Genomic DNA, 57,671 nt, shown 5'->3' on the forward strand with positions numbered 1-57,671 from the left:
ACGGTCGAGGCCGGCCCGCTCGAACCGCGCGGCTGGCGACTGCTGGTCACCGTCCGGCCGTCGGACGCCCACCCTGGAAGGACGACATGACGATCCGCCTGCTGCTCGCGGAGGACCAGGAACTGGTCCGCACCGCGCTCGGCGCCCTGCTCGACCTGGAGGAGGACTTCGAGGTGGTCGCCGCCGTCGGACGCGGCGACCAGGTGGTCGAGGCGGCCCGCGAGCACCGGCCGGACGTCGCCCTGCTGGACATCGAGATGCCCGGACTGGACGGCCTGGCGGCCGCGGCCGTGCTCGGCCAACAGGTGCCCGGCTGCCGGGTGGTGATCCTCACCACCTTCGGCCGGGCCGGCTACCTGCGCCGGGCGATGGAGGCGGGCGCGCTCGGCTTCGTGGTCAAGGACGCCCCGGCGGAGGTGCTGGCCGACGCCATCCGCCGGGTGGCGGCGGGGGAGCGGGTGGTCGACCCGGAGCTCGCCGCCGCCACCATCGCGGCGGGCGCCTCCCCGCTCACCGCCCGCGAACGCGACGTCCTCAACGCCTCCCGCTCCGGCGCCGGGGTCGCCGAGATCGCGGGGAAGCTCTACCTGTCCGAGGGCACCGTCCGCAACTACTTCTCCGCCGCCATCGCCAAGACCGGCACCCGCAACCGGACCGAGGCGCTGCGGACCGCCGACGAGCGCGGCTGGTTGTAGCGCCGCTCAGTTGTCGGGCGCCGCTCAGCCGTCCGGGGCCGGCGGCAGATCGGCGGGCCGCCGTCGCGGGGGGCTGTCGGTGGGGCGGGGTACGGTCGCGACATGGCTGCCCGAATCGATCTGACCCTCGACTGCGCCGACGCGCGACTGCTCGCCGAGTTCTGGAAGACGGCCCTCGGGTACGTGGACGAGCCGCCGCCGCCCCCGTTCCGGACGCGCGAGGAGTGGCTCGCGCAGTTCGACCTGCCCGAGGACGACTCCGCGGACGACGGCGCTTGGCTCTGCGACCCGGCGGGGGCCGGGCCGCGGCTGTCCATCCTCAGGGTGCCCGAGCCGAAGCGGGCGAAGAACCGGCTGCACATCGACATCCGGGTGCCGGGCCACGGCGGCCCGGCCGAGCGCTGGGCGCGGATCAGGGCGGAGGCGGCCCGGCTGGTGACGGCGGGCGGGCGGGTCCTGGCGGAGCACGACGGGCACCACGTGGTGATGGCCGATCCGGAGGGCAACGAGTTCTGCGTCGCGGCGGGTCCGGCGGTCGGCTAGGCCCTGTCCGGCCGATCTTGCCGGGCGCGCGACGCCGGGCATCCCGCCTGGACGCACGCCCGAATCGTCCAAGTACGTCCAGTACGAGGCCGACTCGGGCGCACGCCCAGCCGGGCGCGAAGTGGGGGTACCTCCCGGCCGAAGGCTGGGGGAGTCGCGCGCTGATCCGCCAAGATCGGCCGGACAGGACCTGGGCCCTGTCCGGTCGGTGGTCAGCCGGTGCGCAGGACCCGGAAGCGGTCGGGGGCGGACGGGTCCCGGTCGACGACCTGGACCGGCGGCCAGGCCCACTGCCAGACGGCGGAGCCGGGCGGTCGGGTGAAGCGGATCGGCCCGCGGGTGCCCTCGACGGAGAGCTGCGGCCAGGCCGCGGCGATGCGTTGGTGGTCGGTCCCGGCGGAACGCAGCGCCTCGGCCAGGACGGTGACGGTGTCGTGGCCCTCGAAGGCGACGAAGGACGGTTCCTCGCCCAGCCGCGCGCGCAGGGCCGCGGCGACCCGCTCGCCGCGGGGGCCGAGCTGCTCGGGCAGGTAGCGCAGGAAGGGGACGGCCGTGCCCTGGTCGCCCAGCAGCGCCCGCCATTCGGCGAACTCCGGCTGCCCCGCCGGGGCGCCGATCAGGACCTCGGCGAGGCGCCGGTCGGCGCGGACCGCCCGGACGATCGGCACGGCCGGCTCGGGGTGGCCGACCAGGAGGAGCAGGGCCGTCGCACCGTGCCCGAGGAGTTCCCCGCACAGCTCAGCGGGGGAGAGCGCGCCGGTGTCCAGCTCGACGATGGCGCCGCCGCGCGGGGCGAGGTGCTCGCGCAGGATGCGGGCCCCGGCGGCCCAGTAGACGCTCGGCTGGGTCGCCGCGACGATCCGGCGGTGGCCCGCGTCGAGGAGGAAGTCCGCGTAGACCCGCCAGCCGTGGGACTGCGCCGGACACAGCCGGGCGACCCGGTCCGTCGGACGGTCGGCGAGCGCGTCGAGGACGGCCGAGGAGCAGAGGTAGGGCAGCCCGAGGGCCTCCGTCCGGGCGGCCACGGCCCGGGCGACGACGCTGTGGTACTCCCCAACCACGGCGGCGACCCCCAGCCCGGCCAACTCGTCCACCGCGGCCGTGGCCCGCTGCGGATCGGCCGCGGTGTCCCGGACCAGCAGGTCGAGCGGCTGACCGGCGATCCCGCCGGCGTCGTTGACCTCCTGGACGGCCGTCTCCAGCCCGGCGAGCAGGTGCCGGCCCGCCTCCGCCCAGCCCGGTCGACTCAGCGGGACGAGGGCGCCGATCGGCACGGACGACGGTGGGGGTACCTGCGTGGTCACGCGGGACATTCAATCGACCGCTGCAGCGGACCGGCAAGCGAATATCCGACGAGGTCGGGCGGGGACGAAGCACGGCGGTTGTTTCCGGGTTGTTCCGGTACCCGGGGTGTCGGGGCTGTCGGCGGGCACCTGTATGTTGATCACTCGCCGACCCTGCCGCGCGCCCGTTCCGGGCTGCCGACGCGCGGGTCCGGCCCGGACCGCCCCTGTCCCGGCGGTCGGGCCGTCGGCGCGGGGGGACTTCGGAAGGACCTCGGCCCGGGGTGGATCAGCCGCTCATCGACTCATCGACTCATCGTCTCGACGTCTCCGAAGGATCTCGTATGACCGTTCCTGTCCCGCCCGACAGACCGCAGTCCGGGGAGGTGCCCGCCGGCGCCGACCCGGAGGCGCCGCTGACCCCGGGGCAGAGCGAGGCCCCGGGCGAGGGCGAGGCCACGACGCCCGCGCCCGCCGTGGCCGAGGCTCCTGCGTCTGCTGACGCGCCGGCAGCCGCCGATGCTGCCGCGTCTGCTGACGCTCCCGCGCCCGCCGTGGCGCCTGCGCCCACCGTCGCGCTCACCAAGGCCGACGCCCCGGCGTCTGCTGACGCTCCGGCAGCCGCCGATGCTGCCGCGCCCGCTGACGCCCCCGCGCCCGCTGACGCCCCCGCGCCCGCTGACGCCCCCGCGCCCGCCGAAGCGCCCGCGCCGGCTGACGCCTTCGCCGCCGTCGGGGCGCCCGCGCCGTTCGCGTCGCCGTACCCCGCGCCCGCTCCGGGTGCCGGCTACGGCCAGCAGCCGGGCTACCCGTACTGGCCGCAGTACCCGGTGGCCGCGCCGCAGCCCCGCAACGGGCTGGGCACCGCCGCCCTGGTGCTGGGCATCATCGGCGTCGTCCTCGGCCTGCTGATCGTCTTCTTCTGGGTGTCCTGGCTGCCCGCCCTGCTGGCCCTGATCTTCGGAATCGTCGGCCTGGGCAACGCCCGCAAGGGCGTGGCGAACAACCGGGGGGTCGCGCTCGCCGGGGTGATCCTGGGCATATCCGGGCTGGTCGTCTCGGTCGGTGCCGGGGTGTTCGTCGGCTACGGGGTGTACCGGGCGCACGAGCAGAGCAAGGCCGAGTCGGAGGCCGCGCGGGTCCGCGCCGACGAGGCGGACCGGGCCGCAGCCGAGCGGGTCGCCAAGGAGAAGGAGCGGCTCGACGCCGCGAAGAAGAAGATCGAGGAGGAGCAGCAGGCGAGGGCTGCCGACGAGAAGGCCCGTCATCTGGGGTTCGGTCAGTCGTACACCTTCGCGGACGGGTTGAAGGTCTCGATGGCCGCGCCGGAGCCGTACGTCCCGAACGAGACGGTGTTCGCGGCACCGAAGAACTCCAAGTTCATCCAGGTGACGATCACCATCGTCAACAACGGCTCCAAGGACGTCCCGCTCGACGCCTACGGACTGCCTTCCGTGAAGGACTCCAACGGGACCCTGGTCACCGCGCTGATCGACGGCAGCCGTCGGATGAAGATCCCCCGCGGCATGGTGGCGCCGGGCGAGCAGGCCACCAGCGTCTCCGCGTACGCTCTGCCGAACGCCTCGGCCGACCCGTTCACCGTCGCCTTCACCTACTTCGGTGTCGGCATGAAGACCGTGACGTGGTCCGGCTCCCCGAGCTGATCCCGCCGTCCGACGCGGGGACCCCCGGGCCGTCGGCCCGGGGGTCCCGTCATGTCGGCGGCTGTCAGCCGTGGGCGAGGCAGCGGGTGAGTTCGTCCAGCCGGTAGAAGGCGGAGCCGGCGGTGACCGGCGTGCAGGAGGGCTTGAAGGCGGTCTCCTTCTCGTTGTAGAGCATCCGGACCAGGTGCTCGGCGGGCCGGCCGTCGGAGGGGGAGTCCTCGTAGAGGTCCCACTGGATGTTCGCGCCCATCGGGGCGACGTCGGCGCCGCGCCACGGGTTGTTGGCGTAGGTGTACGGCTGCGCCGGGTCGGCGGCCTCGGTGCTGCCGGGCAGGCCGAGCAGGGCGGCGAGCGGGATGATCTCCTCGGCGTGGGTGAAGCGCAGCACCGCGCCGTCGCGGCTGGTGCCCGCGGCCTTGGCGCGGGCCTGGGCGAGCAGGTCGTCCAGCAGGACGCCGGCCATCTTGTAGGTGATGGTGCGTCCGCGGAAGGCGGGGCCCTTCTGGTAGAACTCCTCGGCGTCGTCGAGGTAGGCGAGCCACCGGGTGTCGTGGTCGGTGAGGTAGCGGGTGAGGTCGACCCCGGGGGCCTCCACGCTGAGGTCGGGAGCCGCGCTGTAGAGCTCGTAGAGCGAGCGGGCGAAGGAGACCTGGTCGTCGACGGACGTCGCCGCGAGGAAGTCGGCCCGGAACAGCCGCGCGAGGGCGTGCCGGGCGGCTTCGGCGGTGCGCGGATCGGCCTCGGTCCGGTCCAGGACGGCGGCGAGGTCCGGGTCGTCCGCCAGGTACGCCCGGTAGTCGGCGTTCTGCGGCTGCTTGTGGAAGTACAGCAGGTCCTTGTCGGTGACCGGGGGCTTGATCAGGTCGGCGAGCGCGGGGTCGCCGGCGGTCAGGCCCGCGGTGAAGGCGTCGGCGCTGGCCACCGCGCGCGGAACGCCCGAAGTCTCCACCACCACGGGCTCCTTGCCGGTGGTGATCTCCCGGAACAGGGACGGCAGTCGCTGCTCCAGGCGCAGCGCGGTCCGCCGGTGCTCCAGGGCGCCGCGGGCGGAGAGGTTGCCGTAGCCGAGGGTGGCGGCGGCGGAGCGGAGCGACCGCACCTGGGGGGCGAGTTCGGCGCCGAGGTCGGTGAGGGCGTGCTGCCGCCCGGCCTGGTCCAGGACGGCGAGCACGGTGTCGGCGTCGTCGCTGCCGGACATGGCGCTGGAGCCGTGGCGGGCGACGTTCTCGGTGAAGACCGGGCGGAAGCCGGCCGGGGGCTGCTGGTAGCGGTCCGGCCCGCCCTGCGGCTCGTAGGGGGTCTTCGTGCCGTACCGGCCGTGCTGGTGGGTGCGGTGGGCGGAGCCGGGGCGGTCGGCGGCGGACGAGCTGCCCGCGGTGGACAGCACGCCGACGGCCAGGGTGAGGGCCAGGGCGGCGGAGAGGGCGGCGGTGCGCTTCACGGCGGTCCTTTTCGTCGGGATGGGTCGGGGTGGGTCGGGGCCGGTCGGGGCCGGTCGGGGGGAGCTGATGACGGTTCGTCGGTCATGGTGTCATGGACATGTAGACGCGGGTCGACGCGACGTCGTGCTGCGGGTGACGAAAGGCCGACGGGGGCGGGGTCCGCGGATCGGACGTACCGGCACCAACTCGCCAGCCTGACCGGAAAGATGGTCCCGAGTCGGCCGAACTCACGATCTTTCGGACAGTGGACGATCAAACACTTGATCTACCCGTGGGTGGCTCCTAGATTGCCGTGCAATGTCACACTGAGACGACCGACGCGGCCTTCCTGGGGGACCGGTGCCGGACACCGCACAGCACGTACCGCCCCGGACCGTCGAGAAGCTGCCCCGGGTGTTCTACCGGCTGGCGCTGGGCGACGCCCTGTCCACCTACGGGAGCCAGCTCGACCTGGTGGCGCTCAGCCTGTTCGCCTACGAGGCGGCCGGGAACGCGCTCGGCACGGCCGGGTACCTGATCCTGCGGCTGACCGGCGGCTTGGTCGGCGGGCTGGTCTCCGGGCGGCTGGTGGCCCGGACCGACCGGCGACGGCTGATGACGGGCTGCGCGCTGGCCCAGGCGGTGGCCCTGATCGTGGTGGCCCTGGTCCCGGCGCCCGCCCGCATCCCGGTGCTCTACCTGCTCGCGCTGGTCTTCGGCGGGGCGGCGGCGGTGTGCGCCGTCGCGCTGCGCACCAGCATCCCGGAGATGGTCGGCTCCGAGCGCCGGGCCCGGGCCAACAGCCTGATGGCGAGCTGCCGTTCGGCCGCCATGGTGCTCGGCTTCGCCTCCGCCGGTGTGGTGGTCGCCTGGGCCGGGTTCCGGGCGGCGCTGCTGATCGACGCGTCCAGCTTCGTGGTGTTCGCCGCCGTGGTGCTCCGGCTGCCGCTGCGCACCCGGCCCGAAGCCGCGGGGGCCGACAGCGGTACCGATGGCAGCAGCGGCAGTGGCGCCGACGGCGGGAAGGGGAAACGATTCGGCAGCCGCTGGCAGGCCCTGATCGTCCTGCGGGCCGCCCCCGTGGTCGGCGCGATGGCCGGGATCCGCCTGCTGGACGCCTTCGGCTCGGCCGCCCACAACATCAGCCTGCCGGTCTTCGCCAACCAGCACGACCCCGGCAACCCGGCCGCGCTGCTGGGCACCTTCTGGGCCACCTGGGCGGTGGGCAACCTGGCCGCCCAACAACTGGTCTCCCGGCTCCTGCTGCGCCGGGGCATCGAGCCGGGCGAACGCGCCTTCGCCCTGGGTACCTGCCTGATGTCCGGCTGCTTCATCCTGGTCTTCACCGGGCTGCCGACCCCGCTGTTCCTGCTGGTGGCGATCGGCGCGGGGCTCGGCGACGGCTTCACCGAGATCTCGTACACCACCCGGATCCAGGCCCTCACCGACGAACGGCGCGGCCAGGCCTTCGGGTTGCTCGCCTCCGCCGAGAACGTCGGCATGGGCACCGGGATGCTGCTGAGCGGCTCGCTGCTGGCGCTGTTCAGCCCGCTGACCGTGGTCGGCGTCTCGCACGCCGTCCCGATAGTGCTGGCACTCGGCTTCCTGGTCCTGGTCGCCCGCTCGCGCACCCGCTGAACCCGAACCGCCGTACCGCCGCACTGCCGCTCCGCCGAACTGCCGTACCGCCGCGCCTCCGTACGCCCGCTCGACCGCTCCCACAGGTACCGCGCCACCGGATCCGCCGACGCCCACGAGGCCGCAGGCGACCCCGATCCGCCCACCCGACGCACCCCGGGGCAGCCCACCCGCGCATGCCCCGCACCGATCCGAAAGGCGCCGTAGCTGATGAGCCCCACCGGTCCCGACCGTGCCCGGCTGCGCGCGCTGGAGGCCCGGCTGCTGCTGCGTCCGGAGGTCGCCGACTGCGCGCTGCTGCCGGTCGAGCGCGCCGACCGCCGCCCCGGCCTGCTGGCCTACCTGGTGCCCGCCGTCGACACCGACCCCGCCGCGCTGCGCCGCCGGGCCACCGCCGCCCTGGTGGACGCCGACCCGGGCGCCGAGGTGCACCTGCTGGACGGCATCGTCCGCACCCCGGAGGGCGAGCCCGACGGTGCCGCCCTCGCCGCCGCCGTGACCCGGCCGCCCGCCGGGCCCGGACCGGCCCTCCGTCACCTGCGCGAACTCACCGTGCACTGGCGGCCGTTCGGCACCCCGGGGTCGGCCGTCCCCGAGCGCGCCGGAACCGAGGGGCACGGAACCGAGGAGTGCGGAACCCAGGAGCCCGGCATCGAGGAGACCGGCACCGAGGCGGTCGGCGCCCCGCTGCCCGCACCGGCGCCGGACGCGCCCCGGACGCTGCCCGAGGCGCTGCTGCGCGCCGCCGAACGGTACCCCGAGCACGGCCTGCACCTGGTCCGGGCGGACGGCCGGGCGACCAGGCTGACCTACCCCCGACTGCTGGAGCGGTCCCGGGAGACCCTCGCCCTGCTGACCGCCGCCGGACTGCGGCCCGGCGACCGGGTGATCCTCCAAGTCCCGGACCCGGAGCACTACTTCCCCGCGCTGTGGGGGTGCCTGCTGGGCGGGATCCAGCCGGTCACGGTGGCCCGACCGCCGGCGTACGACCAGCCCAACCCCGTCCTGGAGAAGCTCTGGCACGCCTGGCAGACCCTGGAGGAGCCGCCGGTGCTCGCCTCCGGTCCGGCGGTCGCGGGCCTGGCCCGGCTCGGCGAGCTCTACCCGGCGCCCGGGCTGCGGGTCGTCGCGGTCGACCGCCCCACCGCTGCCGGGGCCGACGAGGGCGCGCCGCCCGCCCGCCCCGGCGTCGAGTGCACCCCGGACCCGGGGGACGTGGCGATGCTCCAGCTCTCCTCCGGCAGCACCGGCCGCTCCAAGGCGGTGCAGATCACCCACCGCGGCATCCTGGAGTACGTGGCCGGCGCGGTGGCCCAGGGCAGCTCGCCCGAGGACGTCACCGTCAACTGGCTGCCGCTGGACCACGTCGCCGGGCTGCTGATGTTCCACCTGCGCGACGTGGCGCTGGCCGCCGACCAGGTGCAGGTGCCCACCGAGCTGGTGCTCGCCGACCCGCTGGTCTGGCTGGACACCCTGGAGCGCTACCGGGGTGCGCACTCCTGGTCGCCCAACTTCGGCTACCGGCTGGTCGCCGAGGCGGTGCGGGCGGCCGGTCCCGGCCGGCACTGGGACCTCTCCGCGGTCAAGTCCCTGATCAACGCGGGAGAGCAGTGCACCGAGGCGGTGCTGGACGAATTCCTGTCCGCCACCGGGCCATTCGGTGTCCGGGCGGAGCACCTGCTGCTCGGCTGGGGCATGGCCGAGACCTGTACCGCCATCGCCTACAAGCGCTACCACGAGGACGGCGCCCGCCGCCTGGTGCGCACCGACTCGCTGGGCGGCCGGCTGGAGCCCGTCGGCCCGGACTCCGCGGAGCGCGGCACCGCCTTCCTCAGCATGGGCCGCCCCGCCCCCGGCGCCCGGTTCCGGGTGGCCGGTGAGGACGGCCGGGCCCTGCCCGAGCACCGGGTCGGCCGGCTCCAGGTCAACTCCGGCCGGGTGACGCCCGGTTACCTGAACAACCCGGCCGCCGACCGGGAGTCCTTCGTCGGCGACGGCTGGTTCGACACCGGGGACCTGGCCTTCCTGGCCGACGGGGAGGTGGTGCTCACCGGCCGGCGCAAGGAGATCATCATCGTCAACGGGGTGCACCACTTCTGCCACGAGCTGGAGGACGTGGTCGCCTCCGTGTCGGAGGTGCGCTCCGGGCACGTCGCCGCCTTCGGGGTGCCGGACGAACGCACCGGCACCGAACAGCTGGTGATCGTCTACGTGCCGAGTGACCAGGACGCCCCCGCACCGCCGGTGGCCGCCGAGGTCCGCAGGGTGCTGGCCGCCCGTCGGCAGCCCGCCCCCGTCCTGGTGCTGCCGGTACCGGCGGCCGGGTTCCCGCGCACCACCAGCGGCAAGATCCAGCGCACCGCGCTGCGCGAGCGCCTGCTCGACGGCGGACTCGACGAGCAGATCGTGGCCCTGGACCTGGCCGAGGCCAACTCCCGCACCCTGCCGGACTGTGTGCGCCGGATCGGCTGGGAACCCCGCCCGGTGCCCCCGGACCCGGTCGGGGCCGCCCCGGCGGAGGGTGAGCCGGCGGAGGGCGACCCGGTCGGGCCGACCCTGCTGCTCGGCCCGTCCGGCCCCGGCACCCTGGTCGAGGCGCTGCGCGCGGCCCTGCCGCACGCCGTGGTGGTGGACCGGTCGCCGACCGCCGACCCCGGGCAGTGGCTGCGGGCCCTCGGCGAGCAGCGCCCCGGGCGGGTGCTGCACCTGTGGGACGCGGCCCGCGCGGACGCGGCACAGCCGGTGGACGCGGTACGGCCGGTGGACGCCGCGCCGCCGGACGAGGCGCTGCTCGCCCTGCTGCGCGCCCTCGGCTACCGGCCGCCCTCCGGCGAGCTGGTCACCGTCAGCGCCGGACTGTACGCCGTCCTGCCCGGAGAACTCCCCGATCCGGCCGCCGAGTTGACGGCGGCGCTGACCGCCGGGGCGAGAGCCGAGCAGCTGGTGCCGGCCGCCCGGCACATCGACCTGCCGGTCGGCCTGCCGCCCGCCGAGCAGGCCGCCGCGCTGCTCGCCCTGCTGGCCGATCCCCGGCCGGAACCCGAGTGCGCCTGGCGCGCGGGCCGCCCGTGGGTGCCCCGACTCGCGGCGGTCGAGCCCGCCAACGGCGCCTCCACGGCCGGGCCGTCCGTCGACGCCGGCCCGGCCGGGCCCGGCGGCTGCTCGCTGTTCTCGCCCGGCGCCCGCTACCTGGTCACCGGCGGCCTCGGCGGGATCGCCGCCGAACTGCTGCCCGGTCTGCTGCGCGACCACGGCGCCCGGCTGCTGCTGATCGGCCGCACCGACCTGGACGCGCCGACCGCCGAGGCGGCCGACCGCCGCGCCGCCCTGCAACGGCTGTCCGGCTACGGTGGCCGGGTCGACTACCGCCGGGCCGACGTGACGGACCGGGAGCAGCTGGCGGCCGTGGTCGCCGAGGCCGAACGGGACTGGCAGGCACCGCTGGACGGTGTGCTCCACCTGGCCGGCGCCTACCGGATCGCCCTGCTCTCCGGCACCGGCCCGGAGAGCTGGCGCGAGGCGGTGCGCGCCAAGACGACCGGCACCGACCACCTGATCGAGCTGGTCCGGCAGCGCCCCGGCGCCCAGTTCGTCGGCTTCTCCTCGATGGTCGGCTTCCAGGAGGCCGTCGGCTCCACCGCGTACGCCGCCGCCAACCGCTACCTGGAGAGCGCGGCCGAACGACTGCACCGGCAGACCGGCAGACCGGCCTGGACGATCTCCTGGGGCCTGTGGAGCCGGGTCGGCATGAACGGCGCCACCGACCTCGACCGGGTCGCCGCGGACCGGGGCATCGCGGTGCTGAGCGCCGCGCACGGCCGCCGACTGACGCGGCTGCTGCTGGACGGCGCCCCGGGCCGCTGGTACGCCGGGCCCGAGCCGAGCGCGCCCGCCGCGCGCCGCCGACTGCTGGCCACCGCCCCGCGGCCGGTCGCCGAGGCGCCCGCCGCCCGGCCGGCCGAGGCCCGGACCCCGCGGCCCAGCGCCGAGCCGGCCGGCCTCCCGGGATCCGCGCCCGTCGGCGCCGAACTGCGCAGGACCGTCCTGGACGCCTTCGAGGCGGTCCTCGACGCCCCGCTCGACCCGACCCGCCCGCTGGCCGAACTCGGCATCGGCTCCCTGCAGTTGATGCGGGTGCACGGCGCCCTGAGTGCGGCCCTGCCGGCGCCCCCGTCACCCACCGAACTGTTCCGGCACCCCACCGTGGACGCCCTGGTCGCCCACCTCACCGAGGCGCCCACGGCCCCGGCCGCGTCCTCCGCCGAGCCCGCCGCCACACCGTCGACCGGTGGCGCCGACGACCGCCGGGTGGCCGTCGTCGGCCTGGCCCTGCGCTTCCCCGGCGCCGACACTCCCGAGCAGTACTGGCGCAACATCGTCGACGGGGTCCGCAGCACCACCCGGTTCACCGAGGAGGAGCTGGCGGCGGCCGGGCTGCGCCCGGAGGAGTACGGTCACCCCGACTTCGTCCCGGTGACCGGCGCGCTGCCCGACACCGACCGCTTCGACGCCGAGGCCTTCGGCATCAGCGGCGCCGAGGCCGCCCTGATGGACCCCCAGCAGCGCCTGCTGCTGGAGACCTGCCGCCAGGCGCTGGAGGACGGCGGCTACGACGCGCCCGACCCGCAGCGCCGGGTCGGGGTCTTCGCCGGCACCGGGATGACCCTGTACGCGCTGCGCACCTACTACCAGCACACCCTGGCCACCACCGCCGACCCGGCCGAGCCGGTCCCCGCGCTGCAGACCGCGATCGGCAACCAGGCCGACTTCGCCGCCACCCGGGTCGCCCACCGGCTGGGCCTGACCGGCCCGGCGATCGGCGTGCAGACCGCCTGCTCCACCTCGCTGGTCGCGGTGCACCTGGCGGCCCAGGCGCTGCTGGCCGGCGACTGCGACCTGGCCCTGGCCGGGGCCGCCGCCCTGCACATCCCGCAGGCCGCCGGATACCGCTACCAGGAGGGCTCGATCCTCGCCCCCGACGGCGTCTGCCGGGCCTTCGACGCGGCGGCCGGCGGCACCGTCGGCGGCAACGGGGTCGCGGCCGTGCTGCTCAAGCGCCTGGACCGGGCCCTGGCCGACGGCGACACCGTGCACGGCGTCATCCTCGCCTCGGCCGTCAACAACGACGGCGGACAGAAGGTCGGCTTCACCGCGCCCAGCGTGGACGGCCAGGCGGCGGTCGTCGGACGGGCCCTCGACCTGGCCGGGGTGCCGGCCGAGAGCGTCGGCTACATCGAGGCGCACGGCACCGGCACCCCGCTGGGCGACCCGATCGAGTTCCGGGCGCTGGCCCAGGCGTTCCGCGCCCGGACCGGGGCGGTCGACTTCTGCTCGCTCGGCTCGGTGAAGCCCAACATCGGCCACCTGGACACCTGTGCCGGACTGGCCGGGCTGATCAAGGCCCTGCTGGTGCTGCGGCACGGCACCGTCCCGCCGCTGGTCGGCTTCGAGCGCCCCAACCCCGCGCTGGAGCTGACCGGCAGCCCGTTCCGGCTCTCCGCCGAGGCCCGCGACTGGCCGGTCAGTGCCACCCCGCGCCGGGCCGGGGTGAGCGCGCTGGGCGTCGGCGGCACCAACGCCCACCTGGTGCTGGAGGAGGCCCCGCCGGCGGCCGCACCCGGCGGTGGCCCCTGGTCGGCCCCGACGGTGCTGCCGCTGTCCGCCCGCACCGAGCAGGGCCTGACCGAGCTGGTCGCCCGGTTCCGCGACCGTCTCGCCACCGGGCCCGCGCCCGCCCCCGGCGACCTGCCGCTCACCGTGGGCGGCGGGCGCCGCGCGCTGCGCCACCGCCTCGCCGTCACCGGCGCCGACCCCGAGGAGCTGCGCTGCGGCCTGGAGGCCCACCTGGCGGGCCGCACCACCGGAGCCGTACCGGTACGCCGGGAGGCGCCGCGCGGCGACGTCCGGCCGGTGCTGCTCTTCACCGGCCAGGGCGGCCAGTACCGGGGGATGGCCGCCGAACTCCACCGCGCCTTCCCGGTCTTCCGGGACGTCCTGACGGAGTGCGACCGGCTGCACCGCGAGGCCTGGGACGAACCGCTGCTGCCGCTGCTGCTCGACGCCGTGCCCGCCGGGGCCCAGGACGTATGGACCACCGAAGCGGCCCAGCCCGCGCTGTTCGCACTGCAGGCGGCCTACCTGCGGCTCTGGCAGGAGCTCGGGCTCCGCCCGGCCGCCGTCGCGGGGCACAGCGCCGGTGAGTACGCGGCCTTCCACGCGGCGGGCGCCCTCGACCTCGCCGACGGGATGTTCCTCACCGCGCTGCGCGGCCGGCTGATGCACCGGGCGACCGCGCCCGGGGCGATGACGGCGGTGATGGCCGGTCCGCAGCGGCTCGCCGAGCTCGGCGCCCGACCGGCCGGGGCCGGGGTCGAGCTGGCCGTCGTCAACGGCGCGGGACAGTGCGTACTCGCCGGGCCGCCGGAAGGGATCGCGGCGGCGGAGGCCGCACTCGCCGCCCAGGGGGTGACCACCGAACGGCTCGGCACCAACCGGGCGTTCCACTCCCGGCTGCTGGACCCGGTGCTCGAACCGCTCCGCGAACAGCTCGCCCGGCTGCGGCTGCGGCCCCTGACCGTCCCGCTGGTGAGCAACCTGGGCGGCGAGGTGTTGGCCCCCGGTTACGTGCCCACCCCCGACTACTTCGTCCGGCAGACCCGGGAGACCGCGCGCTTCGACCAGGTGCTGGCCGGGCTGGACGGGCTGGGCCACGACGTCCTCCTGGAGCTCGGCCCGCACCCGACGCTCACCGGAATGGGCCGCCGGGAGCTGCCGCACCGCCACTTCGTGGCCGGGGCCCGGCGCGGAGCGTCGCAGGAGCTGCAGTTCGACGCCGCGGCGGCCGCGCTCTGGTCGCACGGCGTCCCGATCGACTGGGCGCGCTTCGCCGCCGCCCGCGACTGGCCGGACGGCCCGGCCCGCCGGGTGCCGCTGCCGACCACCGTCTTCCAGCGCCGCCGCCACTGGTTCACCGCCCCCGACCGGCCGACCACCGAGGACCCCGCCATGCACCAGGCACCGCCGCCCCAGCAGCCCGCAGCCGTTGTTCCGTCGTCCGTCGCGAGCCCCGAGCAGTCGGCCGAGGCGGCCGTGCTGCGCCGGGTGCTGGAGCAGACGGCCCGACAACTGGGCCACGACGAGGGGGAGGTCGGAGCCGACGACCCCTTCTTCGACCTGGGCGCCGACTCGCTCGGGATGATCAACATGATCCGGGACCTGGAGCGCGCCTACCGGGTGCGGATCTCGATGCGGGAGCTGTTCGAGGAGGCGGACACCCCGGCCCGGCTGGCCGGGCTGATCGCCGGGCGGCTGGAGCCCGCCGTCCGGGACGCGCTGGTCCCGGCCGCGGCGCCCGAGCCGGCCGTCGTGCCCGAGCCGGTGGCCGCTGCCGCCGCCGCTGCCGTCGCCGAGCCGGCACCGGCGCCCCGAGCGGTCGTGCCCGTGGCACCCGCCGTGCCCGCCGTACCCACTGTGCCCGCCGTACCCGTACCGGCGGCGCTCCCGGTTCCGGTCGCCGCCCCGGTGACCGACGGCACCGCCCTGATCGAGCGCCAACTCGCGCTGCTCGGCCAGTTCTCCGACCTGATGCGCGACCAGCTCGGCCTGCTGGCCGGGACCGGGCCGGTGCCGCCCGCGCCCGTCCCGGCGGCGGCTCCCGCCGTCCTGCCACCCACCGTGGCCGTCGCGCCCGTGGCCCCCGCGCCCGTGCCCGTCGCCGCGCCCGAGGCCCCCGCCGGCCCGCAGGTGCACGGCCCCCGGGTGACCCTCTCCCGCGAGTCCGGCATGGCCTCCGGCGGCCTGACCGAGCAGCAGCGCGCCCACGTGGACGGCCTGGTCGCCCGCTTCACCGCCCGCACCGCCGCCTCCAAGGCGGTCACCCGCCGGCACCGGCGCACCCTCGCCGACAGCCGCGCCGTGGTGGGCTTCCGCTCCGCGACCAAGGAGATGCTCTACCCGCTGGCCGCCCGCCGGGCCCGGGGCTCCCGGCTGGAGGACCTCGACGGCAACACCTACGTCGACATCACCATGGGCTTCGGCGTCCTGCTCTTCGGCCACGACCCGGAGTTCGTCACCGAGGCCGTCCGCGAGCACCTGGCCGGCGGGCTGCGGCTGGGCCCGCGCGGCCCGGAGACCGGTGAGGCCGCCGAACTGCTGGCCGAGCTGACCGGCACCGAGCGGGTCGCCTTCGCCAACTCCGGCACCGAGGCGAACGCCGGGGCGATCCGGCTGGCCCGCGCCCACACCGGCCGGGACACGATCGTCATGTTCGAGGGCTCGTACCACGGCCACTCCGACCAGACCCTGGGCCGGACCGTGGGCCACGGCGCCGACCGGGAGACCGTCCCGGTGTCCAGCGGCATCCCGGCCGGCGCGGTCGCCGACCTGGTGGTGCTGCGCTACGGCGATCCGCAGAGCCTCCAGGTCATCGAGGAGCTCGGCGACCGGATCGCCGCCGTCCTGGTCGAGCCGGTGCAGAGCCGCCACCCCGGGCGCCAGCCCGTCGAGTTCGTCCGCGCGCTGCGTGAACTGACCACCCGGCGCGGCATCGTGCTGCTCTTCGACCAGATGCTCACCGGCTTCCGCCCCCACCTGCGCGGCGCCGAGGGCTTCTGGGGCGTCACCCCCGACCTCTCCACCTACGGCAAGGTGCTCGGCGGCGGCTACCCGATCGGCGCGATCGCCGGACGCGCCGACCTGCTGGACGGGATCGACGGCGGCCACTGGGACTACGGGGACGACAGCTACCCGCCCAAGGACACCACCTTCTTCGGCGGCACCTACATCCAGCACCCGCTGGCGATGACCGCGGCGGGCGCCGTGCTGCGCCACCTCAAGGAGGCCGGCCCCGGCCTCCAGGAGCGGCTGAACGCCCGTACCGACGAACTCGCCGCCACGCTCAACGGGTTCTTCGAGGAGGAGGAGTTCCCGCTGCGGCTGGCCCACTTCGGCTCGCTGTTCCGGTTCGAGCCGCGGGCCGACGTGGAGCTGTTCTTCCCCGAGCTGCTGACCCGCGGGGTCTACGTCTGGGAGTGGCGCAACTTCTTCCTCTCCACCGCCCACACCGACGGCGACGTCGAGTTCGTGGTCGACGCGGTCCGGGAGTCGCTGTGCGGCCTGCGGCGCGGCGGCTTCTTCCCGGCCCCGCCCGGGGTGCGGCTCCCGGCTGCGCGCCCGGCGGCGGACGCGCTGCCCGGCCTCGCGGCGGAGACCCGCGCCGAGCCCGTGAAGGAGACCCGCACCGAGCCCGTCCCCACCTCCTACCAGCCGGTCCGCGACCCGGAACGCCCGGTGGACTTCAGCCTCTACTTCTTCGGCGACTACCTCCTGGACTCCCCGGAGGACGAGAAGTACCGGATCGTCCTGGACAGCGCCCGCTTCGCCGACCGGCACGACTTCCACGCCGTCTGGCTGCCGGAGCGCCACTTCCACTCCTTCGGCGGGATCTTCCCCAACCCCTCGGTGCTGGCCGCGGCCCTCGCCCGGGAGACCAGCCGGATCCGGCTGAACGCCGGCTGCGCGGTGCTCCCGCTGCACCACCCCGTCCGGGTGGCCGAGGAGTGGTCGGTGGTCGACAACCTGTCCGGCGGCCGGGTCGGCCTGGGCTGTGCCAGCGGCTGGCACCCCAACGACTTCCTGTTCTTCCCCGAGAACTACGGCGGGCACAAGGAGTTGATGCACCGTCAGGTCGACACCGTGCGGTCCCTGTGGCGGGGCGAGCCCTACCGCGGCCGCAACGGCAACGGGGAGCCGATCGAGGTGACCCTGCACCCGCGTCCGCTGCAGGAGCAGCCGCCGATGTTCACCGCGATCGTCGGCAACCCGGACAGCTTCCGCGAGGCGGCCCGGCACGACCTGGGCGTCATCACCAACCTGATGACCCAGGACGTCGCCCAACTCGCCGAGAACGTCGCCCTCTACCGGCGCACCCGGGCCGAACACGGCCTGGACCCGGAGGCCGGCCGGGTGGTCGTGCTGGTCCACACCTACCTGGGCGCCGACCTCGACACCGCCCGCGCGCAGGCCTACCGCCCGTTCTGCCACTACCTGCGCTCCTCGCTGTCGCTGTTCGGGCAGATGGCCAACAGCCTCGGCCTGACCCTGGACTTCGAGAACACCCGGGAGGAGGACCTGGAGTTCGTGCTGGAACGCGCCTACGAGCGCTACTGCGCCGCGCGCGCCCTGATCGGCACCCCGGAGAGCGTGCGCCCCGTGCTCGCCGAACTGCGGGCGGCCGGCGCGGACGAGATCGCCTGCTTCGTCGACTTCGGGCTCGCCCCCGACCTGGTGGCCGCCGGCCTGCCGCAGCTGGACGCGCTGCGCCGGGCCACCGGGCGCGGGGCCCGACTGTCGTACGCGCAGCAGCGGATGTGGTTCCTGCACCGGATGCGGCCGGACGCCGCGCAGTACAACGAGGTCAAGGCCGTCGCGCTGGACGGCCCGCTCGACCTCGACGCGCTCGACGCCGCGCTGCGGGCGCTGGTCGAGCGGCACGTCGGGCTGCGCACCGTCTTCCGGGAGCAGGACGGCGAACCGCACCAGCAGGTGCTGCCCGCCCCGCGCGGCCCGGTGCTGGAGCGGATCCCCGCCGACGGGGCCGGGGAGGCGGCGGTCGCCGCCGCCGTCGCCGCCGAGGGCGTGCACCGCTTCGACCTGGCCGAGGGCCCGCTGTTCCGCGCCCGGCTGCTGGCGACCGGGCCCGAGCGGCACGTCCTGGTGCTGTCCATGCACCACATCGTGATCGACACCCTGTCCACCGTGGTGATCACCCGCGAGCTGGGGGAGCTGTACCGGGCCGCCCGGGAGCGGCGGCCCGCCCGGCTGCCGGTGCTCACCACCACCCCGGCCGCCGAGGCCGCCCGGGAGCGGGCCGCGGTGGCCGCCGGGGCGTACCAGGAGAGCCTCGACCACTGGCGCAAGGTGCTCGGCGGCGACCTGCCGGTGCTCGCCCTGCCCACCGACCGCCCCCGCCCCGCCGTGCCGGACGGTCGTGGCCGCGCCCACGTCCGCCATCTGTCCGCCGAACTGTCGGCAGGTGTGCGGGAGTTGGCCCGCAGTCGGCGCTCGACCCTGTTCATGGTGCTGCTCACCGCCTTCGCCGGGGTGCTGCACCGCCACAGCGGCCAGGACGAGCTGGTGCTGGGCACCCCGCTGGCCAACCGGGCGGACGGCACCGACGGCCTCGTCGGCTTCTTCGTCAACACCCTGGCGCTGCGGCTGGACCTGTCCGGGGAGCCGGACTTCGCCGAGGCGCTGGACCGGGTCCGCTCCAGCGCGCTGGACGGCTACGAGCACCAGCAACTGCCCTTCGAGGTCCTGGTGCAGGAGCTCAACCCGGAGCGGGACACCAGCCGCAACCCGCTCTTCCAGGTGATGGTCGAGTTCGAGAACCACGCGGTCTTCGAACTGGACCTGCCCGGGGTGACCGCCCGTCCGCTGGACCACGTGGTCGACCGCTCGGCCTTCGACCTGTCGCTGTTCCTCACCAACCTGCCCGACGGCATCCGCTGCCACGTCGAGTACGCCGAGACGCTGTTCGACCGGGCCTCGGTGGACCGGCTGTTCGACGACTTCGAGCGGCTGCTCGCCGCCGCCGTCACCGACCCCGCCCGCCCGTTCGCCGAACTGACGGCCGCCCCCGCCGACCCCGCCCTGGAATGCGGGCCCGAGGCCGACCCGGCGCCCGCGCACCCGCTGGCCGTCGTGGCCGCCACCACGGCGGCCCGGCCGGACGAGGTCGCGGTGGTCGCCGCCGACGGCACCGCGACCGACTACCGCACGCTCGGCGCCCGGGCCGAGGAACTGGCCCGCCGACTGCTCGCCGCCGGGGTCCGCGAGGGCAGCCGGGTCGCCGTGCTGCTGCCGCGCTCGGTGGACCAGGTGGCCGCGCTGCTGGCGGTGCTGCGACTGGGCGCCGTCCTGGTGCCGATCGACCCGGTGCAGGGCGCGGAGCGCTGTCGGCTGATCGCCGCGGACAGCGCCCCGACCGTGCTGCTCACCGCACCGGGCACGGACCTGATGGGCATCTCGCTGCCGACCGTCAGCACGGCGGCGGAAGCCTCCGGCGACGCAGCGGCTCTCGAACTCCCGCCGCCGCCCGCCCCCTCGGCGCGGGCCGCCGCGTACCTGCTGTACACCTCCGGCTCCACCGGCACACCCAAGGGCGTGCTGATGCACACCCTCGGCCTGGCCTCCCTGATCGCCTGGAACCTCGCCGACCACCCGGCCGCCCGCACCCTCCAGTACGCCTCCTGCGGGTTCGACGTCAGCGTCCAGGAGATGCTGACCACGCTGGGCGGCGGCGGCACCCTGCTGCTGATCGAGGAGGAGACCCGCTACGACATCACCGCGCTGGCCGCCGTGGTCCGCGCCACCCGGGCCGAGCGGCTGCACCTGCCGTACACCCCGCTGGCCGCGCTGGTCGAGGCGCTCGGCGCGGAACCGGTGCCGCACCTGCGCGAACTGGTCCAGGGCGGTGAGCAGTTGCTGCTGACCCCGGCATTGCGGGCCTTCCTGGCCCGCAACCCCGGCTGCCGGCTGCTGAACCACTACGGCCCCACCGAGACCCACGGGGTCACGGCCGGGGTGATCCCCCCGGACGGGCCGGACCACGCCGCGATCGGCCGCCCGGTGCCGGGCAGCCGGATCGTGCTGCTGGACGCCGCCGGGCGCCCGGTCCCGACCGGGGCCGTCGGCGAGATCCACGTGCTCGGCGTCCAGGTCGGCCTGGGCTACCCCGGCCGGGAGGAGGAGGCCGCCGCCGTTTTCACCGACACCCCGCAGGGCCGCCGCTACCGCACCGGCGACCTCGGCCGGTGGCGGCCGGACGGCACCCTGGAGTACCTCGGCCGGGCCGACCGCCAGGTCAAGGTGCGCGGCTACCGGATCGAACCCGGCGAGGTCGAGACCGTGCTGCGGACCGTCCCGGGCGTGCGCGGCGCGGCGGTCACGGGCCGACGCACCGCAGCGGGCACCGCGCTCGCCGGGTACGTCCAGTGCGCGGCCGCCGACCTGCCCCGGGTGCGCGACCACCTGGCCGACCTGCTGCCCGAGCACATGGTGCCGGGCCTGTGGGCGGCGGTCGGGACGCTGCCGTTCACCACGAACGGCAAGCTCGACGAAGCCGCCCTGCCCGAACCGCTGCCGCTCGGCGCCGGCCTGGCCGCCGCCGCCCCGGCCACCGAACTGGAACGCACCGTGCAACGGCTGTGGGAGGAGGAACTCGGCCGCCCCGCAGGCGTGGAGACCTCCTTCTTCGACCTCGGCGGCCACTCGCTGGCCGCCACCCGGCTGCTGAACCGGGTCCGCGAGACGACCGGGCTGCGGATCGGCGTGCTGGACTTCTTCCGCCGCCCCACCATCCGCGGGATGGCCGCCCACACCCCGTCGGCCCAGGACCGCCCGGCCTTCGAGGAGGGCGTGCTTTGACGTCCTCCCTGCCCTGCAGGGCAGGGATTCCTGGCTCACGCTGCCGCAGCGTCCGTCGGACGGTGCGGGCTTGCACGATCGACACCAGCCGGGTTGAGACCAGCCCGGACGAGCATCACGGCGGCGGAGTTCTTGTCGCGAGGCGACGACACTCCGCACCCGGTGCACGAATAGGTCCTCTCGGAGAGGAGGAGACGGTGCTTGGCTCTCACACCGCAGTGCGCGCAGTCCATCGTGGTGTGCGCGGGGTTGACGAGATACACGGTCCGCCCGTGCTTGCGGGCCATCTCGACCAAGGCCGTCTTCGTGGCCGCTATCGCGGCGTCGGCGGCCTTGCGGGCCATGGTGGTCTTCGCCAGGAACTTCGGCCGGAAGTCCTCGACCGCGAGGGTGTCGTGGTCCCGGACGACCTGCTTGGCCCACTTGCGGGCGGTGTCGCTCCGCTGGTCGGCGATCTTCCGGTGGACCTTCGCGGCCTGCCGCTGGGCCTTCCGGTAGCCCTTGGTCTGCGCTTTTCCCTTCGGCTGCCTGCGCCGGGCCATCTGCCTCTGGTAGTGCGCGAGCCGCTGCGCCGCGCTTTTCCCGTGCTGGGGGTGGGGCAGGTCGTGGTCATCGGACGTGGTGGTCGCGATCTCCTTCACGCCCCAGTCGATGCCGATCACCGAACCCGTCTCCGGAAACGGCTGGGCGCCGACCGCGACGACGAACGAGCAGTACCAGTGCCCGAGGGCGTCCTGGTACACGCGGACCGACGAAGGGTCGGAGGGAAGGTCACGCGACCACACCACCGACAGCACGATGCCGCCCGCGAGGTGCAACCGGCCGGCCCTGATCCGGAAACCACGCCGGGTGTAGTTCAGGCTGGGCCGGGAGTCCCGCTTCCTCTTCGGGTTCGGCATCCCGGCGCGCTGACGCTGCGGCAGACCGGCCTTGATGTCCTTGAGGGCCTTCGCCCGGGCCTTGGCGAAGTCCCGGACGGTCTGTTGCTGTGGAACCGAAGCGCCATCGCGCAGCCACGCCATCGCACCGCGGGCCTCGGTCAGGAGCTTGTCGAGGTCGGCCGGCCCGCAGGTGCGCTTCCCACCGGACCGGTTGGCGATGTGCGTCTTGCGGGACATGTGGATGCACTCGTTCCACAGCCACCGGCACCGGCCCCACTCCGCTTCCAGCAGCCCGGATGCCGTCTTCGACACGCGCAGGCGGTAGGTGTACCGGGAGTAGCCGGCTTCCTCCACAACCTGTCGTGTCGTCACAACCCGGAACCTACCTGACCCCACCGACAACGAGAGAAGAAAGAGCAGATGCATAGAAGACTCCGCCACTTCGCGACTCCGAGCCAGGGACCCTTTCCTTCCCGGCCCGAAGGCCGGGGTTTCCTGGGAGAAACCTGGTGACGGCCGCACCTGACACCGAGGAGGGCTGGGAGCGGCTGGTCCGGCTGCTCGACGAGCGCGGGATCGTGCTGCGCACCACCGGCGACCGGCTCGGCTATCTGGCCCCGCCCGGCGCGCTGGACGAGGAGGCGGCCGGACTGGTCCGGGCCCACCGGGACCGGCTGCTGGCCGTGCTGACCGACTCCGGCACGGCGCTCGCCGTCGCGCCCGCCGGACTGGCCCAACGCCGCCTGCACGGCACCCACGGGCGCTCCGCGGACCCGGCGGTGTGGAACATCACCCAGCGCCTCACCCTGCGCGGGCCGCTGGATCCCGAACGGCTGGCCGCCGCCCTGACCGCGCTGACCGACCGCCACGAGAGCCTGCGCACCCGCTACCGGGACACCGACCTGGGCCTGCTCCAACAGGTGCTGCCGAACACCCCGGTGGAACTGCCGCTGGACGACCTGCGCGCGCTCGCCCCCGCCGCCCGGGAGGCGGCGCTCGCCGAGGCCGTCCGGGCCGAGGGCGACCAGCCGTTCGACCTGAACGGGGACCGGCTGCTGCGCGCCCGGCTGCTGCGGACGGCCGACGAGGTGTGGGTGCTGGTGCTGACGCTCCATCACATCGTGGTGGACGGCTGGTCGCTGGCCACCCTGCTGACCGACCTGGGCGCGCTGTACCACCCGACCGACCCGCTGCCGGAGCCGGGCCGGATGACCGACCACGCCTGCTGGGAACGGACCGTGGTCACCCCGGCCGCCGTCGCCGAGGCGATCGACCACTGGACCGCGGTGCTGGGCGGCGCCCCGCTGGAGGTGGCCCTGCCCACCGCCCGGCCGCGGCCCGCGAAACGCTCCGGGAACGGCGGCACGGTCGGCTTCCGGGTTCCAGCGGCTCTGGCCGAGGCGGTGCACCGCTACGCCGCCGGGCGCTCCACCACCGCCTCGGCGGTGCTGCTGGCCGGCTACGCCCGGCTGCTCGGCGAGCTGACCGGGGCGGCGGAGACCCTGGTGATGCTCTCCCACGCCAACCGCACCCGGCCGATCGACGAGCGGGTCGTCGGCCTGCTCACCTTCGGCCTGCCGATCCGGCTGCCCACCCGCCTCCCGGGCGGGTTCGGGGCGCTGGTGGACGCCGCCGCGAGGGCGGTCGCCACCGCCCTCGACCACGCCGTGGTGCCCGTCGGCCAGCTGGTCGACCGGCTGCGCGAGCGCGGGGTCCAGCTGCCCCCGTCGTACCCGCAGGTCCTGCTCACCCTGCTGAGCACCCCGACCGCCGCCCTCGACCTGCCCGGCCTGACCGTGGAGATCGAGGACGTGCCGGGCCCGTCGAACCGCTCGGACCTGCTGCTGGCCCTCATCCCGGACGAGGACGGCTACGCGGGGATGGCCGAGTACGACGCCGACCTGTTCGATCCGGAGACGGTGCGCTCCTGGCTGGACACCCTGCTGGCCGGTCTGGTCCGGGAGCTGACGGACTGAGCGGCCGATCGGGCGGCAGACCCGTCCGGAGCAACGTGACGCGCGGGGCGGGCGGGGGGCTGCGATCTTCGGAGGGACCCGGCGGTGACCGACTGCCGGGTCCCGTCTTCCGGGGACCGCGCCGTGCCCGGGACCGCAGACCGTGGAGGCCCGGATGTGGCAGGCTCCCCCCGCCCCCGTCAGCCGTGAGTGGCTTCCCGTACTCGACATGCCGGCGCCCTGGCGGCAGGACCGCTGGTCGGTGCTACTGCGCCTGCTGCTGGCGATCCCGCAGATCGTGGTGGTGTGGGTGCTGTCGGTGGTGGCGTTCTTCGTCACCGTGATCGGCTGGTTCGGTGCGCTGCTGCTCGGTCGGCTGCCCGGCTTCGCGGTGCGCTACCTCAGTGCGTACGTCCCGTACGAGGCCCGGGTGAACGCGTACCTGATGCTCGCCATGGACCACTACCCGCCGTTCCGGTTCCGGGCTCCCGGGTACCCCGTGCAGGTGGAGCTGCGGCCGGGGGAGCTGAACCGGCTGGCCGTCCTGTTCCGGATCATCCTGGTGATCCCAGCCTCGATCGTGCAGGGCCTGCTGCACGCGGGGTGGTGGGCGGTCTGCTTCATCAGCTGGCTGGTGGTACTGGTGCTCGGCCGGATGCCGCAGTCGCTGTACGAGGCGACCACCGCGATCCTGCGCTACCAGCTGCGGTACACCTCGTACCTGCTGATGCTCAGCTCCGCCTACCCCAAGCGGCTGTTCGGCGAGGAGCCGGGCAGCGAGCCGGAGCGGGTGTCGGCCACCCGTCCGCTGGTCCTGAGCGGCGGCGGGCGCCTCCTGCTGGTGGTCTTCCTGATCCTCGGCCTGATCTCCTGGGTGACCAGCTCGGTCACCGCCTCGGTGAACTCCGGTGACGACGACACCAACGACGACAACGGCATCAACCCGAGCCAGCGCGTCGTCGCGCCCCTCGTCCCGGGCCCGGTCGGGCAGGGTGCCGAGCGTTGAGGCCAAGCCGGAATCCGGCCAACATCACCGCACCGCGCGGGACTTGACGAGGGTCCTCGCGAAGGAAGATGCTGTGCGACAGCCGGGCAAGCTGGTGTGGATGGGATCGCAGCCCTATTCACCCCAGCTGGCCCGGCGCCTGTCGTCCCCGCCTCAGGAGGGCCGGATGATGCAGGAGGGCCGGCTGATGACGGTCCGGGCCGCTGACCACCCGCCGAGCCGCCGTCAGCCCTGCTGACCGGCCTCGGCGGCCTCCTCGGCGGCCCGCTTGACGGCGGCGACCAGCTGTCGCCGGCGGGCCCGCAGGTCCTCGGGGCGGACGGACAGCGAGACGCTCCCGACCACGGCGCCGTCCGTGCCGAGCACGGGCGCCGCCAGGCAGGCCAGCCCCGGCCGGGCCTCCTCGACGTCCAGCGCGACGCCGGTCCGCCGGATCCGCCGCAACTCCTCGTCGAGCCGCTCGACCGAGGCGATGGTCTGCGGGGTGAAGCGGCGCAGCCCGGGCTGCTCCAGGTAGCGGCGGCGGGCGGCCGGCCCGGCGGCGGCCAGCGCGATCTTGCCGTGGGCGTAGGCGTGCGAGCGCGGGTCGACGCCGATCGCCAGCTCGGGCCGCTCGTCGCCGTCGGCGGCCACCGTGCGCACGTCCGCGATCACCAGTCCGTCGCCCTGGTAGGCCACGTAGTTCGCGGAGGCCCCGGCGGTCTGCCGCATCCGGGCGAGCACGCCGTCGATGCCGCTGCTCAGGCCCATCTGCCGCTGGAAGGCGCGGTGCAGGGCGGAGACCTGGTAGCCCAGGGTGTAGCCGCCGTCGGTGCGCACCAGGTAGCCGCGCTCGGTGAGCGGGGTGAGCAGGGTGTAGGCCGTCGACAGGGCGCAGCCGAGGCCGCGGGCGAGGGCCTTGGCGGAGACCGGCCCGGTCGCCCGCGCGACGAGTTCCAGCACCTCCAGGGTGCGGTCGGCGGCGCGCGGCCCGGTCTGACCGGCCATGACGGGTGCTCCTCGGGGTCGTCCTGGGTGACCCGTCCAGTCTGCCGGTGCCCGGCCCCCGGCCGACCACCGGCCCCCGGGCCGGGCCCCGGTCACCCGGCGTCTCAGGCCTCGCGCGGCGTGATCTCGCCCATCTCGTCCCAGCCGGAACGGTCCGGGAGGTCGACGCTGATGATCCTCGGCTTGGCGGCGACCGCGCCCGCCAGCGTCTCCATCGCCTGCCGGAAGTGCGCCGACTCCACGTGCTCCCGCCCGGCCTCGCCGTCCCGGAAGCCCTCCACCAGGACGTACTCGTTGGGGTCGGCCACGCTCCGGGACCAGTCGAAGAACAGGTTGCCCGGCTCGGCCCGGGTCGCCTCGGTGAAGTCGTGGACGATGTCCAGCCACTGCGCGCTGAGCTCGGGGCGGACGGGGAACTTCACGGTGATGAAGATCATGGCGGTCCTTCGGATCGGGTTCGGGCGGGGAACGGTCGGGCCCCACCCTCCCGGACCGGCGCCTGGCCCGGGAAATTCGCCGCGCCGTGATTCCAGCCCTGCCGGAATCCACGGGTGTGCAGTGGCCTACGGCTGGAGGCGGTCGGGGGAGGGGAGGCGGCTGATCGGCTCGTCGGCCCAGCTGTAGACCTCCAGGTAGGACAGCCGACCCTCGTGGGCGAACACCAGCACCCCGCCGATCGGCTCGCCGTCGGCGTCGAGCACGGTGGCCTCGGCGGCCGGATGGCCCGCACTGATCGCGGCGGGCACGTCCGCCGCGTCGTCCAGCCGGACGTCGAGGCTGGCGCAGGGGCACCCGCAGCCGCCGGTGACCCGCAGGTGGGGGATCTGGGCGCGCAGGGCGCGGAAGGCGGGGGTGTCGTCCGCGAGCAGGGCTTCCAGGAGGGTGACCGCCTCGGCGGGGAGGCGGTCACCGGGGGTGGTGTGGTCCATGCCGGGAGCCGATCACCCGGTGGGACGGTGCGTCAACCGGCGAGCCGGGTGAACGCCGCGAACTTCTCGACGGCCGCCGGCGTGACCGGGGTGAAGAAGTTGACCAGGTTGCCGTCCGGGTCCCGGACCAGCAGCGACCGGTTGCCCCAGGGCATCGTGGTGGGCCCGGCGACGACGTCGGTGACGAACTCCGCCAGGTCGCGGTGGACCTGGTCCACGTCGTCGACCAGGAACTCGGTGATCACGCTGTGGTTGTCCGCCGGCCGGGCCGACCCCGGCGCGAACAGCGGCACGGTGCGGGTACCCGCGATCGCGAGCGTCGCACCCGAGGTCCTGAGTTCGGCGAAGTCCTCGGTGGCCCACTCCGCCCGGGCCCCGGTGGCCCGCTCGTAGAAGGCGACGAGACGGGCCACGTCGGCGGTGATGATGCGGATCGAGACGAAGTGCACAGGAGCTCCTCGGTGGTGCTGAAGGGGTGTACTCCGCAGGCTAGGACGGATACCGGACAGAACCGGTCCGGTATCCGCGCCGGCCCGGGCGTACGGCCGGACAGGGCCTAGAGCTGGGTGGCGCCGCCGTCGACGAGGAGTTCCGCACCGGTGGTGAAGGAGCTCTGGTCCCCGGCCAGGTAGAGGGCGGTGGCGGCGACCTCCTCGGGCCGGCCGGCCCGGCCGAGCGGGGTCGGTGCGGCGGGTGCGGCGGCCCCGCCGTCCTGCGGGAGTGCGGCCCGCAGTTCGTCGGCGCCGGGAGTGGTGACGGGACCGGGGGTGAGGGCGTTGACCCGGATGCCCCGGTCGGCGAGTTCGGCGGCCCAGGTGCGGGCGAGGCTGCGGATCGCGGCCTTGGTGGCGGCGTAGACGCCCAGGCCCGGGACGCCGCGCAGGGCCGCGCTGGAGGAGAGCAGGATCACCGAGGCGCCGGTCGGCAGCAGGGGGAGCGCCTTCTGCACGGTGAAGACCGTGCCCTTGAGGTTGATGGCGGTGGTGCGTTCGTACTCCTCCTCGGTGATCGTGCCGAGCGGGCCGTAGTCGCCGACGCCGGCGTTGGCCACGACGATGTCGAGGCGGCCGCTGCGTTCGGTGATCTCGGCGAACAGCCGGTCGAGGTCGTCGAGTTGTGACACGTCGCTGCGGATGCCGACCGCTCGCCCGCCGATCTGCTCGACGGCGTCGGCCAGTTCGGCCTCGCGGCGGCCGGTGAGGTAGACGGTGGCGCCCTCGGCCGCGAACCGGCGGGCGATGGCCAGTCCGATGCCGGTGGAGGCCCCGGTCACGAGGGCGGTCTTGTCGTCCAGCTGTCCCATGGTGTTCAACGAATCGTTGATGTAACTGTTATTGTTACATTTAGGGCCGAAAAGAGCGCCCCCCGGTGCAGGCCCGGCGGGGCTGACGGCCGGACAGGGCCTAGGTGGGTTGGGTGGTTCCGAGGGTGTCGCGCAGGACGTCCTCCAGGGTGGTTCTCGCCAACTCGGCGCGGAGGGCGGTCTCGACCCCGTCGTAGACGGTGCCCAGTACCGGTCCGATGCCGTGGCCCACGACGCACCCGGGGTCGGGCGTGGCGGGGTGCAGGGCGAAGATCGGCCCCGGCTCCACGGCCTCGTAGACGTCGAGCAGGGTGATCGCCGACAGTTCCCGGGACAGCGTCCAGCCGGCGCCGGCGCCCCTCCGCGAGTCGGCCAGGCCGGCCTTGCGGAGTTGGGCCAGCAGGCGCCGGATCACCACCGGGTTGGTGTTGACGCTCGTCGCGATCTGCTCGGAGGTGGCGACCTCGTGGCCGCGCCGCTGGTACAGCCCGATCCAGGTCAGGGCGTGCGCCGCGACGGTCAGCCTGCTGTTGGCGCTCATTCCGGCCTCCCTCTCCCTGTCCTGTTGTCACCATAACAGTTACGACTGATGGCGCAAGTCCCCGGACGAGTCCCCGAGCGAGGCCAGGCGTCGGGCGTCGGGGCTCCCGGGCTCCGCGGTGCCGACCAGGAGGAACTGGCCCGGAGCGTGCTGCACCTCGAAGGTCTGGTAGCTGAGGGTCAGCCGTCCGGCCCGCGGGTGGCGGAAGCTCTTGGTCTTGCTGCCCAGGCCGCTGACGTCCTGACGGCTCCAGAGCGCCGCGAACTCCGCGCTCTCCGCGAGCAGATCCTCGACCAGGGTGCGCATGCGCGGGTCGTGGCGCTCATGGCCGTGGGCCAGCCGCAGCGTGGCGACGGTGTCGCGGGCGACGGCGTGCCAGTCGGCGAACAGTTCGCGGGCCGCGGGGTCGCAGAACAGGGACCGGGCCATGCCCCGAGGGTCCGCGAGCGGGGAGAGCAGGGCGTCGGCGAGCGTGTTCGAGGCGAGGACGTCCAGGCGCCGGTTGACCACGTACGCCACCGCCAGGGGGAAGGCGTCCATCAGCCGCAGCAGTTCCGCCGCGACCCGGTCCTCCTCCGGTGCACAGGCCCGGTGCCCCGGGACGAGCCCGGCCAGCCGGTAGGCGTGCCACCAGGCGTCGACCTCCAGCCGAAGGGCCCGCGCGAGGGCGTCGACGACCTGACCGGAGGGATGCCTCTCGCGGCCCTGTTCCAGTCGGGTGTAGTAGTCGGCGCTGACTCCGGCCAGCACGGCGACCTCCTCGCGCCGCAGTCCGCTGACCCGGCGGCCCCGGGACGACGGGAGACCCACGTCGACCGGGCTGACCCGGGAGCGACGCGCCAGCAGGAATTCGCCCAGTTCGTTGCCGTTCATCCCCGGATCGTATGCCGCCGGTTCCTGGGAGTGCCCCACCCAGGAAGCCCCGTCCTGCCGCGGGCGCGGGATCGGATCCATCCTGGCGGCACCGGTCGTCGCACCGCGCGACCGTCGTCACCGCGAAGGGAAGCCCATGTCCAACCCGCCCACCAGGCCTGCTCCGAAGGTGGTCCTGATCACCGGGGCCAGCAGCGGAATCGGCGAGGCCACCGCCCGGACCCTCGCCGCCGCGGGCCACCACGTGGTGCTCGGAGCCCGGCGCGCCGAGCGCCTGGTCGCCCTCGCCGAGGAGATCGAGGACCGGGGAGGCGACGCCCTTCCGCTGGGCCTGGACGTGACCGACCCCGCGGACGTCCAGGCCTTCGTCCGCGCCGCGCACGACCGGTACGGGCGGATCGACGTCCTGGTCAACAACGCCGGGGTGATGCCGTTGTCGCGCCTGGACGCACTGAGGGTCGACGAGTGGAACCGCATGATCGACGTGAACCTGCGCGGGGTCCTGCACGGCATCGCCGCCGTGCTGCCGATCATGCGGGACCAGCGGCGCGGGCACATCGTCAACATCTCCTCCGTCTCGGGACTGCGGGTCGACCCGACGGCAGCCGTCTACAGCGCCACCAAGCACGCGGTGCGCGCCCTGTCGGAGGGCCTGCGCCAGGAGAGCCGGGAGCTGCGGGTCACCGTGGTCAGTCCGGGTCTGACCAGGAGCGAGCTGACCGGGTCCATCGCCGACCACGGGGTCAGGGACGCGGTGCGGGAGCAGATGGGCATCGCGATCCCCGCCACCGCGATCGGCGAGGCGGTCCGCTACGCCGTCGACCAGCCGGACGAGGTGGACGTCAACGAGATCGTGGTCCGGCCCACGGCCCAGGGGTGAGGACGCCCACTTGGGTCACGCAGGCGGTGTGGAGGCGACGGCGTCCCGCCAGCGCCGGTTGGTCGCGGCGGCGACCCGGACGAGGTCGGCGTACGGCTCGTCCCACGGGTCCTTGAGCCCGAAGCCGCGCCGCGGGTTCTCCAGCCAGCTGCACCAGTGCCAGCCCAGGCACCACGGTCGGGCCGCGAAGGTGTCGGCGATCATCCGGTAGCCCTCGCCGCGTTCGGCCTGGTCGCGGGCCGAGCCGGTCCGCGACGGGCTCATGACGGTCGGGCACCAGTTGCCGGTGTCCGCCACGAGGATCGGCAGCCCGGTGCGTTCGTGCCACGCGTCGAACCGGGCGGCGACCGCGTCGATCGCCGCCCGGTCGACGGCCGGGAAGGTCTGCAGGCTCAGCACGTCCACGTGGGCCGCGGCCGCGTCGAGCACCGGTTCCGGGATCCCGGCCCGGGTCCCGTAGCGGTCGCCGAGGATCAGGTGGTTCGGATCGTGGCGGCGGATGGCCCGGGCCGCGACCCGGTAGTAGGCCTCGGCGATCTCCGCGAGTTCGTTCCGGGGGTAGCCCGCGCCGCTCGGGTGCCGCGCCCACGCCGGGGCGTCGACGAGGAAGTAGCCGATCAGGTTCGAGTCCTCCGGCCGGCACCGGGTGCGGGCCAGGTGGTCGCACCATTGGGCGAAGTCCTCGGAGCGGGGGTCGCGGTACGCCGGGTGACCGTTCCAGCGCTCGATCTCGGCGACCCGCAGCGACAGCGTGTAGGGCAGCCCGGCGGCGGCCGCCTCGTCGTCGGGCAGGCCGTCCGAGTGCCCGAGGTCGACCGCGTCGTGGGTGGCCGCCAGCCCGCTGCCGCTGACGTACTCCGCGCTCCAGCCCAGCGTGTTGAACCCCCACGCGGTCAGCTCCGGCACCAGGCCCTCCCGCAGCCAGCGCCGCCGGGAGGACCCGTAGCGCTCGGCGAACAGACCGGAGTTGTGCGGGTACCGCAGATTGGTGTCGTCCGCGTGGACGACGCCGATGGACAGGAACGGATCCCCGTCAGGTGTCCTGAACCGCCATCGGGGCGAAGCGTCCAGCGTGAAGTACCCGTGCGCGGCCATGCCGGCCCCTCTTCCGATCGCCGTGTCCCTCAGTCGTCCACAGGCGTGATCGTAGTGGTGACCACGTCGGGCCGAGGGCCGGTCGGCAGGGAGCCGCCGGGTTCTCCCCGCGGGGTGCGGGGAGAACCCGGCGGACGGTCAGCGGGCGGAGGTGGCGAGGCGGGTGTGGCGGCGGGTGGCGGCCTCGATGGGGTCCAGGACCGGGACGGCGGCCAGCAGGTTCTTGGTGTAGAGGTGCTGGGGCGAGTCGTAGACCGTGGCGACGTCGCCCTGTTCGACGATCCGGCCGGCCTGCATCACCGCGACCCGGTCGCTGACCTGGCGGACCACCGCCAGGTCGTGCGCGATGAAGACCAGGGCGAGGCCCAGGTCGCGCTGCAACTCGCCCAGCAGGTCGACCACCTGGGCCTGGGTGGTGACGTCCAGCGCCGACACCGGTTCGTCGCAGACGATCAGCCGCGGCTCGGGCGCGAGGGCCCGGGCGATGCCGACCCGCTGGCGCTGTCCGCCGGAGAACTCGTGCGGGTAGCGGTGGTACCAGTCGGGGTCGAGCCCCACCCGTTCGAGGAGTTCGCCGACCCGGGCGCGGATCCGGCGTTCGTCGCGCTCGCCCGCGATGCGCAGCGGGTCGGCGACGGACTCGCCGACGCTGCGCCGCGGGTTGAGCGAGGAGACCGGGTCCTGGAAGACCATCTGGAGCTCGCGCCGGAGCGGGCGCAGCTCCTTCTCGCCGAGCGCGCCGATGTCCTGGCCGCGGTAGTGCAGCCGGCCGCCGGTCGGGTCCAGCAGCCGGACGAGCATCCGCCCGAGGGTGGTCTTGCCGGAGCCGGACTCGCCGACGACGCCCAGGGTCTCGCCGGCCCGGACGGTGAGCGAGACGCCGTCCACGGCGACCACCGGGGCGGCGCGCCGGGTCAGGCCGCCGCGCGCGCCGAACTCCCGGCGCAGGTCGGTGGCTTCGAGCAGGATCTCGGAGTCGGCCGACGGGGCCGGGGCGGCCGGGATCGACGGGGCGTCGATCCGGGGCACCGCCGACAGCAGCGCCCGGGTGTACGGCTCGCGCGGTGCGCCCAGCACCTCGGTGACCGGGCCGTGCTCCACCGCGCGGCCGTCCTTCATCACCAGCACCCGGTCGACGCTGCCGGCGACCACGCCCAGGTCGTGGGTGACCAGCACCAGTCCGGCCCCGGTCTCGGCCCGCAACTCGTGCAGCAGGTCGAGGACCTGGGCCTGGACGGTGACGTCCAGCGCGGTGGTCGGCTCGTCGGCGACCAGCAGTCGCGGTTCGCAGGCCAGCGCCATCGCGATCAGCACCCGCTGGCGCATGCCGCCGCTGAACTCGTGCGGACGCGAGCGCGCGCGTCGGGCCGCGTCGGGGATGCCGACCCGGTCGAGCACCTGGACGGCCCGCTCCCGGGCGGCCCGGCGGGAGACCGGGCGGTGCACCCGGACGACCTCGGCGATCTGGTCGCCCACCGCGTAGTACGGGTCGAGCGCGGACAGCGGGTCCTGGAACACCATGGCGGCCAGCGAGCCGCGCAGCCGCCGGAGGTCCTCGCCCTCGGCGGTGACGGCGTCGACGCCGGCGACCCGGACCGAGCCGCCGATCCGGGCGCCGGTCCCGCGGTGCAGGCCGAGCAGGGCGTAGGCGACGGTGCTCTTGCCGGAGCCGGACTCGCCGACGATGCCGAGCGCCTGCCCGGCCGCCAGGCGGAAGCCGACGCCGTCGACGGCGCGCAGGTGGCCGGCGCCGGTGCCGGTGGGGAAGTCGACGACCAGGTCCCGTACGTCGACCAGGGTTTCATGGTCCAGGGGTTCAGGGTTCAGGGGTTCGGCGCTCACGTGAGGACCACCCTTCGGTCGGTCACCGCGTAGAGCACGTCCGCGATGACGTTGGCGAGGACCACGAAGAACCCGGTGACCAGGACGAGGCCCACCACGGTCGGCAGGTCGATCAGGCCGACCGAGGTGACCAGCAGCTTGCCGAGGCCCGGCAGGCCGAAGAGCGTCTCGGTCAGCACGGCGGAGCCGAACATCGTCCCCAGGTCGATCGCGGTGAGCGCGATCACCGGGGTGAGCGCGCCGCGCAGCGCGTGCCTGGTCACCAGCTGCCGCTCGCTGACGCCGTACGCCCGGAAGGTCCGGATGTGGTCGTCGGCGAGGATCTCCAGCATCGAGGCGCGGGTCAGCCGGGCGTACTTGGCGGACTCGATCAGGGCGAGCGACACCCAGGGCAACAGCAGTCCCCAGAACCACTGTTGGGGGTCCTCGGTGAGCGGCACGTAGCTGGGGAAGGGCAGCCACTGGAGCTGGGCGCACAGGACGATGAGCAGCACCAGGCCGATCACGAAGACCGGGACGGAGCTGCCGGCCAGCGTCAGTCCGGTCAGCAGGCGCTCGCTGAGCCGGCCCCGGCGCAGCGCGGAGAGCAGTCCGGTGCCCACCCCGAGGACCAGCCACAGCACCATCGCGCCGAGCGCCAGCGAGGCGGTGACCGGGAGCCGGGCGGTGATCATGTCGGTGACCTGTTCGCCGCTGCGGTAGGAGACGCCCAGGCAGGGCGCCTGGCAGTGCAGCAGGCCGGTGCCGGCGCTGAAGTCGCGGCCGGCGACCAGGCCCTGGAGGAAGTGGGCGTACTGCAGGTACACCGGTGCGTCGAGGCCGAGGCGTTCGCGCACCTGGAGGACTTGGGCGGGGCTGCACTTCTCGCCGCAGGCCAGTTGGGCGGGGTCGCCGGGGGCGATGTAGAAGACCGCGTAGATGACCAGGGAGAGGGCGAGCAGCACGCCGAGCATGCCGAGGGCCTTGCGGAGCAGGAAGCGGGTCATGCGGAGGCCTCCTCGGCGGTGCGCTCCGTCGCGGGGCCGGTGGTGCCGGCCGCTGTGTCGTTTGCCGTGTCGTCTGCCGTGCCGACCCGCAGCCGGGAGGCGGCGCGCGGGTCGAGTTCGGTGCGCACGGCGTCGCCGAGCACGGTGAAGGCGAGCACGGTGGCGAACAGCAGCGCCGACGGGAGCAGGACGTACATCGGGTCGGCGCGGAACCAGGTGGTCGCGCCGGAGAGCATCTGCCCCCAGGAGGAGGTCGGCGGCTTGACCCCGACGCCGAGGAAGGAGAGCCCCGCCTCGGAGATCACGTTGGTCGGCAGCAGCACCATCGCGTAGGTGATGACCGGTGCGGCCAGCGAGGGCAGCAGCTCCCGGCGGGCGATCCGCCAGCGGCTCGCCCCGGCCAGCCGGGCCGCCGCCACGTAGTCGAGTTGACGGAGGCTGAGCGTCTGCGCCCGGACCACCCGTGAGGTGCCGGCCCAGCCCAGCAGGCCGATGACCAGGGTCAGCAGCAGCGGGCGGGGGAAGTCCGAGGGCACGACGGCCATCAGCGAGATCGCGAAGACCAGCGAGGGCAGCGCGAGCATCACCTCGGTGGTGTTGCCGATCAGCTGGTCGAGCAGTCGGCTGCCGAGGGCCGCGGCCAGGCCGAGCAGCACGCCGATGGTGACCTGGACGAAGGTGGCGCCGATGGCGACGAGCAGGGAGATCTGCGCGCCGTGCACCAGCCGGGAGAACACGTCCCGTCCGGTGCCCGGTTCGACGCCGAGCCAGTGCTCGGCGCTGACGCCGCCGAGGGAGCCGGTGGGCACCCCGCCGGCCGCCGAGTCGAGCAGGTCGTTGTGGTAGCTGGTGGGGTCCTGCCCTTCGAGCGCGCTGAGCAGCGGGGCCGCCACCGCGATCAGGGCGAGCAGGACGATGACGAGGCCGGCGGTGCGGGCGGCGCGCCGCGCGAGCAGCCGCCGCCACACCTGCCGTCCCCCGGCGGCCGGGGAGGCCGTGCGGGCCTCCCCGGTGGTGGGCTTCTGTGGAGCCATGGTGGTGTCCGACCGATCCCTACGATCCCGTTGGTTACTTGACCGCGACCTGGGAGATGTCGAGCACGCCGGTCCAGTCGCTGATCACGATGTTGCGGACGTCCTTGCCGGACAGGCGCTTGTAGACGGGGTGGAACAGCGGGACGGTCAGGGCCTGGTCGCCGATCTGCTTGTCCAGGGCGCCCCAGCGCTTGGCGGCCTCGGCGTGGTCGGTGATCCGGTTGATCCGGTCGATCTCGTCGTTCACCGAAGGGTCGTTCAGCAGGCCGGAGTTGAAGTTGTAGCCGTCGGTGACGATCTGCCGGCCGTCGAAGATCGGGGCCAGGAACGGGCCGCCGGACGGCCAGTCGGCGCCCCAGCCGGAGAGGAAGAGGCCGGGCTCGGTGCCGACGGTGTGGACCGTCGAGGAGTACTTGGTGGAGTCCAGGGCCTCCAGCTGGACGGTGATCCCGGACGCCTTCAGGCCGTCCTGGACGGCGGTGGCGAGGTCCGGGCCGTAGCCCTTGCCGGTGGCGCTGGAGTGGGTGAGCGTGATGGTCAGGCCGTCCGGGTAACCGGCCTCCTTCAGCAGCTCCTTGGCCTTCTCCGGGTTGCCGGTCGCGCCGGCCGGGAACGGGTCGTACGGGGTGTACCCGAAGGTCTCCTGGTTGGGCAGGAAGGTGGTGGCGGCCTCGGCGAGCGAGGAGCCGCCGGCCGCGTTGACGACCGAGGTGCGGTTGAGCGCGTAGGCGACGGCCTGCCGGACCTTCGGGTTGTCGAAGGGCTTCACCTTGGGGTTGAACGCCAGGTAGTTGACGTAGCCGAAGTGGCCGGTGCCGACCCGGGCGGCGAGCGCCTTGTCGTCCTTCACCTGGGCGAGTTCGGAGGGGCCGAGGTTGGTGTCGGTGGTGACGGCGGCCGCGTCGGCGCCGGTGCCGGCGGCCAGCCGCTGGTTGATCACCGCCGGGTCCAGGCCGGACTGCACGTCGATGGTGTCGGGGTAGGCCTTGCGCTGGTCGTCCGTCGCCGTCGACCAGTTGGGGTTGCGCTTGAGGACGATGTGGGTGCCGTCGTTCTCGTTCTTGACCACCTGGTAGGGGCCGGAGGAGACCGGGTGGTCCTGGTACTTCGCCCCGGTGTCCTTGGCCTTGGGGACGGGCGCGAACTGGGTCTGGGTGGCCAGGTACGGGAAGTCGCCCTCGGGCTTGTTCAGGTGGAAGACGATGGTCTTCTCGTCCGGCGTCTCGATGGCGTCCAGGGTGCGGCCGTCCTTGTACGGGCCCTGGTAGTCGGCGGCGCCGACCAGCCAGTCCCTCAGGTACGGCGCGCCGCCGGAGAGTTCCGGGGCGAAGGAGCGCTCGATGCCGTACTTGATGTCGGCGGTGGTGATCGGCGAGCCGTCCTCGAACTTCAGGCCGTCCTTGAGGTGGAACGTCCACACCTTGGCGTCGTCCGAGGGGGTGCCGGTGTCGGTGGCGAGGTCCGGGACGACCTTGGTGCCGGCCGCGCCGTCGGCCCGGTTGCGGGTGGTGAGGGTGCGGAAGACCAGCGAGGGGACGTTGCCGCCGCCGGAGGTGTAGAGCCGGGCCGGGTCGAACTGGTCCTGCGGGTTCTGGTTGAGGACGGTGAGGGTGCCGCCCTGCTGCGGTGCGGCGTCCTTGCCGGTGCTCCCACCGCCGTCGGCCTTCGGCCCGCACGCCGCCAGACCGACGACCAGGGCGGCGGTGACGGTCGCCGCGGCGACGCGGCGAGGGGTGAGGGTGGTGCGGGACAGGGCGGTTCGGGACATCGGAAAGTGAGCCTTTCGCTACCGATGGTGCACGGACGGTGCACGGAGGAAGGCGGGCGGCAGTGAGGCATCGAGGAAGGTGAGCGGCACCGCGCCCGCAGGAGGGGGCGACGCCCCGAGGCGGCGGTCACCGCAACGCTTCGGGACAGGCGGGTTCAGCGACAGAGATTGTCGGAGACGCAGTGCGCGGCCACGCCGATCAGCGCCAGCTCGATGGCGGCGCACTCGATCGGGTGACGGTCAGACATGCTGAGAAGACTGTAGGACGATAAGCGGAATGTCAAACCTCCGGTTACGGAGGACCGGGAGAACGGGCTGGTCAGCGCCCATGGGTCGGGGCGCGACCGGCTGGAAAGCGTTCGACGGGACCGATTTCGACCGGGACGGCGGCTGCGGGTCCGCTGTCGGAGCGGGGTGCGAAGATCACGCCCATGGATCTCGCTGAAGCCCTCGCCGACCTCGACGACCACCCCTGGGCCTCCGTCTCGCACGCCTACGGCCCCGCCGAGGACCTGCCGGAGTTGCTGCGCGCCTTCGCCGGGGGCGGGGAGGACGGCGAGGAGGCCCGCGACGAGCTGTACTCGGCGCTGCTCCACCAGGGCACGGTGTACCCGGCCAGCGTGGCGGCCGTGCCGTTCCTGGTCCGGATCGCCGCCGCCGGGTGCGAGGTGGTCGAAACCCTGGTGCTGCTGGGCGGGATGGCCGAGAGCGATGATGAGCGGGAGATTCCGGGCGGTGCGGTGCGAGCCGCCGTGGTTTCTCAACTCCCTTTGCTGCTACCGCTGTTGGCGAACGAGGAGGGGGACGTCCGGGGTGTCGCCGCCGCCGTCCTCGGGCGGATCGGGGTGGCCGGGGGAGTGCTGCCCGCGCTGCGCGGCCGCTGGGCGGTGGAGCGGAGCGCCGAGGTGCGGGCCGAACTCCTCCTCGCGATGGGCCGGTTGGACCCCGGCTCGGCTGTCGGCCAGGCCCGCGCACTGCTCGGCGAAGCCACCCCACGACCGCTCCGGCTGGCCGCGCTGCTGGTCTGCCTGCGGGCCGGGGAGCCGTGGCGCGGCGTCCACCACGCCGCCGCACTCGCCGTGCTGCCCACCCGTGAACTCGACGTCGACCGCACCGGCATGCACCACCGGGAGCTGCTGCCCGCCGCCGTCGAGGACCTGCTCGCCCGCGGCACCGAGGCCGACCGGGAGGCCGCGCTCGCCCTGACGGAGGCCGCCCTGCGCGACGAGCGCCCCGGCGTACGGTTCGAGGCGCTGCTGGCGGCCGACCAGGCCTGCGAACGCTCCCGCGCCGCCGCCCGGCGGCTGGTCCCGGCGATCGCCCCGCACGCCGGCGACAGCGACCTGGCGGAACGGCTGCTCGGCGGGCTGGGCCCGGTCGCCGCCGACGCCGTGCCCGTCCTGCTGCGGCTCGCCGAGCAGGCCGACGACAAGGCCGCCGACCGGGCCCTGACCGTACTCGTCCGGGTCGCCCCCCGACAGGCCGCCCCGCTGCTCGCCCGCGACCTGGACCGGCGCCCGCGCGCCCTCGACGCGGCCGGCCACGACCGGGCCCCCGCCTTCCCCTTCGACCCGGCGCTGCTCGCCGCCGTCCGCGCGCGGCTGGCCACCGAGGGGAGCGGCGGTCGGGAGGCCGTCCGCCTGGTCCACCTGCTGTACCAGTGGGGTGGCCGGGCCGCCGCCGGGCTGCCCGAGCTGTACGCCGCCCTGCCGCACACCCGCTACGCGGCCACCGCGATCGCCGCGGTGGCCGCCGACTGCCCGCAGCCGGAACGCCGCGAGGCCGCCGCCGTGCTGCGGGCCGCAGCCGGTCCGCTGATCGTGGCGCGCGCCCACCACCGGCTCACCGGCGAGCCCGACGTCCTGCTCGCGGCCGTCACCGAGGGCTTGACCGTCCCGCGCGAGCTGGACGAGGCGGTGCAGGGGGCAGCCGAGCTGGGCCCGGCAGCCGTCGAGCTGCTCCCGGCGCTGCGCGCGGCGATCAGCACGGACGCCGAGCCGACCACACCGCAGCTGGACACCGACATCGCGATCGCCACCGCCCTCCGGCGGATCGGCGGCGACGCCGGGGAGGCCGTCCGGATCCTGGGCGACGTCCTCGACCGGGTGGGCAATCCGCTGTGGTTCCGCTGGACCGTCCTGCGCGCCGTCCGGGCGGCCGCCCAGCTCGGCCCGGCGGCCCGGCCGTTGGTCCCCCGGCTGGAAGCGCTGCTCGACCAGCCGGAGAAGGCCCCCACCGCGATCCTCGCCCTGCTCCGGATCGTCGGCCCCGAGGCTCTCGACCTCGGCCGGCTCGCCGGGATCGCCCTGGACGCCGTCGACGCGGGCTTCGACATCGGCGGCGCCTGCGAGGCCCTGCACGCGCTGGGCGCCGGTGCCCTGGACGCCCGGCAGCGGCAGCGGGTCGCCGAACTCGTCGAGGGGGATCGGCGGATCGTCCGCCCCGGCACGGGGGACGAGCCCATCCGCGAGGACGAGCAGCTGCGGGAGCTGCTGTCCCAGCGATGACCCGCCCTCGGCCTCAAGCCCGCGGGATCAGCCGGTGCAGTGGACTCCCCACTCCGCCGTCCAGAGCTCGCCGTCGAACTGGGCGGCCGGGTCGCCCGCCGGCGCGCACTGGCTGTTGGTGAAGCCGGCGGCGCGGGCCTGGGCGAGGGCGTGGTTCAGCGCCGACTGGGTGGCGTAGCGCACGGTCGCGCCGGTGCCGGTGCCGTAGTAGTCGCCCTGCGCCGGGGTCGCCGACGCGGGGACGACGGCGATCAGCAGCATGGTGCCGGCCGCCGCGGCGGTGCCCAGCAGTCGAGAGATCACCCTCACGATTCGTCCTTTCGGCAGTGCTCCCTGGGCAGGGCGGAACGCCTCGCGCATGAGCTGGTGTTGGAGGGGGGAGATTCTTCGTTCATTTCAGCTCGAACGGGGACCAGCTTGGGGCAGCCGCATGCGGAGCGTCAATCACCGTGCAGGACTTGGGCGGTTGAGGGCGTCGGGGGTCACCGGTCGCATCGCCCGGTTCCGGGGTCCGGACGGCAACGCCTTCGCCGTGCGGGTGCGGGGCCGCCCCCGCTGCCCTAGCGTGACCCCCATGGAGCTGTTCCCCCCGATTCCGCTGGCCGACTGGCGGGACTCCAAGGAGTCGCTGCACCGGTTCGCCCAGGTCGTCGGCAAGGTCCGGCTGGCGTACAGCGTGCGCCGCAACCACTGGTGGAACGTCCCCTACCACCTCACCGGGCGGGGGATCACCACACGTCCGATGGCCACGGCCGACGGGGCCGGCACCTTCTGCGTCGACTTCGACTTCGTCGACCACCGGCTGGTGGTCTGTTCCTCGAACGGCCGCAGGACCTCCTTCCCGCTCACCGGGCAGTCCGTGGCGTCGTTCCACCGCCGGACGCTCGACGCCCTGGCCGCGGTCGGTGTGCCGGTGTCGCTCCGGAACCCGCACCCGTTCGACCTGCCCGACGCCGACCGGCCGTTCGCCGAGGACACCGAACACGCCGCCTACGATCCGTACTGGGTCAACCGCTACTGGCAGGTGCTCGGCCAAGTCTCCCTCGTCCTGGAGGAGTTCGCAGCCGGCTTCTGCGGGAAGACCAGCCCGGTGCACCACTTCTGGCACACCTTCGACATCGCCGTCACCCGCTTCTCCGGCCGGGAGATCGACCAGCCTCCGACCGTCGACCCGGTCACCCGCGAGGCCTACTCCCGCGAGGTCATCAGCGCCGGCTTCTGGTTCGGCGACGACACCTTTCCCCGGCCGGCCTTCTACTCCTACGCGGCGCCCGAGCCCGCCGGCCTGGCCGACCGCCCGCTCCGCCCCGGGGCCGCCCGCTGGATCGAGCGGAACGGCAGCCACCTGGCGGTCCTGGACTACGACGACGTCCGTGGCGGCGACGACCCGCGCGGCGCGGTTCTGGACTTCTACGAGTCCGTCTACCGGGCCGCAGCCGGCCTGGCCGGCTGGAACGTCCGCGGAGAGGCCTCGCCCGGGGGCGTCACCGACCCGGTGGCGGCCCGGAGCGGGCGCTGACGGCGGCCGCCCCGGGGGTGCTCAGGTCAGCCGGAGCACCAGCTTGCCGGTGTTCTCACTGCGGAACAGCATCCCGAAGGTCTCCGGGAAGTCCGCGACGGTGCCCTCGACCAGGTGCTCCTTGACCTTGATCCGGCCCTCGGCGATCCAGCCGGCGAGCTCGGCGGCCGCCTCGGTGTAGCGGCGGGCGTAGTCGAAGACCACGAACCCCTCCATCCTGGCCCGACGCACCAGCAGGGACAGGTAGTTGGACGGGCCCTGCACGGCCTCCTCGTTGTTGTACTGGCTGATCGCGCCGCAGACCACCACCCGGGCGTGCATCGCCAGGCGGGTCAGCGCGGCGTCCAGGACCGGGCCGCCGACGTTGTCGAAGTAGACGTCGATGCCGTCCGGGGCGTGGGTGCGCAGCGCCTTGCGGACGTCCTCGGAGCGGTAGTCGATCGCCGCGTCGAAGCCGAGTTCCCCGGTGAGCAGCGCGCACTTCTCCGGCCCGCCGGCGATGCCGACCACCCGGCAGCCCTTCACCTTGGCGATCTGGCCGACCATGGTGCCGACCGCCCCGGCGGCGCCGGAGACCACCACGGTCTCGCCCTCCTTCAGGGCGCCGACCTCCAGCAGCCCGAACCAGGCCGTCATCCCGGGCATGCCGAGCGCCCCGAGGTAGGTGGACAGCGGGGCGAGCGCGGGATCGACCTTGAGCGCCCCCTTGCCGTCGGACACCGCGTACTCCTGGACCCCGAAGGACCCCACCACGTGGTCGCCGACCTGGAACCGGGGGTGGTTGGACGCCACCACCTCGACCACCGACCCGGCCCGCATCACCTCGCCCAGCCCCACCGGCGGCAGGTACGACGGCCGGTCGTCCAGCCACCCGCGCATCGCCGGGTCCAGCGACACGTAGCGCGTCCGCCCCAGGAACTCCCCCTCCCCGGGCACCGCCACGGGCTCCTCCACGTGCGCCCAGTCCTCGGGCCGCACCTCCCCGACCGGTCGACGGGCAAGGCGGATCTGGCGGTTGACTCCGGTCATGGCAACTCCTGGGGGCGCGCTCGGCGGTGGACACGGACAGGCGTCCGAGTCTAAGCAAGCGCTTAGTCATCTGACCAGAGAATGTCCGGATCCAGTGGGTTGGGCGTGGTGGGGTGCCAGGCTGTGCGGAGATCGGCGCGACAGAGGAGAACACCACGTGAGGACAGTGCAGGTCGGCCCTGGCGACTACGGCCGCGTGGCGAACCCGGAGCAAGCACTGAAGTACGCGATGCATCGCATGGAGCGTGAACGCTACGAGCTCGTCGAAGGTGTCATCACCCCCGTGCGTTCGTCCTGGGCGCGCGAGCGAGTCATCGATGTGCTCCGCGAGCAGGTCGGGCCGCGCATGCGTGAACTGGGCCTGCGAGCCGGTTCCGGCAGTCTCGATCTGCCGGGTTCGGCGAATTTCTACCTGCCGGGCATGGCGCTCGTGCCGGACGAACTGGCCAAGACCGAGGAGGTGTTGTTGCCGAGTCAGACGGCTCTGGTGGTGGAGGTGACCGAGCTCTCGGAGGTGTATACCGAGTGTCGTCGCCGGTACGCGCAGTACGGTGCGCCACTGCACCTGCTGGTGGACCGTCTGGAGCGGAGTTGCACGCTCTCCTCCGGACCCAGTGGGCTCGGATATACCCGGACCGTGGGGCCACATCCCTTCGGTGTGCCGGTACGACTCCCCGAGCCCTTCGAACTCGACCTGGATACCAGCGAGTTCTGAGGCGGTCAGCCTGCGCGGTGGAGGTCGCACTCCTGGTGGATGGCGGAGGGGGCGTCGCTGCTGAGGATGGCGATCTTGGGGGCGGGGCCGGGGGCGGGGGCGTCCTCGGCGGTGCAGACGAGTTGTTGGATGGCTGCGGCGCTGAGGGAGGCGGCGGGCCAGGAGAGGCGGAGGGTGACGGTGCCCGGGGTGGTGGTGGCCTGGACGCGGCCGCCGACGGGCAGCTCGCTGCGGAGGCCGGAGCGGTCCTCGGCGCGGTCGGGGCCGGCGGCCAGGCTGTCCAGGGTCTGCTGGAGGTCCTCGCGTTGGGCCCCGGGGCGGATGGTCAGGCGGGTGCCGTGCTGGTCCAGGAAGTAGAGCCTGGTCCCCGGCTGGATGCCGGTGGCGGCCTGGCCGCTCTTCACGGCGCCGGTGGTGGCGATCGAGCAGCCGCAGGCGGTGAGGAGCAGGGCGGCCACGGCGGTCAGGCGGCGGGGGGTCACTCGGTCTCCTCGGTGTCGAGGCCGCGGGGCAGGATGAGGGTGAACACCGCGCCGCCGCCCGGGGCGTTGGCGGCCTCGATGGCGCCGCCGTGCAGCCGGGCGTTCTCCTGGGCGATGGCGAGGCCGAGGCCGCTGCCCTCGGAGCGGGCGCGGGCCTTGTCGGCCTTGTAGAAGCGGTCGAAGAGGTGGGGGAGGGCGGCGGGCGGGATGCCCGGGCCGTGGTCGGTGACGGTGAGCACCAGGGTGTCGTCGGAGCCGCGCAGCGCGACCCGGACGGGCGGGCGGCCGTGGCGCAGGGCGTTGCCGGCCAGGTTGGCGACGATGACGTCGAAGCGGCGCGGGTCGAGTTCCGCGGGCAGGGCGGCGGGCAGGTCGAGGGTGAGCCGGTCGAGCCAGCCGCGCAGGTCGAGGGTGTCGCGGACGGCGGTGGCGGCGTCGATCCGCTCGGCGCGCAGCGGGGCGGCCCCGGCGTCCAGTCGGGAGATCTCGATCAGGTCGTTGACCAGTCGGGTGAGTCGTACGGTCTCCTTGCTGATCATCCGCAGGGCGGCGGCGGTGTCGGCGGGGAGCTGTTCGGCGTCCTCGTCGAGGATGTCGGTGACGGCGAGCATCGCGGCCAGCGGGGTGCGCAGTTCGTGGGAGACGTCGGCGGCGAAGCGCCGGCCCTGGGATTCGACGGCGCGCAGTTCCTCGATGGTGCCCTGGAGGGTGCGGGCGGTGTGGTTGAAGGTCTTGGACAGCTGGGCGAGTTCGTCGTGCCCGGTGACGGTGAGCCGGGTGTCCAGCCGGCCCTGGGCGAGGGCGTGGGCGGCGTCGCCCAGGGCGCGGACGGGGCGCAGCACCTGGCGGGCGGCGAGCAGGGCCAGTCCGGCGGCCAGGACGGCGGCGAACGCCCCGGCCCCGGCGGCCGCGGCGAGCAGGGCGTCGGCGGCGCTCTGCTCGCGGTCGAGCGGCAGTGCGGCGTAGACGGTGAGCCCGGAGGGGCCGGTCGGGCCGGACGGCAGGGAGGCGGCGTAGGTGACGGGGACGCCCACGGCGAGCCACAGGTGGTCGTCGGCGCTGAACCGCTGGAAGGCGGCGCGGCCGCCGCCGACCACCCGTTCCAGGGTCGGGGGGACGGCGAAGGGCTGGGTCCACTCGGAGTGGGTGGTGCCGTACGCGGCCAGTACCCGCCAGTCCCGGAAGCCGCCGGTGCCGGACAACTCCCCCGCCAGCCGGTCGAGTTCGCCCTGGGTCGGTGGGAAGGGCAGGTCGGGGGCGAGGACGTCGACGCGTCGGCGCAGCTCGTCCAGGGCGGTGTCCTGGGTGAGGTCGAGGGTCGAGTTGGTGGCGGCCCGATAGGTGAGCACCGCGGTGGCCAGGGCGCTCAGCGCGGCGATGGCGACGAAGGCGACCAGCAGCCGCGGCCGCAGGCCCGCCACCGCGCGGCGCAGCCGCAGCAGTCGGGGCGGGCGGTCGTGCGGGGCCGGGTGCGTGGACGGGGCCGGGTGGTCGGGCGGGTCCGGCGGCTCGGCCGGGGTGTCGGCGCTGTTCACAGCGGTCCGAAGCGGTAGCCGAAGCCGCGCACCGTCTGGATGTAGCGCGGGGTCGAGGGGGTGTCCTCAAGCCTGGTGCGCAGCCGGTTCACCCCGGCGTCGACCAGGCGGATGTCCTCCTGGCGGCCCAACCCCCAGACGGAGTCCAGGAGTTGCTCGCGGCTGAAGACCCGGCCCGGGGCGGCGGCCAGTTCCAGCAGCAGCCGCAGCTCGCTGGGCGGCAGCGGGAGCGGGACGCCGCGCTTGGTGACGGTCAGCGCCGAGCGGTCCAGCACCAGGTCCCCGTGCGCCTCGCGCTCCGGCTCCGGGCCGTGGCCGGTGGCGCGGCGCAGCACGGCGCGGATCCGGGCGTCCAGGACGCGGGACTTCGCGGGTTTGACCACGTAGTCGTCGGCCCCGGCCTCCAGGCCGAGCACGGTGTCCACGTCGTCCCCGAGCGCGGTGAGCATGATCACCGGGGTGGGACCGGACCGCCGCAGCTGTCGGCACACCTCGAAGCCGTCGATGCCGGGCAGCATCAGGTCCAGCACGACCAGCTCCGGCGGCTCCTGCCGGGCCCGCTCCAGGCCCTCCTCGCCGGTGGCGGCGGTGCGCACCTCATGGCCCTGGCGGCGCAGGCCCAGCGCCAGCGCCTCCCGTACGGAGTCGTCGTCCTCGATCAGCAGTACCCGTGGCATGTCAGCCAGTATCGGGTGTTGACCTGCGGAAACGTACCTGCGGCGCGGGTCCGGGCCGGGTTGTTGCGAAATGCTCATACGCAGCTCACAGGGCGCGCAAGCGGGCGGCCGAGGGTGGTGGGCACCGAGACACCCCCGAGGAACCGAGGAGCACCGCCGTGCGCCAGCACCGAGAGCCGACCCCGACCGACGACGCCCCGCGCAGCTGGTACCCGCGGGCCGACCGGCTGCGACGCCCGTCCGGCCGGCGCGGCGCGGCCCTCGGGGTCGCCGCCCTCGGCGCGGCGGCGCTGACCCTGCTGGGCGTCGCCCAGGCCGTGAACCGGCCCGGCGCGGCCACCGCAGCCACCGCGGGCGGCGGCGCGGCCGCGGCGCCCGACCCGAACCTGGCATCGCCGCTGGTGGACATGAGCATCTCCCGGCGGTCCGAGGACCCGGGTAGGACCGTCAACCTCACCATCGACGACGGCCCGGACCCGCAGTGGACCCCGCGCGTCCTGGACGTGCTCGCCCGCAACGGTGCCAAGGCGGTCTTCTGCATGCTCGGCCCCAACGCCCAGGCGCACCCCGAGCTGGCCCGGAAGGTGGTCGCCGCCGGGCACCGGCTGTGCGACCACTCGGTGAGCCATGACACCGCGATGGACCACAAGGACGTGGCGTACCAGGAGAAGGAGATCGTCGACGGGCAGCGGATGATCCAGGAGGCCACCGGTGGCGCACCGGTCCCGTACTACCGGGCGCCCGGCGGGGCGTTCACCCCCGAGAGCCGGCAGATCGCCGCCGCCCACGGGATGCGTCCGCTCGGCTGGAACGTGGACACCCGGGACTTCGAACGGCCCGGGGTCGAGAAGATCGTCGAGACGGCGAAGGCGCAGCTGCGGATCGGTCCGACCGTCCTGCTGCACGACGGCGGCGGCAACCGGGCCCAGACCCTGGCGGCCCTGGAGGAGTTGCTGCCCTGGCTGACGGAGAACGGTTACGCCTTCAGCTTCCCGGAGCGGTGAGCACCCGGGCGCGGACGGCCCCGGTCAGCCGGCCGTGGGCCGCAGGCCGTCCAGGAGCAGGCCGAGGGCGAAGGCGAAGCGGTCGGGCCCGGTGCCGGAGGCCAGTTCGGCGGCGTGGCGCCGGGTGTGCGGGAAGCGGTCGGCCGGCAGGGCGGCGAAGCGGTCCACCACCTCGTCGTGGCTGAGCACCCACTCCTGGTCCTCGTTCCGGCGCCGTTGCCGGACCAGCGACTGTTCCAGCGCGTAGCCGGCGACGTAGAGGGAGAGCGCGTCGCGGGCCCAGCCGGCCGTCCTCGGGTCGATGCCGCCGGCGAGCAGGATCGCCAGGATGCCTTCGCCGACCCGCAGCGTCTCCAGGTTGGTGGGCACCGCGGCCAGCGCGGCGCGGGAGACCCCGGGGTAGCGCAGGTACAGGTCGCGGAGCTGCCCGTACACGCCGACCAGTTGCTCGCGCCAGGCGGCCGGGTCCGGTGCAGGGAGCACGACCTCGGCGTGGAGCCGGCCGATCAGCAGGTCGTCGAGGTCGTCCTTGTTGACGATGTGCGCGTACAGGGACGACGGGCCGGTGCCGAGCACGGCGGCGACCCGGCGGATGGTCAGCGCGTCGTACCCCTCGGCGGCGACCACCTCCAGGGCGGCGTCGGTGATCCGCTCGACGGTGATGGGCTGCTTGCGCGGCGCGGGCGCTGCGGCCCCTGCGGCGGGCTCCGCCGTGGGCCGGGCGGCGGGCTGGGCGTGGCGGGCCGCGCGGTGTCGGCGGGGATCGACGGACATGGCGGTCACCCTACCTTGACACGATCTAAGTTCGTTGAGTAGAACATTGTTCGTCGTGACGAACTTAGTTCGTCGAGGCGATCCGCGTTCGTATCGACGTCCGGAGGTGTGTGATGCGGGTTTCCGTGGTCGGAGCCGGTCTGGGAGGCCTGGCGCTCGCGCAAGGGCTGCGGGGCGCCGGGATCGAGGCCGAGGTGTTCGAGCGCGACCCGGGGCTCGGCGCCCGGTTCCAGGGCTACCGGCTGGTGCTGGACCCGGTCGGCTTCCAGGCGGTGCGCGACTGCCTGCCGACGCGCTGGCACCCGCTGCTGGACGAGATCGTGATGCCCGCCTCCGCCGAGCAGCTGGTCCTGGACCCGCAGCTGAACGAGATCGGCCGGCTCGGCGCCGCCCGGACCGGCATCGTGGTCGACCGGCAGGTACTGCGGCACCTGCTGCTGACCGGCCTCACCGTGCACACCGACGCCGCACTGACCGGCTACGACCGGTCGGCCGACGGCACCGTCCGGGCCCGGTTCGCCCGCCGCGACCCGGCCGCCGCCGACCTGCTCGCGACCGCGGACCTGCTCGTGGGCGCGGACGGCGTCGGCTCCGCGGTCCGCGGGCTGCTGTCGCCCGGGACCACCCCGACCGACACCGGCGTCCGGTTCGTCATCGGCCGCACCCCGCTGACCGACGCATTCGCCGGCCTGTCCAAGGCCTACGGCTCGAAGGTCACCGGCGATGGCGTCAGCCTGCTGCTCGGCGCGATGCGCTTCCGCACCCCGCCGAAGCAGGCCGCCGAGCGGCTGGCCCCCGAGGTCACCCTGCCCGACCTCGGCGACTACGTGCGCTGGGCGATGATCCTCCCGCCGGACGGCTCGCCGGGCGGCTCGGGCTCGCTGGGCGACCGGAGCGCCCAGGACGCCGTGCTGTCCCGGATGGACGGCTGGCACCCGGAGCTGCGCGCGCTGGTCGAGCAGGCCGACCCGGACAACAGCACCCTGCTGTCCATCCGGGTCGTCCACCCCGGCGAGCGCTGGGCGCCCGGCCCGGTCACCCTGCTCGGCGACGCCGTCCACGCCACCTCCCCGACCGGCGGCAACGGCGCCAACACCGCGCTGCGCGACGCCGACCTGCTGCGCCGCCGACTGGTCGAGGTGGCCGACGGCCGCCGGGAACTGCGCGACGCGGTCGACGACTACGAGCGGCAGATGTTCGGGTACGGCGCCGAGGCCGTGCGCAGCAGCCTGGAGCGGCTGCCCGCCTTCGCCCCCGGGGCGAAGCCGTCCTGAGGCCGCAACGGGGTCGGCGGGCGGGCCCCCGGCTCAGCGGGCCGGCAGGGTTCAGCGGGCCGGCAGGGTTCAGCGGGCCAGCAGGGCGCGGAGCTCGTCGGCGACCAGGGCGGGTGCCTCCTCGGCCATGAAGTGGCCGCAGTCGACGGTGCGGTGCACCAGGTCGGGCGCCCAGGCGCGCCACAGCGCGGCGGCGTCGAAGCCGAGGGCGGCGCCCCAGTCCTGCTGGAGCACGGTGACGGGCATCGCCAGCCGCCGTCCGGCGGCCCGGTCGGCGGAGTCGTGCTCGACGTCGATCCCGGCCGAGGCCCGGTAGTCGGCCACGATGGATGGGACGGCCGCCCGGCAGGCGGCCAGGTAGGCGGCGCGGACGTCGGCCGGGATCGCGGCGGCGTCGCGGGACCACAGGTCCAGGAAGTTGCCGAAGAACTCGTCCGCCGAGGCGGCGATCATCCGCTCGGGCAGGCCCGGCGGCTGGGCCATCAGGTAGAGGTGGAAGCCGACGGTCGCCGACACGCCGTGCATCACCTCCCACATGTCCAGGGTCGGCAGGACGTCCAGCGAGGCCAGGTGGGTGACCCGGTCGGGGTGGTCCAGGGCGGTGCGGAAGGCGACCAGCGCGCCCCGGTCGTGCCCGGCCAGGGCGAAGCGCCGGTGGCCGAGCGCGCCGGCCAAGGCGGCGATGTCGGCGCCCATGGTGCGCTTGGCGTAGGCCAGGCCGTCGGGGGTCTCGGCGGGCTTGTCGCTGGCGCCGTAGCCGCGCAGGTCGGGGCAGATCACGGTGTGCTCGGCGGCCAGGTCGGCGGCGACCTGCCGCCACATCAGGTGGGTCTGCGGAAAGCCGTGCAGCAGCACGACCGGGCTGCCCTGGCCGCCGATCGCGGTGTGCAGGGCGACGCCGTCGGCGACGGGCACCCGGTGGTACGCGAAGCCGGGGATGGTGACGGTCATGGGGGACCTCTCGCTCGGGGGCGGACGCTTCGAGCCTGCCGGGCCCGGATCAGCAACCGATCAGTACGCCGCACCCTCTAGCCTGACCTGCGGGAACGACGCGGAACCACGCGGAACGACACGGCCCGACACCGCACGGGCAAGGCAGGGGAAGGGGTGCGATGGCGCAGGTCGGGTTCGGGGTGCTCGGCGCACTGACCGCGGAGCGGGACGGCACCGCCCTCGCCCTCAAGGGGCCCCGGCACCGGGCCGTGCTGGCCCGGCTGATCGTGGCCCGCCGCCGGGTCGTCCCGGTCACCCGCCTGGTCGACGACCTGTGGGCCGACCCGCCGCCCGCCGCCCTCGGCGCCCTGCGCACCTTCGTCGCCGACCTGCGCCGGGTGCTCGAACCCGAACGGCCGCCGCGCGCCCCCGCCCGGCTGCTCGCCACCGAGGGCCCCGGGTACGTGCTGCGCCCGGAGCCGCAGGCGGTGGACGCCTGGCGGTTCGAGACGGCGGTCCAGGAGGCGGCCGGACTGCCCGCCGACCGGGCCCTGACCCGGCTGGACGGGGCCCTGGCCCTGTGGCGCGGTCCCGCCTACGCCGACCACGCGGACGAGGACTGGACCCGGGCCGAGCGGACCCGGCTCACCGAACTGCGGCTGCGCGCGGTCGAACAGCGGGCCGCGGCGCTGCTCGCGTTCGGCCGCGCCGACCAGGCCGTCCCCGACCTGCGGGCCCACCTCGCGGACCACCCCTGGCGGGAGGAGGCCTGGCGGCTGCTGGCCCTCGCCCAGTACCGCACCGGCCGGCAGGGCGAGGCGCTGGCCGTGCTGCGCGAGGCCCGGACGGTGCTCGCGGACGGCCTCGGGCTGGACCCCGGGCCGGCGTTGCGCCGGCTGGAGGCGGACATCCTCGCCCAGGACCCGGCGCTCGACCTGGGGCCTGACCCGGTGGACGACAGCGCCGCCGGCACCTCCACCGATGCCGCCGTGGCCCGGCTGTGGCAGCGCACGGCGACGGCGTACGACCGGACGCTGGCGCTCGGCGCGCGGGCCCGGCTGGAGAGCACCGTCGGCCTGATGCGCAGCCTGGCGGTCAGCGGCGGCGCCGGTCTGCACGCGGCCCGCGAGCAGCGGTCGGCGGTCATCGCGGCCGCGGAGGAGTACGGCGATCCGGAACTCACCGCCCGGGTGATCGGCGCCTTCGACGTCCCCGCGATCTGGACCCGCAGCGACGACCCCGAGCTCGCCGCCGGGGTGGTCGCGGCCGCCGAGCGGGCCCTCGTCGCGCTGCCCGCCGGGGACACCGCCGCCCGCTGCCGGCTGCTGGCCACCGTCGCGCTGGAGTCGCGCGGCAGCCGGGAGCCGCGGGCCCCGCAGGCGGCGCGTGCGGCGGAGGCGGTGGCCCGGCGGCTGAACGACCCGGCACTGCTGGCCTTCGCGCTGAACGGCCGGTTCATGCAGTCCTGCACCCGGGCCGGTCTCGCTCCCGAACGTGACGCCGTCGGTGCGGAGTTGGTGGATCTGTCGGCCCGGCACGGCCTGGCCGTGCACGAGGTGCTGGGCCGCCTGATCCGGCTCCAGTCAGCCTGCGCCCGCGCGGACTTCGCGGCCGGTGACCGGCACGCGGCGGCCGCCGAGAAACTGTCGGACCGTCATGAACTGCCCCTGGTAGGGGTGTTCACCGCCTGGTACCGGGCGCTGCGCTCGGCCGCCCGCGGCCGGACCGCAGAGGCGACGGCGGCGATGCGCGCGGCCGCCGCCGACCTGGCCGGGGCGGGCATGCCGGGACTGGAGACCGGGCTGCTGCCGCTGGCCCTGCTGGCTCTGCGGATCGCGGACGGGGAGCGCCGTCCCGAGGTGGACCTCGGCCTGGACTGGGGCCCGTACCGGCCCTGGGTGGAGCCGTTCGCGCTGCTCGCCGCCGGTGACCGGGACGCCGTCCGGGCCGCGCTGCGGGCGTTGCCGCCCTCGCCCGCCGATCTGCTGTACGAGGCCCGCTGCTGCCTGGAGGCCGTGCTGGTGGTGGAGTCGGGCGACGCGGAGCTGAGGGCCGGGGTGCGGGCCCGGTTGCGGCCCGCCGCCGGTGAGCTGGCCGGGGCCGGCAGCGGGCTGCTCACCCTCGGGCCGGTCGACCGCTACCTGGCCGCCTTGGCGGACTGACGCGCGGACGGCGCGCCCCCTCGGAAGGGGGCGCGCCGCGAGAGTCAACTCCAAGGTCAGAACTGGGTGCTGACGGTCACTCCGCTGAAGTCGGTGTTGGCGTACAGGCTGATGTAGCGGTAGCCGGCCGTCGGGTTGGTGACGGTCAGGCTCTGCGTGGTGCCGGGGTTGGTGGAGGAGGCGGTGAAGGCGGTGGGGGAGGCCCAAGTGTCGGCGTTGTAGTAGAGCGAGGCGTTGCCGGTGCCGCCGGAGGTGTTGACCTTCAGGGTGCTGGTGCCGGCCGGCAGGTAGACGTAGAAGTAGTCGAGGCCGCCGGCGGCGCGGGCCTGGTTCGGCCGGGCGCAGTTCTGGCCGAGGGCGTCGGTGCGCGGGTCGGTGCAGGTCGGCAGGGGGGTGGTGCCGCCGCCGGTGGTGACGACCACCGAGGTCGGGGTGCTGGCGGTCTTGCCCGCGCTGTCGGTGACGGTCAGGGCGACGGTGTAGGTGCCCGGGTTGGCGTAGGTGTGCACCGGGTTCTGCTGGTCGGAGCTGCTGCCGTCACCGAAGGTCCAGTGCCAGGAGGCCAGCTTCGCCTGGGAGTTGGTCTCCACCGACTTGTCGGTGAGGGTGACGGTGGCGCCGTCGACGGACTGGCCGAAGAGCGCGGTGGGGCCGTCGGCGTAGCAGGCGCCGCCGGCGCAGGCGTCGAGCCAGGCGTCGAAGTCGGCGTCGTAGGAGGTGCCGAGGCCGTTGTAGACCGCGTACCCGCCCTGGTAGTCACCGGTGCGGAAGTGGCCGAGCATGTTCTGCACGTCGGCGGGGTGCTTCTCCAGCATGTAGCGGACGGCCAGGTAGCCCCACGGGTAGGTGCGCACCGTGTCCGAGTTGTCGTAGGTGTTCTGGAAGACGGTGCTCAGCTTGTACCGGTGCGTCGCGGCCTCGGCCATCGCCTGGGTGTCGGTGGTGCCGCGGTAGGTGTAGGACTCGTACTCGGCGACGCCCTCGATCCACCAGATGTCCGGGACGGAGATCTCGGTGGTGAAGTTGCCCTTCATGTCGTAGATGTTGTCGAGGTAGTGGGTGTACTCGTGGTTGAGGTTCCACACGTTGGCGGGGAAGCCGTCGTTGTAGGACTTCTTGTACATCACCGACACGGGCTTGTTGGCGGGGTCGGTGACGTCCATGACGGTCTGGCCGCCGTTGTCGGTGGAGTTGTTGTAGATCGCCCAGGAGTACGTCAGGTAGTCGTCCCGGTTGGCGAAGACGGCCAGGGTGATGGTCTTGCCGTACTGGCCGGCGATCGGGCCGCTGTCCTTGACCATGCCGTGGAAGAAGGTGTCCTCGCCGCGCAGGCTCGCGCAGACGGTCGCCAGCTCCGCGGGGGTGAGGTCCTCGGTGCGGATGGTGCGGTTGTCGCACTCCAGGGTGTTGGGCAGGACGGCGGCGGTGAGCTTGCCGGGCAGGTCGCAGGTGCCGTAGTAGGAACAGCTCGCGTTGTCGTACCGGTTGGCGTTGTATGCGGTGTACACGTACAGCGGGCCGGTGCTTCCGGCGATGGGGGTGCCGTCCAGGACCTGCTTGACCAGCGGGCGGGTGAAGGTCGCCACGGCGCCGCCGTCGCCGGCGGTGCGGGCGAGGTCGTTGCCGGCGTTGACGTCGAGGAACTGGTTGGCGGTGCCGAGCAGGTCCTTGTGGCGCTGGGCGAAGGTGGCCAGGGAGGTGATCACGGCCGGGTCGGCGGCGATCGTGTTGACGTAGTCCGGGTTCCAGTTGGCCCGCCACAGCGGCGCGTAGAGCACGGCGTTGACGGCCTTGACCATCTTCGGGAAGGCGTTGTAGCCGTTGTCGTAGCCGTCCAGGACCTGCTGGTAGACCTTCAGGTACCGGCTCTGGATGTTGGCGCTGTCGGTGAGGACCAGCACCTCGTTGAGCACGGTGCCGTTGGCGTCGCTGACGTCGTGCCAGTGCGCGCTCGCGAAGAAGGCGTCCAGGCCGGCCTGGACGGCACCGGTGAGCGAGGCGTCGTACGGGCCCACGGTGCCCGCGTTGTTGGACTGGACGTAGTAGCCGGCCCGCAGGAAGAGCACCAGCTGCAGGATGTTCGCGGAGTTGTCGCCGGTGTAGTGCGCGGCCTGGGCCTTGAAGGCGTCGGCGACGGCGAGCATCTGCGACTGCTTGAAGACGCCGGCCGTGTCGGTGCCGGTGACGTTGAACAGCGTGTTGACGCAGTCCGTGGTCGAGCCCTGGACGAAGGAGACCAGGTCGGCGCCGCTGCGGGAGGCGAAGTCGGCGGGCAGGCAGCCGGCCGCGGCGGGGGCGGCCTGGGCGGTCAGCGCGTGCTTGGCCGACGTGGCGGCGGGGTGCCGGGGGGTCTGCTGCGGGCCGGTCTGGACGGCCGTCCCGGCGGGCTGGAGCGCCTGGCCGAGCAGCTCCGGCGGGAGCGGCGCGGCGGTGCGGCCCAGTTCCTCCGTGCCGGGCGCGGCGATCTCGGCGCCGAACGGCAGTGGCGCGGCGGGGGCGTGGGCCGCGGGGGCCTGCGCCGCCGGGGCCGCGGCGGGCGCCGGGGTGGCGGCGAGCGCGGGGGTCGGGAGCAGGGCGGCCGGGCCGGCGAGGGCGGCGGCCACCAGGAGCGGAAGGGATTGGCGCAGACGCACTGCGGTGTCCTTGTCCTGAGGTGGGGGCGGTGACGGGGCGTCGGTCGCGAGGCGGAGGGGGAGTTGACGTGTGACCTGTCACCGGAATCAGGGTCAGAACAATGTCACAGGTTATATGGCATCGCAAGGGTGTGCGGGGGGTGGAGCGGCCCGCTCCCGGGGGGTTCAATGGACCGGGTCAAAATCAGGCAAAGCCCTTGCCATCGATAAGCGTTCGCGTTCGGTACCGATCGCAAGTCGGGTGTGGACGGGCCGTGGTCGCAGCCTGCATGCTCGACTCCATGGTGGGGAACGGGAGTGCGAAGCGGGGTGGCCGGGACTCGGCCCGGCCGCTCGCCTGCCCGCGACTCCTCCCCGCGCCGATGCCGCTGCTGACCAGCCGTCGCATCGTCGACTTCGGCCTGCTCTGCTCGGCCAGCTGTCGCTGAGCCGACGCCCGCGGCGTTCCCCGGTCGGCCCTCGGGGCCGACCCCGGCCCGTTCCCCCGGCCCGCCGACCCGTGGGGGCGAAGCCCCGGCCGTGAACCGGCCCGGAGTCCGAACGCCCGGTCCGACCCTCCGCCCATGTCACCGGCCGTCAGCCGTACGACCGTGGCCCGCGCTCCGGCGGGCCGGCCCGCGCACCGATGCGGTGGTCCGTTGCACCGATGCGGTGGTCCGTCGCACCCGAACCCGAACCGGTTCGGCGCGGAACGCACCTGACTCATCGTCAATGTGCGAGAACAGCTGACGAGTTGGCCTGCCACAACCTCAAGGAACCGCCATGACCAGCCACCTCAGCCCCGACGTCGCACCCGCCGAGCGCGGGATCCGGCTGCCCCGGCCCGACCTCGACCGCCTCGACGAGATCACCGCGGCGCTGGCGAAGACCGCCGCCCGGTACGACCGGACCGGGGAGTTCCCGCACGAGGCGATCCGACTCCTGCACGACGCCGGGCTGTTGACCGCGACGGTGGAGCAGAAGTGGGGCGGGCCCGGCGTGAGCTTCGCCGACCTGGCGCGCATCCTGCTGGCCCTGGGCCGCGGGGACACCTCGGTCGCGCTGATCGCCTGCATGACGCTGGTGCCGCACGCCCTGGAGAGCGGCCGGCCCTGGCCGGAGGCGCTGTACCGGCGGATCCTCGCCGAGTCGGCGGAGCGGCCCACCCTGCTCAACCACGCCCGGGCGGAGCCCGACACCGGCCGCGGCGGCGGCACGGTGGCCCGGCGGACCGCCGACGGCTGGGCGATCACCGGTCGGAAGCGGTTCGTGACCGGTGCGGAGGGGCTGAGCTACTTCCTGCTCTGGGCCACCACCGACGAGGTGGTCCCGCAGTCGGTCGTGTTCGTGGTGCCGGGCGGCTCGCCGGGCATCGAGATCCTGCCGACCTGGCGTCAGCTGGGCATGCGGGCCACGGTCAGCCACGAGGTGGTGTTCACCGACGTCCGGGTCGCGGCGGAGGACCTGATCCGCTTCGGCGACCCGGGGGCGCCGGCGCCGGACGCGGACCCGGGTGCGGACCAGGACCACGCCAACTCCGTCCTGCTGATCTCGGCCGCGCTGTACCTGGGCGCGGCGCGGGCCGCCCAGGACTTCGTGCACCACACCGGCGTCACCAAGGTGCCCGCCCACCTGGGCCGGCCGATCGCGGCCGGTGAGCGGTTCCGGCAGGTGGCCGGGGAGATCGAGGTGCTGCTGTCCACCGCCGAGCAGCTGGTGTTCGGCATCGCGGGCCGACTGGACCGGGGCGAGGTGGTCTCGGCGAACGAGGCGCTGGCGGCGAAGGTCGCGGTGATCCGCAACCTGACCCGGGCGGTGGAGGCGGCGGTGCGGTTGCTGGGCAGCTCGGCGCTGTCCCAGGACAACCCGCTGGAGCGGATCTTCCGGGACGTCCAGGCGGCGGGGGTGCACGCCCCGCAGGAGGACCCGGCCCTGGTCGGCATCGGGACGGCCGCCCTGAACGACTACCTGCGGCAGCTGGGATGACCTCCCGGCCCGGTCCCGATCCCGGCCCCGGTGTCCGCCCCGGTGCCGCTGCCGCCCGTCGACGGCCGGGCTCAGCCGGTCGGCCCGGGCACGCTCAGCGAGTCCAGCGCCGAGCGCAGCGCCCGGGTCAACAGGCCGGGCGCGCCCGGACGGTAGCGCAGGTAGAGGCCCTCCGGGGGCACCGGCGGCAGGTCGCGGATCCGGACCAGCCCGGTCGGCAGCGGGCCGTGGTCGGCGAGCAGGGCGATGCCCAGCCCGGCGCGCAACGCGCTCAGCACGCCGGTGAACTGGGCCGCCTCGGCGACCACCGTGACGCCCCGGCCCGCGCCGCCGAGCGCGGTGAGCGCGCGCTCGCGCAGCACGCAGGGGCCGTCGACGGCGACCAGCGGCACCGGCGCGCCCCGCTCGGGCAGCCGCCAGTCCGGGGCCGCGAACCAGGACAGCGGCACCCCGCCGGCCCGGACGCTGCGCGGGTGGCCGGGGTTGCCGAGGAACACGGCGGCGTCCACGGTGCCCCGGTCGATCGCCTCGTGCAGCGCACCGCTGCGGTCGAGCCGGAAGCGGACGGTGTGGCCGGGGCAGTCGGCGAGCACCGAGCGGCTGATCACCGGCAGCAGGCCCTCGGCCGCGAGCTCGGTGGAGCCGATCAGATAGGTGGGGCGGACGGTCTCGACGAGGCCGAGCCGGGAGAGCGCCTCGTCGTGCGCGGCGAGCACCCGGCGGGCCTCGGTGAGGGCGGCCTCGCCGTCGCCGGTGAAGCGCATGCCGCGGCCCTGGCGTTCCACCAGTGGTCGGCCGATGATCCGTTCCAGCCGCCGCACGTGCTGGCTGACGGCGGACTGGGAGATTTTCAACGCCTCCGCGGCGCGGTGGAATCCGCCGTTCTCGGCTATTGCGACCATGCTGCGCAGCGCGGCGATGTCCAGTGTTCTCGTCACCCTTCGAGCCTAACAGCGGGCGAACTCGCCGAGGGGGGGTCCGGCGACCTCCGAATTCCTTCCGGAGACGGTCCGGGAAAGTCCCCAACAGGCCTTCTCCGGCGATGACCTGGCGATGAGTCACCGTCGCCTCGGCGCCGGGTCCGTGCCGACCTGGCGATGACTCGGCGCCGACTCGGTAATGACATGAAAACGCAACACGCGGAAACAGAAACAGCTTTCGGGAAAAAGGAACCCATGCACATATTCAGACCCGTGGTGGCCCGGGTCCTGGTGTCCACCGTGGCCGGGTCGCTGCTGCTGGCCGGCTGCTCCGGCCAGGGCGGCGGCACCGCGGCCGGGGACAAGCCGGTTTCGGGCGGCACCCTGACCTACGCCGTCGACACCGAACCGGTGTCCTGGGACCCGCACGTGTCGACCCAGGACCTGACCGCCGAGTTGCAGCGGCAGGTCCTGGATTCCCTGGTCTCCGAGGACGCCGACGGGACGTTCCACCCCTGGCTGGCGACTTCCTGGGAGTCGGCCCCGGATCTGCGCAGCTTCACCTTCCACCTGCGCAAGGACGTGAAGTTCCAGGACGGCACGCCGTTCGACGGCACGGCGGTGAAGGCGAATTTCGACCACATCGTGGCGAAGGAGACCAAATCCCAGTTCGCGGCGAGCCTGCTGGGCTCCTACACCGGCACCACGGTGCTGGACCCGTACACCGTGCGGGTGGAGTTCGCCCAGCCCTCGGCGCCGTTCCTGCAAGCGGCGAGCACCAGCTATCTGGGGC

General features: G+C 74.3%; 43 protein-coding genes (2 of these 43 running past the window's edge). 18 read left to right on the forward strand and 25 right to left on the reverse strand.

Annotation, left to right across the window (positions count from 1 at the left end):
- The 3 genes from ACIP4P_RS03595 to ACIP4P_RS03605 all read left to right on the forward strand — a co-directional run.
- Nucleotides 1-90: the final stretch of a sensor histidine kinase gene (locus ACIP4P_RS03595; RefSeq protein WP_400914299.1), read on the forward strand. The gene continues 1,068 nt to the left of window position 1, outside the view; only the last 90 of its 1,158 coding nucleotides appear in the window; its start codon lies off the left edge, out of view; it ends in the stop codon at nucleotides 88-90.
- On the forward strand, nucleotides 87-695 hold the full coding sequence (locus ACIP4P_RS03600; protein WP_350510680.1) for a response regulator transcription factor: 609 nt from the start codon (nucleotides 87-89) through the stop codon (nucleotides 693-695). Before ACIP4P_RS03595 ends, ACIP4P_RS03600 begins: the two co-directional genes overlap by 4 nt.
- Nucleotides 696-797: 102 nt before the next feature.
- Complete coding sequence (locus ACIP4P_RS03605; protein ID WP_350510679.1) at nucleotides 798-1,238, forward strand: VOC family protein; 441 nt, start codon at nucleotides 798-800, stop codon at nucleotides 1,236-1,238.
- A 212-nt stretch (nucleotides 1,239-1,450) separates the two neighbouring features.
- On the opposite strand, the gene ACIP4P_RS03610 is transcribed toward ACIP4P_RS03605, so the two are convergent.
- On the reverse strand, nucleotides 1,451-2,551 hold the full coding sequence (locus ACIP4P_RS03610; RefSeq protein ID WP_400914303.1) for an ABC transporter substrate-binding protein: 1,101 nt from the start codon (nucleotides 2,549-2,551) through the stop codon (nucleotides 1,451-1,453).
- A 314-nt stretch (nucleotides 2,552-2,865) separates the two neighbouring features.
- Between ACIP4P_RS03610 and ACIP4P_RS03615 the strand changes: the two genes are divergently transcribed.
- Complete coding sequence (locus ACIP4P_RS03615; protein ID WP_400914306.1) at nucleotides 2,866-4,185, forward strand: DUF4190 domain-containing protein; 1,320 nt, start codon at nucleotides 2,866-2,868, stop codon at nucleotides 4,183-4,185.
- A 64-nt stretch (nucleotides 4,186-4,249) separates the two neighbouring features.
- Here ACIP4P_RS03615 and ACIP4P_RS03620 read toward each other — a convergent pair whose 3' ends face one another.
- Complete coding sequence (locus ACIP4P_RS03620; protein ID WP_400914307.1) at nucleotides 4,250-5,626, reverse strand: histidine-type phosphatase; 1,377 nt, start codon at nucleotides 5,624-5,626, stop codon at nucleotides 4,250-4,252.
- A gap of 340 nt (nucleotides 5,627-5,966) precedes the next feature.
- Between ACIP4P_RS03620 and ACIP4P_RS03625 the strand changes: the two genes are divergently transcribed.
- On the forward strand, nucleotides 5,967-7,244 hold the full coding sequence (locus tag ACIP4P_RS03625; protein WP_400914309.1) for an MFS transporter: 1,278 nt from the start codon (nucleotides 5,967-5,969) through the stop codon (nucleotides 7,242-7,244).
- 210 nt (nucleotides 7,245-7,454) lie between these two features.
- Nucleotides 7,455-20,669, forward strand: coding sequence for a MupA/Atu3671 family FMN-dependent luciferase-like monooxygenase (locus ACIP4P_RS03630; protein ID WP_400914311.1), 13,215 nt, complete (start codon nucleotides 7,455-7,457; stop codon nucleotides 20,667-20,669).
- Nucleotides 20,670-20,704: 35 nt separating this feature from the next.
- Here the strand turns inward: ACIP4P_RS03630 and ACIP4P_RS03635 are convergent, their stop codons facing one another.
- Complete coding sequence (locus ACIP4P_RS03635) at nucleotides 20,705-21,922, reverse strand: RNA-guided endonuclease InsQ/TnpB family protein (RefSeq protein ID WP_400914313.1); 1,218 nt, start codon at nucleotides 21,920-21,922, stop codon at nucleotides 20,705-20,707.
- A 137-nt stretch (nucleotides 21,923-22,059) separates the two neighbouring features.
- On the opposite strand from ACIP4P_RS03635, the gene ACIP4P_RS03640 reads away from it, so the two are divergent.
- Together ACIP4P_RS03640 and ACIP4P_RS03645 are read left to right on the forward strand one after the other, a co-directional pair.
- Nucleotides 22,060-23,526: a condensation domain-containing protein gene (locus ACIP4P_RS03640; protein ID WP_400914315.1), complete on the forward strand. Its 1,467-nt coding sequence runs from the start codon at nucleotides 22,060-22,062 to the stop codon at nucleotides 23,524-23,526.
- A gap of 208 nt (nucleotides 23,527-23,734) precedes the next feature.
- On the forward strand, nucleotides 23,735-24,511 hold the full coding sequence (locus ACIP4P_RS03645) for a DUF4389 domain-containing protein (protein ID WP_400914316.1): 777 nt from the start codon (nucleotides 23,735-23,737) through the stop codon (nucleotides 24,509-24,511).
- A gap of 225 nt (nucleotides 24,512-24,736) precedes the next feature.
- Here the strand turns inward: ACIP4P_RS03645 and ACIP4P_RS03650 are convergent, their stop codons facing one another.
- The 7 genes from ACIP4P_RS03650 to ACIP4P_RS03680 form a co-directional block, all read right to left on the reverse strand.
- Nucleotides 24,737-25,498, reverse strand: coding sequence for an IclR family transcriptional regulator (locus ACIP4P_RS03650; RefSeq protein ID WP_400914318.1), 762 nt, complete (start codon nucleotides 25,496-25,498; stop codon nucleotides 24,737-24,739).
- A 104-nt stretch (nucleotides 25,499-25,602) separates the two neighbouring features.
- Nucleotides 25,603-25,935, reverse strand: a complete 333-nt coding sequence (locus ACIP4P_RS03655) for a putative quinol monooxygenase (RefSeq protein WP_350510670.1) — start codon at nucleotides 25,933-25,935, stop codon at nucleotides 25,603-25,605.
- A gap of 126 nt (nucleotides 25,936-26,061) precedes the next feature.
- Entirely contained in the window at nucleotides 26,062-26,427 is a 366-nt protein-coding gene (locus ACIP4P_RS03660; protein ID WP_400914320.1) for a hypothetical protein, read from the reverse strand.
- 32 nt (nucleotides 26,428-26,459) lie between these two features.
- Complete coding sequence (locus tag ACIP4P_RS03665) at nucleotides 26,460-26,876, reverse strand: VOC family protein (RefSeq protein WP_400914322.1); 417 nt, start codon at nucleotides 26,874-26,876, stop codon at nucleotides 26,460-26,462.
- Between the two features lie 107 nt (nucleotides 26,877-26,983).
- Nucleotides 26,984-27,730: an SDR family NAD(P)-dependent oxidoreductase gene (locus ACIP4P_RS03670; protein ID WP_400914438.1), complete on the reverse strand. Its 747-nt coding sequence runs from the start codon at nucleotides 27,728-27,730 to the stop codon at nucleotides 26,984-26,986.
- 100 nt (nucleotides 27,731-27,830) lie between these two features.
- Complete coding sequence (locus ACIP4P_RS03675) at nucleotides 27,831-28,271, reverse strand: Rrf2 family transcriptional regulator (protein WP_400914324.1); 441 nt, start codon at nucleotides 28,269-28,271, stop codon at nucleotides 27,831-27,833.
- Between the two features lie 39 nt (nucleotides 28,272-28,310).
- Entirely contained in the window at nucleotides 28,311-29,144 is an 834-nt protein-coding gene (locus ACIP4P_RS03680; protein ID WP_400914325.1) for a helix-turn-helix domain-containing protein, read from the reverse strand.
- A 136-nt stretch (nucleotides 29,145-29,280) separates the two neighbouring features.
- Here ACIP4P_RS03680 and ACIP4P_RS03685 point away from each other — a divergent pair, with 136 nt between their 5' ends.
- Nucleotides 29,281-30,024, forward strand: a complete 744-nt coding sequence (locus ACIP4P_RS03685) for an SDR family oxidoreductase (RefSeq protein ID WP_400914328.1) — start codon at nucleotides 29,281-29,283, stop codon at nucleotides 30,022-30,024.
- A gap of 15 nt (nucleotides 30,025-30,039) precedes the next feature.
- Here ACIP4P_RS03685 and ACIP4P_RS03690 read toward each other — a convergent pair whose 3' ends face one another.
- From ACIP4P_RS03690 to ACIP4P_RS03715, 6 genes are all read right to left on the reverse strand, one after another.
- A complete protein-coding gene (locus ACIP4P_RS03690) occupies nucleotides 30,040-31,119 on the reverse strand; it encodes a hypothetical protein (protein WP_400914329.1) in 1,080 nt (359 codons plus the stop codon).
- A gap of 138 nt (nucleotides 31,120-31,257) precedes the next feature.
- Nucleotides 31,258-32,946, reverse strand: coding sequence for an ABC transporter ATP-binding protein (locus ACIP4P_RS03695; protein WP_400914440.1), 1,689 nt, complete (start codon nucleotides 32,944-32,946; stop codon nucleotides 31,258-31,260).
- Between the two features lie 11 nt (nucleotides 32,947-32,957).
- Nucleotides 32,958-33,947 carry an ABC transporter permease gene (locus ACIP4P_RS03700; protein ID WP_400914332.1) on the reverse strand — a complete coding sequence of 330 codons (990 nt, stop codon included), beginning with the start codon at nucleotides 33,945-33,947 and terminating at the stop codon, nucleotides 32,958-32,960.
- Complete coding sequence (locus ACIP4P_RS03705) at nucleotides 33,944-34,981, reverse strand: ABC transporter permease (RefSeq protein ID WP_400914334.1); 1,038 nt, start codon at nucleotides 34,979-34,981, stop codon at nucleotides 33,944-33,946. Before ACIP4P_RS03705 ends, ACIP4P_RS03700 begins: the two co-directional genes overlap by 4 nt.
- Before the next feature lie 34 nt (nucleotides 34,982-35,015).
- Nucleotides 35,016-36,749: an ABC transporter substrate-binding protein gene (locus ACIP4P_RS03710; RefSeq protein WP_400914337.1), complete on the reverse strand. Its 1,734-nt coding sequence runs from the start codon at nucleotides 36,747-36,749 to the stop codon at nucleotides 35,016-35,018.
- 155 nt (nucleotides 36,750-36,904) lie between these two features.
- Nucleotides 36,905-36,997, reverse strand: a complete 93-nt coding sequence (locus tag ACIP4P_RS03715) for an Ms4533A family Cys-rich leader peptide (protein WP_317620150.1) — start codon at nucleotides 36,995-36,997, stop codon at nucleotides 36,905-36,907.
- Between the two features lie 183 nt (nucleotides 36,998-37,180).
- Here ACIP4P_RS03715 and ACIP4P_RS03720 point away from each other — a divergent pair, with 183 nt between their 5' ends.
- Entirely contained in the window at nucleotides 37,181-39,256 is a 2,076-nt protein-coding gene (locus tag ACIP4P_RS03720; protein WP_400914340.1) for a hypothetical protein, read from the forward strand.
- Between the two features lie 27 nt (nucleotides 39,257-39,283).
- On the opposite strand, the gene ACIP4P_RS03725 is transcribed toward ACIP4P_RS03720, so the two are convergent.
- On the reverse strand, nucleotides 39,284-39,565 hold the full coding sequence (locus ACIP4P_RS03725) for a hypothetical protein (protein WP_400914342.1): 282 nt from the start codon (nucleotides 39,563-39,565) through the stop codon (nucleotides 39,284-39,286).
- A 265-nt stretch (nucleotides 39,566-39,830) separates the two neighbouring features.
- Here ACIP4P_RS03725 and ACIP4P_RS03730 point away from each other — a divergent pair, with 265 nt between their 5' ends.
- On the forward strand, nucleotides 39,831-40,775 hold the full coding sequence (locus ACIP4P_RS03730) for a DUF5996 family protein (RefSeq protein WP_400914344.1): 945 nt from the start codon (nucleotides 39,831-39,833) through the stop codon (nucleotides 40,773-40,775).
- A gap of 21 nt (nucleotides 40,776-40,796) precedes the next feature.
- On the opposite strand, the gene ACIP4P_RS03735 is transcribed toward ACIP4P_RS03730, so the two are convergent.
- Nucleotides 40,797-41,804, reverse strand: a complete 1,008-nt coding sequence (locus tag ACIP4P_RS03735; RefSeq protein ID WP_400914346.1) for an NADP-dependent oxidoreductase — start codon at nucleotides 41,802-41,804, stop codon at nucleotides 40,797-40,799.
- 157 nt (nucleotides 41,805-41,961) lie between these two features.
- Between ACIP4P_RS03735 and ACIP4P_RS03740 the strand changes: the two genes are divergently transcribed.
- Nucleotides 41,962-42,519, forward strand: a complete 558-nt coding sequence (locus ACIP4P_RS03740; RefSeq protein ID WP_400914348.1) for a Uma2 family endonuclease — start codon at nucleotides 41,962-41,964, stop codon at nucleotides 42,517-42,519.
- A 5-nt stretch (nucleotides 42,520-42,524) separates the two neighbouring features.
- On the opposite strand, the gene ACIP4P_RS03745 is transcribed toward ACIP4P_RS03740, so the two are convergent.
- The 3 genes from ACIP4P_RS03745 to ACIP4P_RS03755 are packed head-to-tail and all read right to left on the reverse strand — an operon-like array spanning nucleotide 42,525 to nucleotide 45,213.
- Entirely contained in the window at nucleotides 42,525-43,001 is a 477-nt protein-coding gene (locus tag ACIP4P_RS03745) for a GerMN domain-containing protein (RefSeq protein ID WP_400914349.1), read from the reverse strand.
- On the reverse strand, nucleotides 42,998-44,536 hold the full coding sequence (locus ACIP4P_RS03750; RefSeq protein WP_400914351.1) for a sensor histidine kinase: 1,539 nt from the start codon (nucleotides 44,534-44,536) through the stop codon (nucleotides 42,998-43,000). The genes ACIP4P_RS03745 and ACIP4P_RS03750 overlap by 4 nt, the downstream gene beginning before the upstream one ends.
- Nucleotides 44,533-45,213: a response regulator gene (locus ACIP4P_RS03755; protein WP_400914353.1), complete on the reverse strand. Its 681-nt coding sequence runs from the start codon at nucleotides 45,211-45,213 to the stop codon at nucleotides 44,533-44,535. Before ACIP4P_RS03755 ends, ACIP4P_RS03750 begins: the two co-directional genes overlap by 4 nt.
- Nucleotides 45,214-45,440: 227 nt before the next feature.
- On the opposite strand from ACIP4P_RS03755, the gene ACIP4P_RS03760 reads away from it, so the two are divergent.
- Nucleotides 45,441-46,217, forward strand: a complete 777-nt coding sequence (locus tag ACIP4P_RS03760; protein ID WP_400914442.1) for a polysaccharide deacetylase family protein — start codon at nucleotides 45,441-45,443, stop codon at nucleotides 46,215-46,217.
- A 24-nt stretch (nucleotides 46,218-46,241) separates the two neighbouring features.
- Here ACIP4P_RS03760 and ACIP4P_RS03765 read toward each other — a convergent pair whose 3' ends face one another.
- Nucleotides 46,242-46,991, reverse strand: a complete 750-nt coding sequence (locus ACIP4P_RS03765) for a TetR/AcrR family transcriptional regulator (RefSeq protein WP_400914355.1) — start codon at nucleotides 46,989-46,991, stop codon at nucleotides 46,242-46,244.
- A 113-nt stretch (nucleotides 46,992-47,104) separates the two neighbouring features.
- On the opposite strand from ACIP4P_RS03765, the gene ACIP4P_RS03770 reads away from it, so the two are divergent.
- A complete protein-coding gene (locus ACIP4P_RS03770; RefSeq protein ID WP_400914357.1) occupies nucleotides 47,105-48,265 on the forward strand; it encodes an FAD-dependent oxidoreductase in 1,161 nt (386 codons plus the stop codon).
- 69 nt (nucleotides 48,266-48,334) lie between these two features.
- Here the strand turns inward: ACIP4P_RS03770 and ACIP4P_RS03775 are convergent, their stop codons facing one another.
- Entirely contained in the window at nucleotides 48,335-49,216 is an 882-nt protein-coding gene (locus ACIP4P_RS03775) for an alpha/beta fold hydrolase (RefSeq protein ID WP_400914359.1), read from the reverse strand.
- Nucleotides 49,217-49,377: 161 nt separating this feature from the next.
- Between ACIP4P_RS03775 and ACIP4P_RS03780 the strand changes: the two genes are divergently transcribed.
- A complete protein-coding gene (locus ACIP4P_RS03780) occupies nucleotides 49,378-51,360 on the forward strand; it encodes a BTAD domain-containing putative transcriptional regulator (RefSeq protein ID WP_400914361.1) in 1,983 nt (660 codons plus the stop codon).
- Between the two features lie 56 nt (nucleotides 51,361-51,416).
- Here the strand turns inward: ACIP4P_RS03780 and ACIP4P_RS03785 are convergent, their stop codons facing one another.
- Nucleotides 51,417-53,993, reverse strand: coding sequence for a collagenase (locus tag ACIP4P_RS03785; protein WP_400914364.1), 2,577 nt, complete (start codon nucleotides 53,991-53,993; stop codon nucleotides 51,417-51,419).
- Nucleotides 53,994-54,274: 281 nt separating this feature from the next.
- Here ACIP4P_RS03785 and ACIP4P_RS03790 point away from each other — a divergent pair, with 281 nt between their 5' ends.
- Nucleotides 54,275-54,421: a hypothetical protein gene (locus tag ACIP4P_RS03790; protein ID WP_400914366.1), complete on the forward strand. Its 147-nt coding sequence runs from the start codon at nucleotides 54,275-54,277 to the stop codon at nucleotides 54,419-54,421.
- 334 nt (nucleotides 54,422-54,755) lie between these two features.
- Nucleotides 54,756-55,958 (forward strand): acyl-CoA dehydrogenase family protein, encoded by a 1,203-nt coding sequence (locus ACIP4P_RS03795; protein ID WP_350510647.1) that lies wholly within the window; start codon nucleotides 54,756-54,758, stop codon nucleotides 55,956-55,958.
- Between the two features lie 71 nt (nucleotides 55,959-56,029).
- Here the strand turns inward: ACIP4P_RS03795 and ACIP4P_RS03800 are convergent, their stop codons facing one another.
- The gene (locus ACIP4P_RS03800; protein WP_400914369.1) at nucleotides 56,030-56,896 is read right to left on the reverse strand and encodes a LysR family transcriptional regulator; all 867 of its coding nucleotides are present in this window, start codon (nucleotides 56,894-56,896) and stop codon (nucleotides 56,030-56,032) included.
- A gap of 237 nt (nucleotides 56,897-57,133) precedes the next feature.
- Here ACIP4P_RS03800 and ACIP4P_RS03805 point away from each other — a divergent pair, with 237 nt between their 5' ends.
- Nucleotides 57,134-57,671 carry the 5' end (the start) of an ABC transporter substrate-binding protein gene (locus tag ACIP4P_RS03805; RefSeq protein WP_400914372.1) on the forward strand. 1,112 nt of this gene lie beyond the right edge of the window, so 538 of the gene's 1,650 nt are visible here — the first part of the coding sequence; it begins with the start codon at nucleotides 57,134-57,136; the stop codon falls past the right edge of the window.

The sequence above is a fragment of the Kitasatospora sp. NPDC089509 genome (genome assembly GCF_044749365.1).
Taxonomy (GTDB): domain Bacteria; phylum Actinomycetota; class Actinomycetes; order Streptomycetales; family Streptomycetaceae; genus Kitasatospora.

Coding starts and splice junctions, on each gene's coding strand:
- ACIP4P_RS03600 (WP_350510680.1), top strand. CDS start 87: ATGACGATCCGCCTGCTGCTCGCGGAGGACCAGGAACTGGTCCGCACC.
- ACIP4P_RS03605 (WP_350510679.1), top strand. CDS start 798: ATGGCTGCCCGAATCGATCTGACCCTCGACTGCGCCGACGCGCGACTG.
- ACIP4P_RS03610 (WP_400914303.1), bottom strand. CDS start 2,551: ATGTCCCGCGTGACCACGCAGGTACCCCCACCGTCGTCCGTGCCGATC.
- ACIP4P_RS03615 (WP_400914306.1), top strand. CDS start 2,866: ATGACCGTTCCTGTCCCGCCCGACAGACCGCAGTCCGGGGAGGTGCCC.
- ACIP4P_RS03630 (WP_400914311.1), top strand. CDS start 7,455: ATGAGCCCCACCGGTCCCGACCGTGCCCGGCTGCGCGCGCTGGAGGCC.
- ACIP4P_RS03645 (WP_400914316.1), top strand. CDS start 23,735: ATGCCGGCGCCCTGGCGGCAGGACCGCTGGTCGGTGCTACTGCGCCTG.
- ACIP4P_RS03650 (WP_400914318.1), bottom strand. CDS start 25,498: ATGGCCGGTCAGACCGGGCCGCGCGCCGCCGACCGCACCCTGGAGGTG.
- ACIP4P_RS03655 (WP_350510670.1), bottom strand. CDS start 25,935: ATGATCTTCATCACCGTGAAGTTCCCCGTCCGCCCCGAGCTCAGCGCG.
- ACIP4P_RS03660 (WP_400914320.1), bottom strand. CDS start 26,427: ATGGACCACACCACCCCCGGTGACCGCCTCCCCGCCGAGGCGGTCACC.
- ACIP4P_RS03670 (WP_400914438.1), bottom strand. CDS start 27,730: ATGGGACAGCTGGACGACAAGACCGCCCTCGTGACCGGGGCCTCCACC.
- ACIP4P_RS03675 (WP_400914324.1), bottom strand. CDS start 28,271: ATGAGCGCCAACAGCAGGCTGACCGTCGCGGCGCACGCCCTGACCTGG.
- ACIP4P_RS03680 (WP_400914325.1), bottom strand. CDS start 29,144: ATGAACGGCAACGAACTGGGCGAATTCCTGCTGGCGCGTCGCTCCCGG.
- ACIP4P_RS03685 (WP_400914328.1), top strand. CDS start 29,281: ATGTCCAACCCGCCCACCAGGCCTGCTCCGAAGGTGGTCCTGATCACC.
- ACIP4P_RS03690 (WP_400914329.1), bottom strand. CDS start 31,119: ATGGCCGCGCACGGGTACTTCACGCTGGACGCTTCGCCCCGATGGCGG.
- ACIP4P_RS03700 (WP_400914332.1), bottom strand. CDS start 33,947: ATGACCCGCTTCCTGCTCCGCAAGGCCCTCGGCATGCTCGGCGTGCTG.
- ACIP4P_RS03705 (WP_400914334.1), bottom strand. CDS start 34,981: ATGGCTCCACAGAAGCCCACCACCGGGGAGGCCCGCACGGCCTCCCCG.
- ACIP4P_RS03710 (WP_400914337.1), bottom strand. CDS start 36,749: ATGTCCCGAACCGCCCTGTCCCGCACCACCCTCACCCCTCGCCGCGTC.
- ACIP4P_RS03715 (WP_317620150.1), bottom strand. CDS start 36,997: ATGTCTGACCGTCACCCGATCGAGTGCGCCGCCATCGAGCTGGCGCTG.
- ACIP4P_RS03720 (WP_400914340.1), top strand. CDS start 37,181: ATGGATCTCGCTGAAGCCCTCGCCGACCTCGACGACCACCCCTGGGCC.
- ACIP4P_RS03730 (WP_400914344.1), top strand. CDS start 39,831: ATGGAGCTGTTCCCCCCGATTCCGCTGGCCGACTGGCGGGACTCCAAG.
- ACIP4P_RS03735 (WP_400914346.1), bottom strand. CDS start 41,804: ATGACCGGAGTCAACCGCCAGATCCGCCTTGCCCGTCGACCGGTCGGG.
- ACIP4P_RS03755 (WP_400914353.1), bottom strand. CDS start 45,213: ATGCCACGGGTACTGCTGATCGAGGACGACGACTCCGTACGGGAGGCG.
- ACIP4P_RS03765 (WP_400914355.1), bottom strand. CDS start 46,991: ATGTCCGTCGATCCCCGCCGACACCGCGCGGCCCGCCACGCCCAGCCC.
- ACIP4P_RS03770 (WP_400914357.1), top strand. CDS start 47,105: ATGCGGGTTTCCGTGGTCGGAGCCGGTCTGGGAGGCCTGGCGCTCGCG.
- ACIP4P_RS03775 (WP_400914359.1), bottom strand. CDS start 49,216: ATGACCGTCACCATCCCCGGCTTCGCGTACCACCGGGTGCCCGTCGCC.
- ACIP4P_RS03780 (WP_400914361.1), top strand. CDS start 49,378: ATGGCGCAGGTCGGGTTCGGGGTGCTCGGCGCACTGACCGCGGAGCGG.
- ACIP4P_RS03790 (WP_400914366.1), top strand. CDS start 54,275: ATGGTGGGGAACGGGAGTGCGAAGCGGGGTGGCCGGGACTCGGCCCGG.
- ACIP4P_RS03795 (WP_350510647.1), top strand. CDS start 54,756: ATGACCAGCCACCTCAGCCCCGACGTCGCACCCGCCGAGCGCGGGATC.